This window comes from Pseudovibrio exalbescens DSM 16456 (assembly GCF_000422785.1).
Taxonomy (GTDB): domain Bacteria; phylum Pseudomonadota; class Alphaproteobacteria; order Rhizobiales; family Stappiaceae; genus Pseudovibrio; species Pseudovibrio exalbescens.
Window position 1 is genome coordinate 382,105 of record NZ_KE383918.1, and the last position, 57,671, is coordinate 439,775.

The following is a 57,671-nucleotide window of genomic DNA, read 5'->3' on the forward strand; positions in this document are numbered from 1 at the left end:
AGATGCATGTAGTCTGTGGAGGCTGCACCTGCATTGTCCGGGTTGGCCATGCCATTTTGCATCAACCACATGGTTGCGGCCTGAAGGTCATCAAGGCCCTTTTTCAGCGGTTTGGTGAAGCCTTGCAGGTCTTCGTTGTCACCGTGCTCCTTCAAAAAGCCCCCGACTTCCTTGAAGAAGGCCTGAATGGCGCGCCCACCATTGGCAGGCAGTTTGCGCCCTACAAGATCGAGCGCTTGAATGCCGTTGGCGCCTTCGTAAATCATGGCAATGCGGGCATCGCGAACAAACTGCTCCATTCCCCACTCGGAAATGTAGCCATGGCCGCCAAACATCTGCTGGGCCATGACGGAGTAGTCGAAGCCCTTGTCCGTCAAAACACCCTTGAGTACGGGTGTCATCAAGCCCATGAAGTCATCCGCTGCTTGGCGTTCTGCTTCATCTTCCGAAACGTGCGAAATGTCGCCCTTGATGGCGGTATGAATGTATAGAGCACGTGCAGCTTCATTGAACGAACGGATTGTCATCAGGACACGGCGTACATCCGGGTGAACGATGATCGGGTCTGCCGGCTTGTCCGGTGCTTTGGGCCCGGTGAGGGAACGGCCCTGAATGCGGTCCTTGGCATAAGCTACAGCATTCTGATAGGCCACTTCAGACTGGGATACACCCTGAATGGCAACTCCAAGACGCGCTTCGTTCATCATGACGAACATCGCGCGCAGGCCCTTGTTTTCCTCACCTATCAGCCAGCCTGTCGCCTCATCATAGTTCATCACGCAGGTCGCGTTGCCGTGAATGCCCATTTTCTCTTCAATGGACCCGCAGCTGACACCATTGTCTTCAGCCGGGTTGCCATCTGCATCCAACCGCTTTTTCGGCACCAGAAACAGCGAGATGCCCTTTGTACCGGCAGGAGCCCCTTCAATGCGGGCGAGAACCAGATGTACGATGTTGTCGGACAGGTCATGTTCACCAGCGGAAATGAAAATCTTGGTGCCACTGATCTTGTAGCTGCCATCACCCTGAGGAACAGCCTTGGTGCGCAACAAACCAAGATCCGTGCCGCAATGTGGCTCGGTCAGGTTCATGGTGCCGGTCCACTCGCCGGTGGTCATCTTGGGTAGGTACGTGTCCTTGAACTCGTCGGAGGCATGTTCCAGCAGCGCTGCGATAGCCCCTTGGGTCAGGCCGGGATACATGGCAAACGCCATGTTTGCCGAACACATGAACTCATTAAGCACTACAGCAAGGCTGGCGGGCAGGTTCTGGCCACCATATTGTTCTGGAATGGCAAGTGACCCCCATCCCGCTTCGCAGAAGGCATCGTATGCTTCCTTGAACCCTTTTGGCGTCGTAACGCGGCCATCGTCGTGGCGCGTGCAGCCTTCGTGATCCCCAATCTGGTTGAGAGGCTGCAGCTGTTCTTCGCAGAACTTGGCGCCCTCTTTCAAGATGGCTTCCACGACATCCGGCGTTGCCTCCGAAAAACGAGGCAAGTGACTATGATCATGAAAACCCAATACATCATTCAGCAGAAAAAGGGTGTCTTCAACAGGAGCGTTATAGCTTGGCATACCTCTTCCTTCCCAGCGGACCCTAATGGTATTCCGTTGACGTTATGGTCAACGTCCTCTGACTACAGATATACGTCTCAACCCTGTACGCGACAACCCGAACTTCAGGCCCAGTTTCGGCTGAAATCCGCTGTTTTTCGAAAACTTCCCCTAAAGTCTGATTTTATGCGTAGCAAGTGATGTATCAGTGCGGGAGGTGGTGGGGTGAATAAATCTGCTGGTTGTGATAGCGGCGCTATGGAGAGCGTTAGCCTCAAGCCTGCTCGGTACGGACTTCGTTGTGATCGTGAGTTCTATGGCCAGACAGTGAGGCTTGAGAGAAAGCTGCTGGTTCTTTTGCCGGGGGAGATCGCGAGGCACTGCGAAACAGCCGTATCAGGCGGGGTTTGAAGAATGCTCTCGCCGTCATGGCAGGGTATAAAACGAAACTGGCCGGGCATCACCCCCATGATGCCCGGCCAGTCGTGGTAATCGCGATCCGCGTCACGGTGGCTCCCCCGAAGAACCTCCGCACATGACTGGCGCTGCCCCGAAATAGCGCCGGCGCGATCACTCTACGGCGTGTTAAGCCGCCTCAGTTTGCTTCTGCTTGAGAAGGCCTGAGACGATTTCCACCGTCCTCTGCAGCTCATCCTGTGCCTGATCAATGGCTTGGCGCTGTTCGTCGAGCACCTTGATCTGTTCCTGGAAACGCTCGAGTGCTGTGCGCAGTTGGGTCTCTTGTCCGTCACGCAGATCATACAGATCCAGCAAATCGCGGATTTCGGTCAGCGAAAAGCCCACGCGCTTGCCCATCAGCACCAGCTTCAGCCGAGCCCGATCCCGGCGATTGTAAATTCGGTTCATGCCCTCACGGCGCGGGGTGATCAAGCCCTTGTCTTCATAGAAACGAAGCGTGCGAAGTGTAATGTCGAATTCTTTTGCGAGTTCGCCGATAGTAAACTGTGTTTTCTTGGGGTCTTCCGTGTCGCTGCTTACAGCTTGCACAAACGTATCGTTAATCTGTAGCGCTTCGCTCATTCCATACACCCGTTTCTAAAAAGCCGAGCCCTTAAAGCCCCTGAACCCAACGTTCGGCCTGTGCTTTATCCCGTGACTGTGAGGCGGGAGAGCGGATGACCGTGCGTCAGCTGGGCTTTTGCATAGTCTGTCCCTAGCGTAATCTGCCAGTATTTTGCGGTGACTTAACCGTTAAATCAGGGGGTAAAAGTGTACTTCATGCACAATGCAACCTCTGTAAACCCACAACTTGTGAGTACATAAAATTATCTCAGCGAAAATGGCCTCAATGTGGCTGCCATCTCACTGAAGTCACAGACATTAACGCCCTATTTACCCTAAACAGTAAAAGTTTGGCACTGAAGTCATGAAAGACCGGTTTCATGAAGACAGTGATTCGTGCCGAATTTTCGATTCTCGATACGTTGCGGGCTTGTCGTTGAAGCTGGACCTTAAATTACGAGGCAGGGAACACATGTCCTGGACCAAGCATGGACACAATATCCCCGATTGGGACGCTGACGGTGCTGATACCCGCGATACGGGAAAATCTGCACAGGAAATTTATGCGTCTTTGCTTGCCGACAAATTGAGGAAAAAAAGCTTCAAATCTAACCAAGGTGACCTTATGGGTAACGGTAACCTTGCACAGGACGGCTCTGCAGAATCCTTTTTTCATGATCCATACCCCCGAATTTCCGATGCTGAGAATGTAGGGGGGGACCCGCTCAATCGTTTGGAAGCGCAACTCGACGACGTTGCTGACGCGTTGAACGAGCTTCTCCCGTCGCGCGACACAAACCGTTCTGCTGACATTTCCAATTCCGACGCCGGTCTTGACGCTCACGAGGGTGCTGCGCCGTCTCTACGGAAAAATCGGGCGGAAGATCCAAGCCGTGCCGAACGAGTGTCCACGGTTCTGGAAGCGTTGGACCGACTGGATGCGAGACTGGACGCCATGAACCAGTCAATCGCGACAGGTTCTAACGAGCGCCAAAAAACGCCGGATGTTTCCGATTCCAGGATTTTGAAGGACAAAAAGTCGACCGCTACCGGTGCGACGCGCCACCCACAGCCTTCACCCTCACGCTCTCCAAGGGGCATGGCAGGGGTTCAGAACCTGATACAGGACCACTACGCGCAACTCTTGCAGCAGATCGAGGAACTGCAGCAAAGTGAAGCCAATCCAGATCCGTCCTTGATGCGGTTGGATGGTGATATGGCCGCACTGCGCAAGGATATTGCTGATCACACAGCGGTAAATCGCGAGCAGCTCAGTGACATCGTGTCCCGCCTGACCCGCACAGAAAAACATGGCGAAGCGCTTGAAGAACTGCGTGGAGAAATTGCCTCCATGAAGCAGGCGCTTTCGAGTGGGGAGACGGAACAATCGCTGAAAACGCTGGAAGATAGCTACAAGGCTATTCGCCAGCGGTTGGAAGACCTTTCCCATCAAAAGGTTGATCCCACAATTTTGCAAACGCTCGTTGGGCGTCTTCACGAGTTGGAGGCCTATCTGCAGCAGCTGCCTCGCGTGGACCAACTCGCCGCAATGGATGAACGCCTTACGGCAATGGGCGAGCGGCTCGAAAATGTCATGCGCCAAAGCGGTACTGAAGGGCTTGAAGCTGTTCGGACCGATATACGAAACCTGCGGTCCGTCGTTGATACGCTGGATTCGGGGCGGGCCATCATGGAAGTGGATCAACGGATCCGTTTCTTGGTCGCACGCATGGATGAACTGGAGCATTTCTCCCAGATTCAGCGGGATATTCAGACCCGGTTGAGCCATGTCGAAACGCGGCTGCCAGAGGCGGGAACCTACGATCAGCTTCACACACGGCTGGAAACGATCACTTCACTTCTGGCTGATGATCAGTCCCGCACAGACAATTCTCAGCAATTAGACCGCGTAGAGGCCCGTCTGCAATCCATCACGACAAAGCTGGAAGGCATCGAAGCGGAAAGAGACGCTCCCAACGCATTCGAACAAGCCGTAGATCGGATTGAAATGCGTATCGATGATCTGGCTAACCAGGTCAATGGGCTTGAGACGAAAGTCGCCAACATCCCGATGGGAGAGGCAGGAACCGGCGCTGACACGGAACTACTCGGTCGTCTCGAGCAGCAGGTGGCTGAACTCACCTATTTGGTTGAAAAAAGTTCATCTACCGGCGCGGCTGACCAATCTGTCAGCGCGCTCAAAGAGGAAGTGAATGCACTGCGTAGCCAGCTATCCACTCTGGCAACACCGCAGGATATTGAAGCCCAGGTACAGGCCCTGGCTGAAAGCCTTGCCCAACCTTCGGCGTTTCTGGATGACGCCAAGCTGACGCACATCGAAGACCAGATCGCTACACTTGCCACAAAGCTGGATGAGACCTCGCAGCGAATGGTGGGTCCGGAACACATTGAAGCCGCCATTGCCAAAATGGACGCTCAGATCTCCGGTAGCAAGGACGAGATGATGCGCACCGTGCAAATGGCGGCGCGGGAAGCAGCAGAAGCAGCGACAAGACATGTCGGTATCGGGCAACAGGCTACTGATGTCGCTCCGATCGAGGAGGCCATTGCAGACCTGCGCAAGGATTTGCAGGCGCTGTTGGACCGGGAGCAGCGAGACGATGGGAACTCCCTCCACGACGTAAAAAACACCTTGGCCACTATTTCCGAGCGCATTGCAGCGCTGGATGCACGGTCGGCGCAACTGGGCAACACGCCCATTTCCCGCGAGCATCAAAAGCTGGTCGGGGATGATCATGCCCGTGGTGTCCTGTCCGCTTTTACAAAGCGCCATCGGCACCAGAATGCCCAACAAGATGAAGATACAACTTCGGCCAGTCAGGCAGCGCGCGACAAGACAGCGGACTTCATTGCGGCTGCGCGTCGGGCGGCTCAAGCGGCGGCCGCTGAAGTGCGTGCCGAAGAGGGGGAGCCGGAAACACGCAAACCCATTATGCCGGATCGCGCTCGGCGCTTGCGGGACTATCTTCAAAGTCACAGTGAGCAGCCCTCCGTTGAGGTGCCTGAACAATACAGATCCGCAACGGCCGAGACGGTGCCTGAGGCAGCGGTGGAGCCTGATGACGGCGCTGTTGAACTGACCGAAGATCTTGTGGTGGCAGAAGAAGGCGCCCGTGAAAAACGCAAGGGCCTGTTCAAGCTTTACAGCCGCAAGAGCAAGACACCCGAACCATCTGATGCCAACGAAGGTAAAGAGGGGACGAGTTCGAGCCGACGCCGTGCGGTAGTATTGGCAGCGGCTGCTGTCGTGTTGACCATCGGGACCTTGCAGGTATTTAACTCGGGCGTATTGCAGCCATCGGAACCTGAGTTGGCCTCAGAGGAGCCAGAAGCCGCACTGGACAGTCAAACACAACCGGTCCAGCAAGCTGCTATCCAGGAAAAGGTCCAGGATCGCATGCCGCAACCCACGGCAAATGCTGAGAAACAAACCGAGATTGCCAACGTACAGGCACCAGTTGATCCGTCTTCTGACGTGGTATTTGGTGATATCGGCAACGTGGGTAGCATAAGTGCGCCAAAGCCGGACGGTGAACAGTTGAACAACACGCCAATGAGCCGACCCACGTCGGCTATGGCTGAAGATCTGAGCGTCGATAGTGTTCCGCAACCTCGGTGGTCCATCCCCCAGGCAGCGCGAGATGCCATTGATGGTGGTAGTACAACGTCGGTGCCTTTGCCGCCGGAGACAGTAGGTCCGATTGAATTGCGCCAGGCCGCAGCAAGCGGAGATGCAGCTGCTCAGTTTGAAGTCGCTGTTCGCTTTACTGAAGGCGAAATGGTGACCGCAGATCTTCAACAGGCCGCTGAATGGTATCGCAGGGCGGCGGCTCAGGGACTTGCACCAGCTCAATATCGGTTGGGTAGCCTTTATGAAAAGGGGCGTGGCCTGCAGCGCGATCTTGAAAAGGCACGCGACTGGTATTCCCTTGCTGCCGCGCAAGGCAACGTCAAGGCAATGCACAACCTCGCGGTTTTGTATGCGGAAGGGATCACCGGGGAGCCGGATTTCGAAGAGGCCGCGCGCTGGTTCCAGATGGCAGCTGACTATGGCGTGGCCGACAGCATATTCAACCTGGGCATATTGACTGCGCGAGGTCTGGGAACGCCAAAGGATCTGATCAAGAGCTACAAATGGTTTGCCATCGCGGCCCAGCAGGGCGATCAGGGCGCAGCCCAAAAGCGTGATGAGATCGCCAACATGCTCGACGATGAACAGTTAACGGTAGCCCGCGAAGCTGTTGATTCCTATGCAAGAAAGAAGGTTGATCCGCTTGCCAACAAAGTGCCGTCCAAACCATCCTGGAAGGCATCGCCCGCAACGCCGATTTCCTTTGAAATGCCTGGGAAAATTCGTCTCGTGCAAGAAAGACTCATGGATTTGGGTTTTAAACCAGGCGGGGCGGACGGACAAATGGGACCGAAAACCCGTCAGGCCATACGAGCCTATCAGAAGCAGCAGGGCATGATACCAACGGGTGTTGTGGATGGTCCGTTGTTGAGTGCGTTAACAGGTCAGTCCATTTAAACGCATTATAAAACACTATCGGTTAAGACTGACGTTGACACGCGCACAACTCTCGCGCATTAAAGCCACAACCTTCGACGTTCCGCCGACTTTTTCGGTTCAACTGGCTTGGTGATGCCTTGCAGATCTACCTTCCCATCGCCGAAATACCGATCAATATGTTCATGATTTTTGGCATGGGCGGTGCGGTCGGTTTTCTTTCCGGCCTGTTTGGCATTGGTGGTGGTTTTCTACTAACCCCACTCCTGATTTTTTCAGGAATTCCGCCAGCAGTCGCCGTGGCCACTGTGACAACGCAAACAGTTGCTTCTTCCTCATCCGGTGTGCTCGCCTATATCCGCCGCAATGCCATCGATTTCAAACTGGCATTTGTGTTGTTATGCGCAGGTATCGTCGGTTCGTTTCTAGGTGTCTGGCTGTTTGGTGTCCTGCGGGAAATGGGGCAACTGGATCTGGTGATCTCGCTGGCTTACGTAACGTTTCTCGGTGCTATCGGCATTTTGATGCTTACGGAATCCCTGAGGGCAATTGCACGCAAGAAAGCCGGCGGGCAGGCCGAGTTGCGCCGTCCAGGCCAGCATAATTGGGTGCACGGCCTCCCGTTCAAGATGCGGTTTCGTCGCTCGAAAATCTACGTCAGTGTGATCCCGATCTTCGCAATTGGCAGTTCCATCGGCTTTCTGGGTTCTATTTTGGGTCTGGGTGGCGGCTTCATGATGGTGCCCGCGTTGATTTACCTTCTGCGCGTTCCAACCAATGTGGTTATCGGCACGTCCTTGTTACAAATCCTCGTGACCATGGCGGTGGCGACAATCCTGCACTCCATCAACACACAGACGGTGGACGTTGTGTTGGCGCTTACCTTGATGGTTGGGAGTGTGATTGGTGCGCAGTTCGGGGCGCAGATTGGGCAGGGGCTGCGCGGTGAGCATCTGCGACTAATGCTGGCCCTTCTTGTCTTGTCTGTGGGGCTGCGGTTTGCGTTCAATCTGGTGATTGAACCACAAGACCTTTACTCGGTGACCATAGATATGAGGTTGCCGCAATGATCCACAACCTCGCTTTGTATCTGTTATCCCTACTGTTTCTCGCTCTGCCGTTACAACAGACCGCGCAAGGTGAAACCTTGGTATCTGCGTTGTCGGCGCATGAAGTGAACATCACGTCAAACTTTACCGGCACCGAAATCACCGTGTTTGGAGAAATCTCCCGGGATGCGGCCACGGTTGCACGGGCAGGCAGTTACGACATCGTCGTTGTGGTTGAGGGGCCTCCGGAGCGGGTCACAACGTGGCGCAAGGAACGCATCTTCGGGTTATGGATCAATGCGGCTTCGAAGACGTACACCAACGTTCCGTCGTTCTACGCCGTACACTCCACGCGGCCTCTGCTGGACATCACAGAGGACAACACTCTCAAGGTTCAGCGCACGGGCTTGGTGAACTTGCCTCTTGCGCCATTCGGCGTTCGTCTGCCCACTGCTGAGGATCGGCGAGCCTTTCGGGAAGCCTTTCTGCAAGAGCGAGTTGACTTGGGCCTTTATGCAGAACGCCCGGATACAATTCGGTTTTTGAGCTCCACCCTGTTTGCCACGTCAATTCCTTTGCCCGCCAATGTGCCCGTGGGAACGTTCACGGTAACCAGTTATCTTTACAACGGTGGGATCGTATTGGCGCAGGAAACGCAGCACCTGACAGTCGCCAAAAAGGGATTTGAGCAGTTTACCTTTGATTTGGCCAATGACAATCCAGCACTATACGGCATTATCGCCGTTGTTTTGGCCCTGTTCACTGGGTGGCTTGCTGGAGTGATTTTCCGCAAGGACTAAGCGTTTGACGGCGTAAGGTCCTGCTTACAGTTAGTCCGCAATCAGTTTGTTCGCGGTAAACGGAAACAAACGCCCGGCCCCCAGAAGAAACACGGAAAAACGCTTTGCATCGAATATTTGTGACCACGCGGGATCCAGAACGTTCAGTCCCCCGGTCAATGCGCCAAATGAAGGCATGACGAGGCGGGTGCCATTGGTTGCGAAACAGGGACGCCGGATGCTCCTCCCGAGCTGACGTACCTTTCCCACCGGATGCAAGTGGCCACAGACCTCTCCGGAGGCTGGCCCTTCGCTTGGTTCATGTTGAAAGCTCAGAGAGCCCAAAGACAGCTTTTCGGTGCGATCCCCGCCGAGGCCCGTTGGAATTTCGGGATCATGGTTGCCTGAAATCCATACCCAGTCTCTGCCCAGCTGCATGGTGGACAGCATGGCTCGGTATGACACCGGCATCTGTTGAGCGCCCTTCGTGTCGTGAAAGCTGTCTCCCAGAGCAATGACACGGCGTGGTTTGAATACATCAATCAATGCCGAGAGACGCTCAAGTGTTTCACCGGTATCGTAGGGTGGAAGCATCACACCCCGACGGGCGAACGAGGCACCCTTTTCCATGTGCAGGTCGGAGACGATTAATGCGCTTTGGTCTGGCCACCACAGCGCTCCGCTGTCGTGAAGGCCGATGATTTCATCACCAATCGCCAGATCGTGGCACACAGGAACGGGGGTGCGCCGAATGTTGAGTGCGTGGGCAGTAGTCACGCCATGGCCTCCAGAGCAAGATCGTCCGCAGCAGATGCGAGCAGAGCTTCGTTTGTTTCGCCATATATCGGTTCGCGGCCAATCTCAAGCAGCACTGGTACAGCTAACGGGGAAACTCGCTGTAAAATCATAGGATCGATTCTGCCCTGAATTCGAGAGAGAAATTCCGATAGACGAGAGATATCCAACAGTCCTGTTGCCGCATCGGCCCAGGTGGCTTTCATCAGCAGGTGGTCCGGCTCATGCGTTCGCAACACGTCATAGACGAGATCCGTGCTCATGGTGACTTGCCGACCGGTTTTTTCCTGACCGGGAAAGCGTCGTTCGATGAGGCCTGCAATGACGGCACACGCGCGGAAAGTACGTTTCATCAATGCCGATTCCGCGAGCCATGCATCCAGATCATCGCCCAACATGTCCGCATCAAATAGCGCCCCTAGATCAAGAAGACCCGACTTGGTGGCGGCACCGATATCTTTCATGGACCAGAGCGCGAGCGCATAGTCTGATGCCACAAACCCCATGGGATGCAGGCCAGCGCGGTCCAGTCGGCGCGTCAGCAACATGCCCAGAGTTTGGTGGGCGAGGCGGCCTTCGAAAGGGTAACACACCATGTAGTGTTTGCGCCCTCGTGGGAACGTTTCCACCAAAAGCCGATCTGGACGCGGCAATTGTGATTTCAGTTGTTGAAGGCGTAACCATTCGCCAACTTGGGGCGGTAGCCGGTGCCAGTCGTTCGGTTGGCCCAGCATTGTCCTAACCCGGTCTGCCAGATAGGTTGAAAGAGGAAACTTGCCGCCTTGAAAAGAAGGTACCTTGGGTTCAGTCGCTGTCGTGCGAGAGACATAGGCTTCGCTCTCCTGCAGGCCCTCAAACCGCAAGATTTCGCCGCTGAATACAAAGGTGTCACCGGGAGCGAGCTGTTCGGCGAACCATTCTTCCACTTCGCCCAAAACACGGCCACCGCGCCCAAGTGGTCGGTCGCCCTTGCCCCGGCGAGGCTTGACGAGGCGCACCTTGAGCATGGCATCGGCGACGATGGTACCGATGTTGAGACGGTATCTTTGAGCAATACTGGGGTGGGCCACACGATATCGACCGTTCTTGGTTTCCCGCAGCCTTGCGAAGCGGTCGTAGCTGCGCAGGGCGTATCCACCGGTGGCGACGAATTCGAGCGCCTTGTCGAACTGGTCACGGGTAAGCGTGCGGTAGCTGAAGCTTCCTTTGACCTCAGCAAACAGATCGTCAGCATCAAAGGGCTCGGCGCAAGCCATGCCCATGATGTGCTGGGCAAGCACATCCAGTCCCCCATAACGGAGTGGAGGAGTATCCTGTTCTCCCGCTGTAGAAGCGGCGAGCGCGGCCTGACACTCCAGCACTTCGAAACGGTTGGCCGGAACGAGAATGGCCTTGGAGGGCTCATCCATGCGGTGGTTTGCACGTCCAATGCGTTGTGCCAGTCGGCTGGCTCCCTTGGGTGCGCCTACATTGATCACCAGATCGATATCGCCCCAGTCAATGCCCAGATCAAGCGAGGACGTGCATACCACAGCCTTTAATGCACCGCGCGCCATGGCCTCTTCAACCTTCCGTCGTTGGGCGACATCCAAAGAGCCGTGATGCAGGGCAATGGGTAGCGTATCCTCGTTGATCCGCCACAGTTCCTGAAACAACACTTCAGCTTGTGAGCGGGTATTTACAAAAACCAGCGTGGTCTTGTGGGTTCGGATCTGGTCATAAATATCGTTCAGAGCATAGTGTGCCGAATGTCCGGCCCATGGTAGCCGCTCCGCACTGTCCAGAATGGTTATCTCCGGTTTTACCTGAGTTTGCGCCAGCACAAGCTCTGCAAGAGCAGGCGTGGTCCCTTCATGACGCTGGTCCATGAGAAATGCGCGCAGTTCATCTGGCTCGGCAACGGTTGCAGAAAGTCCTATGCATTGCACTTTGGGTGATAGCGTGCGCAGCCGTGTCAGTCCGAGCGATAACAGGTCGCCGCGTTTGGATGTTACCAACTCGTGCAGTTCGTCAAGAATGATGGTCTGCAGGTTCTCGAACATGGACGCGCTGGCCTTGTCCGCCAGTAGGAGGGCGATTTGTTCTGGTGTTGTCAGCAGAATATCGGGCGGTTGTCGTTTTTGTCGCTGGCGCTTGTGTGTGGGCGTATCGCCGGTGCGCGTCTCCATCTTGATGGGGAGCTGCATATCCGTTATCGGACGCTCGAGATTGCGTTGAATATCTGTGGCCAGCGCCTTGAGCGGGGAAATATACAGCGTGTGAACGCCTCTAGGTGCTTCTGGGGTCGCGGCTGGTTGCTGAGATAGACTGATGAGAGTGGGCAGAAAGCCTGCCAACGTCTTTCCCGCCCCGGTCGGGGCGATCAGCAGCGCTGACTGGCCTGTACGGACCGTGTCCAGCAGGGAAAGCTGATGCGATCTGACATGCCAGGATCGAGCATTGAACCAGTCCTCAAATTGCCGGGGTAGCACGCGGTGGGTCTCCATTGCCTTTGAGTCGCTTCGACTTATAGTAGGGCGCAAACTGCAATGCTACGACCCGCCAGAACGCAATCAAAGGAGAACCGTGTGGGGTTGAGTTTTCTGGCACCTGTTCGTGCCATTTTGGAAAACAGGCGTGAAGGCCTCTATTGCATACCCGGTGACTTTTATGTCGATCCTGTCCGGCGCGTGCCGCGTGCGATCATCACACACGGTCATGCCGATCACGCTCGTACAGGTCACGAAACTGTTTTGGCGACACCTCAAACCATCGCCATCATGCAGGCGCGTAGTGGACGAAACTGTGCCGGCCGTTTCGAGCCACTGGACTACGGCAAGCCGCTCTGCATCAATGATGTTACCGTGACCCTGCGTCCAGCGGGCCACGTGCTCGGCTCTGCTCAGGTTGTCATGGAGTACAAAGGATATCGCATTGTCGCGCCGGGCGATTTCAAGCGGTCTCCCGATCCGACGTGCGCGCCTTTTGAGCCGGTTTCCTGTCATTGTTTTATTACGGAGGCCACCTTTGGCCTCCCCCTGTTTCAGTTGCCGCCCGTTGAGGATGAACTTGCCAAGTTGATGCAGTCGTTACGGCTTTTTCCTCAATGCACTCATGTTCTGCTTGCCTATTCTCTGGGCAAAGCACAGCAGCTCATTGCCTTATTGCGCCGGCAAGGGCTGGTCGATCCGATTCTGGTTCATCCAAGTGTCTGGGATGTTTGCCAAGTCTATGAGGCATTCGGCGTTGCGATGGGCGTGTTGGAAAAACTGCCACAGAACCCGTCGCGAGAAAAGAACATGCGGGGCATTGCCGTCATGCCGCCGGGGCGCGGTTCAACAGGTTTGGTGGAGCTGTTTGGCAACCACCGTACGGTTGGAGCGTCTGGCTGGCTGCATACCTCTAAAGGCAGAAAGCAGCGTACCTGCGATTTGCCGCTCGTCATATCGGATCATGCGGATTGGCTGGAGTTGTTGCGCACCATTGAAGAGACTCACGCTGAAACCGTTTTGGTAACGCACGGTCCTGATGCTGCGCTGAAGCGGGCATTGCACGGCGGACCTGTGAATTGTGCGGGACTGACAGAACTTTAGTTCCCAGTGATGAATATTTCGACGGGAATTTCAAAGAGATGAGATGACAATCTCAGTGAAATACTGTTTTTATTCCCGTCAGGGTGTACATCACATGGATGTGCCCCTTAGCAACAACAAATCACAGGGCGCGTGATTCATGAATGAAGAGAGCGACGTAGAGCTGCAGCTATCTGAGCTTTTTGATAGGTACGCTGACGGCTACGACGACTATGACGTGGCGGCCATTGCTGATTGCTTCGCCTTTCCCTGTGTGGTCTGGCAGATGGATCAGGGGCATGTTTTCGCGGATCAGGAAGAACTGGTCGAAAACCTTGAAGCCTTGCTCGACGTGCATCGAGAAAACAACGTCACTCAATCCACTTACGAGGTGATTTCCACGCACGTATCTGGATGTACTGCCCACATTACATTGGACTGGCAGCAGGAAGATGATGCTGGTGATGTCGTGTTTGACTTCACTTGCCACTACACCATCGTTCAGATTGACGAGAATTGGCGCATCACGATGATCGTGAACGAGCCAGCCTGAACTGATTTTGGATCAGGAGAGCTGAAAGGTAGGCTGTGAAGGCGTTTTCCCAGTTGTGCGAAGCGATTGCCTGCGATGCCTCGGAGAACCGCCAGAGCGCCTACCTCAAAGTGTTTCTGGAACAGAGCAATGCGCGAAATGCTGCCTATGCGCTTGCGTTGGTAACCGGATCTTTCAAGGTTCGGCCTGCGCTCACACCTGCTTTGATCAATCAACTGGCAGACTGCACGTTAGATACCGCACTGTTCGATCTCAGCGTTGAGTTTACCGGCGACAAGACTGAGGCGGTTGCGTTGATGTGGCCGCATGCCAAGAGCGAGGCTTGCGCGCCTGATCTTGCGGATCTGGTTGAGGATTGGCAATCCACGGCAAAAGCTGATCGTCTATCCTATCTGCAGAAAGCGATGGATACCATGCCGGCAACGCTCCGCCCGCTGGCATTGAAGGTGCTTCGAAGTGCCCGTTTGCAGTTGCTGTCCGCCCCATTGGTCTGGAAGACGTTGGCGGAAGTTTTTAATCAACCGCAAGAGCTGATCGCCCAAGTCTGGCAGGAGAGTGGCATGCCTCCTGAGGATCTGATGAACTGGCTGATGGAGGGAGGTTCTTGTCCGCTCAAAGGCCATGTTTTTGCTGTCGGGCCCGACGCACCATGGCAAGTTTTGACACCAGACGAAATTCTCACTCATAAAGAAAAGAGGATATGGTATCGGCCTGTTCCCGTCGGATTTTATTGCCGTTTGCTCAAAGGCGCGTTTAGAAATGAGCGGCACTGCACTGATGAATTTCAAGATCTGGACGGTACGCGGCTTCTGGTAATGGAGCGGCCGGAGTTTACAGCGCACTTGAGCGAAGGCGCGTATCATGGTGTGTTGACAGCAAGACAAGGTTCCGTCACCTGCTCAGGAGCTCACATCCGTCAATTGCTTGACCGCAAGAAGCCGCCTGACGTCTCGTGGGGCTTTGTCCCGCTGTGGTCAACCCGTGCGCCTGAGGAGGAGGCGTTAAAGGCCCTCGGATATTCTCGGGAGGTTTTGCATAGGAGCATTTTGCCCTCCAACTGGCATAATTCCGGCCTGCAAGCAGTAGCGCTGCACGCGCCGTGTCATCCGGATCAACAAGAGTATGAGCAGGCAATATGGGTAAGCCGGCCGCCCTATGAAGTTATGGCCCAGGTCATGCACGCACGGTTTAGTGCAGGGTTAAAGACGCCCGGCCCGGTGGAGTTATCCTTCGGCATGCCTGCCACGCAACAGATGGACAGTCCTCTGGTGCCTATTGGCAAAGCTCGGCTGGATGGTGACAGGAGCGCGTTTGAAGCCGTGTCGCTGGCCTTTTCTACGCATACGCTGGCTCGCTTCGGTCCGCTTCGAGAATTGCGCCAGCTTCCGGAAACACGTCTTGTCTTTCGTTTGGCATTTGCGGAGGTTCTTTCGGCTCCAAGACGCAAGTCAGGAATTCAATTGACCGAGTTGCGTATCCTGAAGTTCGAACCGGATGGGATGCCAACGTCTCTGGACGACTTGAGGCAAGACGTGCGTGCGCCCTAAGGCCCATCGCACAAGCGAGAGTTTCTCAGTAGTCTGCATCTGCCAATAAGAGTTAGGGAGTGACGATGAGTATCCAGATTGACTATTTCTACACGCATTTATCTCCATGGGCCTATCTGGGACATCAGGCGCTTCTTGACATCGCAGCATCCTATGGCGCGGCAATTCATTTTCGGCCGGTCAATTTGGGTGAGGTATTTGCCCAGACCGGCGGTTTGCCTTTGGGACAGCGGCATCCGGCCCGCCAAGCTTACCGGTTCATCGAAATGCAGCGCTGGAAGGAAAAACGAGCCCTTCCATTAACTTTCAAACCCGCGCATTTCCCAACAGACCCGAAACTCTCTGATCTGGCCGCGGTCGTTCTTCAGGAAACGGGTGGCCCCGTGGCAAGCTTTTCTTTGAAGGCCTTTCAGGCCATCTGGGCAGAGGACCGCGATATCGGTGATCCTGATACAGTTGCGCAACTGTTGGATGCGGTTGGGGTCAATGCCACGCAGGTTCTGGAAAAGACACAGGATCCCGCCATTTTGCAGAGTTTCGAAGAAAACAAAAAACGCGCATTATCATGGGGTGTAATCGGTTCGCCAGCTTACGTTCTGAACGCAGAGCCGTTCTGGGGACAAGACCGGTTGGATCTGCTGGAAGATGCCCTGCGAAGTGGGCGCGTGCCGTACAGGCCATTGTAAACAGGGTCAAAAGGCGCGAATGTATTTCGAGTCTGCTTGAGTATCTGTGAGTCCCATCAGGTTAGAAAGACAAACCACACCAAAGAGAGATACATGGCACGGCCTTCGAAAATCCCCTTTATGCTTGTTGTTGTCACCGCTTTTTTTGCCGTACTTGGAGTAGCACAGGCACAGGACTTGGCACCCCGTGCGCAGGAAGCGCGGTTTATCCTGACCGAGACCCCCCAGGGCATAATGCGCCTCGATCAAGCAGATGGAACGGTGTCATACTGCGAAGAGCGGAACGGCAAACTGATTTGCACTCCCTCAGCCGACGCGATTTTGGCCTATGAAGCCGAAATTGCTGCTCTGGAACGGGAAAATAAACAACTTCGCGAAGATTTGGCGCAGATTGGCGAGCAATTGCGCAATCTGGCGGAAATGGTTGAGGCTAAAAGAGCTGGCCCGGTTGTAGAGCAACCGCAGCGGACGGAGAAGGACGGTTGGCTCGGTCCTGATGAGGAAGAAAAGCTTGATCAGGCGTTTGACTTCACCGAAAAAGCGATGCGTCGTTTCTTCAATATGATTGAAGGTCTGCGGCAGGACTTTGACAATCCGGGTGCAGTACCCCAAACCACTCCAGAAGAGGGCTCAGGGACACCCTGACGCCTTCTTCCTGCAAAAAAGCCGCAGTTTCCTGCGGCCTGTTTGAGTAACGAGTTCAAGTGTTTTTTGGTCCAGTCAGGACGCTTGCATGGCCATGATGGCCTCCCGTACATCATCCGCAATCGGAACAATGCTGCGTTTTTCCAGATCCATGGTCAAAGCCACCATGTCGCAAACAGCAGCAAGGCGGTTGGTCTTTGATTCAAAAATATAGTGGCGCAAGGTAAACACGTTCTTCTGAACGCCCGTGAAGCTCGTCAACACCACCACCGTATCGCCGCTTTTCAGAGGGCTGATCCATGTCAGCTTTTGCTCCATCGCAACGCGGCCATAGTAGTTTTCATCCAGCCACGCTGTCTTCATCGGAGTGCGTTCCCACGCATGGTTGATCGAGTCACTGATCAAGCCGATGGCAAAGCCGTCATCTGCACGTCCTTCGTGTGTTAGATGGCGTGGCAGAACCGTTGCGCGTCCGGTGACAGAGGAGCCGTTGTTCAGCAGGTCATTGACAAGCGGCTTGCCCACGAACGGGGAGGGAGCAATGCCCTTCGGGCTTGCATCCGCGCTCATGGTGTCTTCCACGTCCTTGAACCGGGTGCGGAGCTGTTTGGCCGCGTTCTGGTTGGGCGTGTAGCCATCAATGGCGGTAGCTGCAATCTGGTTCGTCGAGCATTCAATCATTTCGTGAACGACGCTCAACATATGGGGGCCATCGAACGCAATATAGGACCGAATCTTCAGTGGCACGGCCGAGCGCAATTCCGCGTGGTAGCGAACATGGCGCACACGTCGTGGACCTGCTAGTGCATCACTGAAACCAGTTAGCAAACGAAATTGACGGTCTGCTTCTTCAAATTTCGCGAAGTAAAACTGGACGTTCAGATGATCGTTCTCGTCACACTCCCAAGTGTTTACAAAAGACAATAGTGTTTCGAGGGCAGGCATTGCTTATCCTTTTGAATAGACTTGGCCGCGAAGCTGGCAATTGCAGAATTATCTTTTTTGCGTATCCGTCAGAATTGCGACGCCATACGTTTCTTTATAAATGTATCTATACTGCTCAAACTCACCTTGGCAAGTCCAAGTTCAAAACCCTGGAACACATGGCAGCCATTTGGATAGATTTCCACTTCTACGTCGCTATTGGTGGCCTGTAATCGTGAAGTGAGGAAAAGACTATCGTCAAGTAAAGGGTCTTGTGTACCGGCCGTTACAATCGAGGGTGGCAAGTCGTGGAGTTCTGCAAATAGAGGTGAGGCCTCTGGATGCTGGCGATCTTCTCCGTTAAGCAAGTAGTGTTTGGCAAACAAGTTGAGATCACGGGTGGTGATCAACAGTGGCTTGTTACCCCAATTCCGTGCCGACGGCGTCAGGCCCAAATCGAAAAAGCCGGAGAGAAAGGCAGCACAGCTGAACGGGGCTGTCTTGTAAGTGTCGCGCAGTCGAACAAGTGTTGAAAGCGCAAGGTTCGCGCCTGAGCTTTCGCCGGCGATGGCTATCTTGCGCCAGCCATGCTTTGTCGCACCTTCCCCGGTGATCCACAGCGCGGCAGCAACACAGTCGTCCAGTCCGGCTGGGAATGGATGCTCAGGTGCAAGGCGGTAGTCGACTGAAATGATATCCAGATTGGTGGCACGACTGCGCGCTTCCAAATAAGCGTCCTGAAACGAGGCGGATCCAAACACGAAGCCGCCACCATGAATGTGCATCATAACGCCATCAGGGGCGCCAGACGGCGCTTTCAACAGCCGCAACGGGATCGGCTGCCGTTGACCCGGAATGGAGAGTGTTTCAGCGTTCGGACTGAGTTCGGGCGCCGGAAAGGTACTCGACCCCTGCATGCGTCGTTCTCGGGTTACCGAAGGGGGAAACTGCCACTGGTCTGGTAGAGCCTGGATGGTTGCAATCAAGTTTTGGTTGAACTGTTTGGCTTCATCAAGCATCGCGGATTCTACAGACACTACAGGAAATGAGAACGACATGAATGACCTCTTTTTGTTGCACCGCAAACTGGATAGGTTACGCTTGCAGGCTTCGTATACCGCGATTCAGAAAAATGAGCGTAAGTCAAAAGCGTTAGGAAACCCATATGCGTAGATGGAAAGGGAGTGCCTCTCCTGCAGAAGTCTGGATGGTTGACGCCGCAAATGCGCCCGTTCAGCAATGCATGGGGCGGCTGTTGGTGCAAACGGATGGTATCGGGTTTTATGATGTGAGCCCATCTGTGACCAAATGGCTGGAAGAGGCTCAAGTGCGTGATGGGCTATTGACATTGTTTCTCCGTCACACGTCGGCAGGTTTGACCCTGCAAGAAAATGCAGACCCTGACGTTCTTCATGACTTGAAAACAGCTTTAGACCGGCTGGCGCCGGAGGGCGGGCCATGGCGGCATACCATCGAAGGTCCTGACGACATGCCTGCCCATATCAAGAGCTTGATGTGTGGCGTCCAGTTGCAAATTCCGGTCATCGGCGGCCAACTGGATTTGGGCACTTGGCAGGGCATTTATGTTGCAGAGTTTCGAAAGCCGGCCCACCGTCGATCGGTCACGTTGGTGTTTCAAGGAACAACAATCACGCAAGCGCCGCTTTAAGGTATGACGAGCCAAGCGCAAGTTCAGGCTCCTTGCAGAGCGTCGTGATCGAAAACTACACCTAGGCTTGAGCGCGGACTTCCTTGTATTTCTCGGTGGCGTCGATCAATGCGCTCGCCAGCCCCGGTTCGCTCATTGTGTGCCCTGCATCATCAACGATTTTGAACGAGGCCTCTGGCCATGCCTTGTGAAGGTCCCAAGCCGATTTGACTGGGGTAACAACATCGTATCGGCCTTGGATAATACTGGCCGGAATATGTCGAATGCGCACCATATCGCGCAGCAACTGGTCATCAGCCTCGAAAAAGCCCTTGTGATAAAAGTAGTGGCACTCGATCCGTGCGAAGGCGAGGGCGACGTGTTCCTCACCGAACTGTGCCACCCTGCCGGGATTGGGGAGCAAAGACAACGTGCTGCCTTCCCATTGCGCCCACCGGCGGGCGGCTTCCTGTTGAACGCTTCGGTCGTCCCCTGTCAAACGCTTGTAATAGGCAGCTACCAAATCGTGCTGTTCTTCGGCGGGGATGAAATCGCGATACCGCTCAAAATAGTCAGGGAACAGAGCGTCCGCGCCCTTTTGATAAAACCAGTGAACTTCTTCGTGGCGCAACATGAAGATGCCGCGCAAAATAAGCTCGCTTACCCTGTGCGGATGGGTTTGAGCATAGGCCAGCGACAGGGTTGATCCCCAGGACCCGCCAAACACCTGCCACCTCGTGATGTCTAGATGCTCCCGCAATAACTCGATGTCCGACACAAGGTCCCAAGTGGTGTTTTCGCGCAGTTCCGCATAAGGCGTTGAGCGTCCGCACCCGCGTTGATCGAACAAAATGATGCGATAGTGGGCTGGATCATGGAGGCGACGCATGGCAGGGCTTGAGCCACCACCGGGGCCACCATGAAGGATGACAACTGGCTTTCCATCGGGGTTGCCGGATTCCTCATAGTAGATGGTGTGCAAATCGCTGACGCGCAAAAAGCCGCTGTTAAATGGCTGAATGGCCGGAAACATGAAGTACCTCGGGCACGAATAACTGGGAACTTGATGCATTCGCAGTACCATGCCCACTACGTCATGTCATTGAGTTCAGAACGAGAGAGATCGACCACAAGGCCAGCCCTCCATACATGGCGGTGCGCGCGCCCTTGATGTAGGCGGCTTCAAGGGCGCGGGATTCATCTGAGGATTGCTCGTCGGATGGCGCGGGAACTTGTTGAGATGCAGTTACCGGCGCAGTTGATTGTTGTGTGGATGGCGGTGGTTGTGTGCCCTTGAGAAGGAAAAATCCGGCAAGCAGGAGAGTCATCAATGCGCCATATCGGAACGAAGCCGCGGGATCAAAGCTCAATCCTGCCATGATCAACAAGGTGCCAGTGGAATACAGGACGGCGGTGCGAACAACAGTCATGGCCGCTGAATGTGTTGTGTTATTCATTATACGCTCCTGAGTGACTTAGCGTCAGACGCTAATGATAACCCTATTAGGCACGGGCAGCGCAATTGGTTTTTTGATCTGTTGTAAAAATCGTGCCGCCCTTCTCAGTAGTCGTCTTCACCTTCACCGAGTCTTTCCTATCTGATTTCCAATAGATCCGAGGAATTTCGGCTCTTGTGGATTGACAGGAAATGACGAGAAATAGCGTACAGAAAATAACGCGTTTTATTGGATAGTACCCGATATCAGTTTTGATAGGAGAAAGGGTGGCTGTGTAATCATAAGTAGATCCGATGTATTTTCGATTTTTATAAATTAATGTATACAATAACAACTTGAGATAGATGAATTTAGTCTTATTGTAGCCATATTGCATGTGTGCGTCTGTCTTCAGGATGGCTTACCTACTGTTCGTAATGGGTTCTTCAGCGGATTTGAGTAACCGTTTAAGCAGAACAAGGTGAAAACGTTTGAGTTATTGCTTGCGACTTTCGTTGGTATTAGCCTATTACTTATAGGGAAGGGTGGTGCAGTGCGAGAACTGTATCACGAGGAGGAACGTCAGTTGCGCTCGCGCGGCATACCGGTGAGCTCAACGCCAGTGTTTGCTGGACCCGGGACCTGGGAGACCTGTCGTCCGTACGAGGTCGTGCAAGCTCGAGCATAAAGGAGCACGGCGTGCAAACCGATAAACAACATTTCATCATCGCAGACGATCATCCGCTGTTTCGTGGTGCGATGAAGCAGACAATTGAGAAACTGTTCGCTGCGGCGACCATTTCTGAGGTTGGCAGTCTGGAGGAGGTGACGGAAACCCTGGATCGTGAGGAGGATGTTGATCTGGTGTTTCTTGACCTGACAATGCCCGGCATGCGTGGCTTTTCTGGGTTGATGTACTTGCGAGCTCAGTACGTGGGTGTGCCGGTTCTGGTGGTTTCGGCAACAGAAGACCCCGCTACCATTCGTAGTTGCATTGAGTTTGGGGCTTCTGGCTTCATTCCCAAGTCGCTCGGTATCGACGTTATTCAAGAAGCGGTTTCCACGGTCATGGCCGGAGGCATTTGGACACCGCCAGATATCGATCTGTCTGTCGAGGATGAAGCGTCAAAAATGGCTCGCCGGCTTGCCAGTTTGACACCGCAGCAAGTGCGAGTGCTCATGATGCTGTCGCAAGGGTTGTTGAACAAGCAGATTGCCTATGAACTCTCCGTGTCGGAAGCCACGGTCAAGGCCCATGTTTCGGCCATACTGCAAAAGCTGGGAGTAGAAAGCCGGACACAGGCTGTCATCGCGGCCGCCAAGATCGAGGCCGGTCAGTGGCAACAAATGGCCAACGCCCTGGTTTGATTTGAGGCTACACGCTCGAAGTTACAGAAAGGCCCTGCTTATTGGCAGGGCCTTGTTTTTTATTATGCAATAACGCAATGGCGGGGCTCGCGAAGTTTGTCTTTGCCTTACGCCGTTGTCTCGGCGGTTTCTTCCAAGGCGGATTTGCGCCGTGCCAAATGCCCTCGCAACGCCGCGGGCTTGAGTGGCTTGTTCAACAGCACAATGCCTTTTTCTTCGGCTTCTTCGCGAACTTCCTTGCTTCTATCTGCTGTTATGAGGATAGCAGGCAAGTCTGGCCCGAATTTCCAACGAAGTTGTCCAATTGCATCAATGCCGGTTCCTTCATCGAGGTGATAATCTGCCAGAATGATGTCAGGCAATTTTTTGTCTTGATGAACTTTTTTCGCCGCCGCAAGGCCGCTTTCGGCGCTGATGACATGGCAATTCCAGTTCTTGAGAAGCATTTCCATGCCTTCGAGGATTTGAGGTTCATTATCAATAGCCAACACCACAAGGCCATCCAGTTGGCCGGCCGTTTTGGCTTTGGCCGGGGTAACAGCCGTCTCCGGCAAGGCGGCCGCGCATTTGAAATGCACTTGAAACCGTGTCCCGCGCCCTTCGACCGAATTCAGGGTGACCTCATGCCCCAACACTCGACTGATCCGCTCCACAATGGACAGTCCCAGACCGAGACCGGAGGCAATGCGGGCCCCTGCGTCCAGCCTTTGGAACTCTTGAAAAACAAGTCGCTGCTGATCTTCCGGAATACCTACCCCGCTATCATAGATCTCGATGATGGCGTTACCTCCGGCGCGTTTGCGGCATCCAACCAGAACACCGCCGCGTTCCGTGTACTTGATGGCATTGGAAATCAGGTTCTGTAGCAGACGTCGCATCAACCGGCGGTCGGAATGAAGGGTCAGTTCCGTGGGTAATACCGTCAGTTTCAAGCCCTTCTCAGCGGCAATGGGTTTGAACTGTGTCTCCAGTGGGCGTAGGACTTCATCAAGACGAAATAGCGAGAACTCCGGTTTGAAGGAGGCGGTATCCAACCGGGATATTTCGAGAACCGTGCCGATGATTTCCTCTACGGATTCAAGGGAGGCTTCAATGTTGCGTACCAAATCCCCTTCAGGGTTGTTCTGACTGGCAAATCGATCTGTCAGCGCGGATGAGTACAGTTTGGCCGCGTTCAGTGGTTGAAGGATGTCGTGACCAGCTGCCGCCAGAAAACGGGTCTTGTCCTGATTGGCCAGTTCCGCCTTTTGCCGGGCCTCCAGTAGTTCGTCATTGACAGCGGTCAGCTCGGCTGTCCGTTGGCGGACGCGGCGCTCCAATGTCTCATTGGCATGGGCCAGAGCATCCTCGGCCATCACCCGCTCGGTGATGTCGCTGTAGGTGATAACCAGACCCCCTGACGGCATCGGACTGGTACGCACTTCAAGAACGCTGCCAGACATCATCATTCGCTCTTGATAGGTATCCTGCGCTCCAATGAAGTTGCTCAGCCTGTCACTAACGAGATCAGCGACCACCCCATCGCCAAACTCGCCACGCTCGGCGTTGTAGGTGAGGATGCGCTCAAGGGGAACGCCGACCTGACCAAACTCGATGGGTAGGGACAGAATATCGCGGAAGTTCCGGTTCCAGAAGATCAGATGTAGGTCGCGATCGAAGACAGCAAGGCCTTGGCCAACTTGATCAAGCGCGACTTGAAGCAGATCGCGATTGTACTGGATGGCCTCTGTGGCATCATCCAGCAGTTTGATCGTGCTTTTGGTATTCGGATCCCGCCGCTTGAACAACAGGGACAAAACCAACCGGGACGATGCCGAACCGATGGCGCTTGCCAGCAATTGCTCGGAAAACCTGATCAGGCGCGCATCTGCTTCCTGATGTTCGTTCAGTTCAATGCCATTGTCCCGCGCATAGGAGTCAAACGAACGTTGGGTGCGTTCTTCGCCGATATAGCGCGCAATGGTTGCCTGTAAATCGCCAGTCGTGATTGCCGTACGCCACAGGCGCAGCGCGGGCGGAGCGTTGATCTCCAATGGCACAAAAACATTGGCTTGAAGGCGCTCGATGGACGTGGGCTGGCGCGTGAAAGAAAAGGCGATGTAGCAGAAAATATTGAAGCCCAGACTCCAAACCACGCCATGATGGAAGGGATCTGCAAACTGCGTGTAGAACAGTGCCTCGGGACGAAGTGCCGTGATGCCGAACAGCCCGTTCTCCAAAACAGACGGGTCCATCAAGCCTTCCTTGGCGAACACCGGCAGCAGCAGCGTGTAGACCCACAACGTAAAGCCACCAATCATCGCAGCCTTGGCTCCACGCGCGGTGGCCCGGCGCCAGATCAGACCACCAAAAAAGGCAGGCGCAAACTGCGCAATTGCAGCAAAGGAGAGGAGGCCGATTGAGGCTAAGGCAGCGCTGTCTCCGGCAACTCGATAGTAGATATACCCGCCCAGTATGATTACGAATATAGAAAGGCGTCGGATGTTGAGGATCATCTGACTCATGTCTTCGCCGGAACTGGCAATGATCTCATCTTCGCTTCGGCGACGCAGGATCAGCGGCATCAAAAGGTCGTTGGACACCATGATCGCCAGCGCAACGGTCGTCACGATCACCATGGCTGTTGCCGCAGAGAGGCCGCCAACGAATACGACAAGGGTAAGGATCGGCGCATCCAGCGAGCGCGGGAGTGCCAGGACGAGCATATCGGAGTCGACACCGGTCGAGAAAAGAACCAGACCAGCCAGCGCAATTGGAATGACAAACAGATTGATCGCGACAAGATAGCTTGGGAACAACCACGAGGCACGGCGCAACTCATCTGGGCTGTTGTTTTCAGTAACCGTCACGTGGAATTGGCGTGGCAACAAGACGATGGCGAACAGGCTGAGCATGGTCAGCACCAAAAGGTTGCTGAAATCGGCTCCCTCTGGCATGAGCGCCGTTGAAACGCCCTTTTCGGCAGCTTTGGCCAGTAGGCTCGATGGTCCGTCGAACAAGACGAAGGTAACCCAGATGCCCACGGCCAGAAATGCGATCAGTTTGACAACCGCTTCCATGGCAATGGCAAGCATCAAACCTTCCTGATGCTCTGTTGCATCCGTGTGTCTGGTGCCAAACAACCAAGTGAACACGGCCATGAATATGGCGATCAGAAGAGTTTCATCGCCGAAGATGTAGTTTGGTGCAACCGATGTGGCCATCATCGGGTTTTGGACAATGGTACTGACGGAGAGGGACAGGGCCTTCAGCTGAAGCGCGATGTAGGGTGTCATCCCGATAACGGCGATCAAGGTTACTAACGCGGCAACCATCTGGTTTTTGCCGTATCGCGCTGCGATGAAGTCGGCAACTGAGGTTATGCGTTCGCTCTTGGCCAAGTGAATGACCCGCCGCAGTAATGGGTATCCCAGCAGAAACATGAGAACTGGACCGATATAGATCCCGATGAACTCAATGCCACTGCGAGCAGCAAGGCCAACCGAGCCAAAAAAGGTCCATGACGTGCAGTAGACGGACAGGGACAGGGCGTAAATCAAGGGACGCCCGGTCTTCAGGTTTCCTTTCAGGCGCGCTGCTCGGTCTCCATAGCTGGCGACCAGAAACAGGAGCAGGATGTAGCCCAGAGCCACCAGTACAACCACCCATCCCTGTAGCATTCTTCCCCCGCGTCTTTAATGAGTTATTTCGCCATTTTTCGAAAATCACAGTTGACCGAACTTCATGGAAAGGCAAGAGTCTTGCCTTATAAAGAGAACTCGAGCGCAAAACCACGTACTCATTCGTTTGTGGAGGGTGGACTTGAGCAGTAATAAAGAAGAAATCAAAAAGAACGCTCACCGGGATTTTCGTGATTCCAGTCCAATTAAACTAGAAAAACCGCGTCTATGGCAACGTATCCTTTTGTTTTTACGTTCAAATCGAGACATTGGCGACCCCAGAGCGGTCTCAGTCTACCTGGATAACCGAGCGGCATTTCTGGTTCAAAAGGCCGTGATAGAATACACGCGGTTTCGAGCCGGGCGTCATTGGTCTGTTCTCTCCCAGGATGATGGGTTCGTAGACGCGTTGGAGCGCGCGCGCTGGGCGAACTATGCCATTGCGCTGGATTTTGTCGGGGAAATGGCTCTCAACTCTCTTCGTCGGAAGAGTAAGAGACCGGAACAGGAGATCGCCGGATTTCTCGGTCGTTGTACCGGTACCATCATGAAAAGTTATGCCGATATGACCGCGTTACCCTGCGAAGAATGGCGCACTTTGACCAGCGCCTCCCGGTACCGCTTGCGAACTGCGGCATTAATGGGCCCCCGCCCCGTGCAAGAGATACCGGCAACGCGATTTTCCGAGTTTTTCGAAAATCTGCCCATTCACTGCAAGTTGGGAGGGCATGACGAACTGACCCTTTTGAACAGCATGCGCGTTCACTTGGGGCAAATGAACGATGAGTTCCGATGGCGCAGTGACTTGCCAGCACTTGATGCTTGCATGTGCGCCGCAGCGTCATTGCGTGGCGAAGAGCCTCCCTCTTCATCCTGAAGTCGATTGCTTGGGAGTGCTGAGAACGCTCGGTCGGTTGATTGAGAATATCGCAATTAAATAGGTCTTGATCCTAATTCGGTATCTTCCGTTTCTTGACGGATCGGCTAGGTTATGAAGCGAAAACAAGCCGGAACCAAGAAGGGGAGAATGGCCGATGCTGCCATCTGATGTTGTGTTGAGCAAAGTACGTCCTGAAGCCTTGCGGGCACCTGAAAGTGGGATTGTTGAACTCGTCAACGCTGGCCGGGATAGAGAAGACCTGATCCCTCTGTGGGTAGGTGAGGGGGAGTTGCCAACACCCGCATTGATTTATCGGGATGCCATCAAATCCCTCGAAGAGGGGGAGACATTTTACACCTATCAACGCGGGCTCCCCGTCCTGCGACACGCGTTGGCACAATACCACAGTGATCTTTACGGACGCCCCTTCGATTCCGAGCGGTTCTTTGTCACCGGTTCAGGAATGCATGCCATACTCATGGCGTTGCAAGCCACTGTTTCAGCAGGTGAAAGTATCCTTGTTCCGAGTCCCGTCTGGCCTAATCTGGCGGCTTGTGCAGGAATTGCTGGGGTGGAACCGATTGCTGTGCCAATGCAGTTCTCAGAAGGCAAATGGACCCTCGATATTCAGCGATTGAAGGATGCGCTGACACCTCACACACGGGCTCTCTTCATCAATTCGCCGTGCAACCCCACCGGCTGGGTGGCGACAGTAGAGCAACTGGCTGAACTGCGGTCCTTCGCCTTGGAGCATGGGCTCTGGGTCATTGCTGACGAGGTGTATGGGCGGTTTGTTTATGACGGGGCAACGCGCGCGCCATCGTTCTACGATGTGGCTGAGGATGATGACCCTATCCTTTACGTCAATACCTTTTCCAAGAACTGGGCCATGACCGGATGGCGAATCGGTTGGTTGTCCTGCCCTAAGGGCATGGGGCAGGTAGTGGAAAACCTTGTCCAGTATTCCACCTCTGGAACTGCGGCATTTATGCAGCGTGCGGCACTTGGAGCATTACAAAACGGAAATGAATTTCTTCAGCACCAAGTCATGCGGGCGGGTAAGGCGCGAGCCTTGCTATTGGAAGTTCTCGGCAGCCACTCAAGGATCCGCTTGTCACGACCTGATGGCGCATTTTACCTGTTTTTCTCGATAGATGGTATTACCAATTCCCGTGAAGCAGCGTTCAAGATCCTCCATGAAACGGGGGTAGGGCTGGCGCCTGGAACCGCCTTCGGTGAGGGCGGAAAGCCCTTCTTTCGGTTATGCTTCGCCCGAGATATGGATCAGTTAAACGATGCATCAAGGCTACTTTGTCGCTGGATAGGTGATTGACCGGAGACTCCGCTTGGGGTAGCTGGTAGTCAAAATACCCATCCACCTTTGGCGTAAGTCAAAGGACGCAGACCGTATTTAAGGAACTCGATCATGGATTCAAGTGCGCGTCTTGACAGCGTACTCGACACAGCAGCCGATGGCATTGTTGTTACAGACAAGGTCGGCAAAATCCTGCTCTTCAACAAGGCATGCGAAAAGATTTTTGGCTACACACGTGATGAAGCGGTGGGTCAAAACGTCAGCATCCTTATGGGCGCAAAGGATGCGGCTGCTCATCATCAGTACATGCAGCGATACCTTGATACCGGCGAGCGGCGGATAATCGGGATTGGTCGCGAGGTCAACGGACAACACAAGGACGGAACGCCGATCCCGCTGGATCTTTCCGTGGGCGAGGCAAAAACTGAGGACGATCACCAATTTATCGGGATCGTGCGAGATCTGCGGTCCAAGAAAGAGATCGAAGCACGCCTGAGCGAATTGCAGGCCAATTTGGTCAAGATGACTCGTGTTAATGCGTTGGATGAAATGGGTGCGGCGATCGCACATGAAGTCAACCAACCGCTCACGGCCATAATGTTGTATCTTCAAACGGCATCACGCCGTGCTCGTACCTCCGATAGCCCTGATCCGCAGCTGATCAAGCTGATGGAAAAGACGGTAGTCGAGGCGGAGCGCGCCAGCAAGATCATCCAGCGGATGCGGAACTTCGTCGAGAAGCAGGATTTGCGTCGGCAAGATGAAACGCTCGCCACCGTCATTGATGAGTGCATCGAACTCGTCAGCGTCGGTATCGACGTGGAAGACGTTGAAATTACGTCAACCTTTAAAGACTATACCTATAAAGCAAATATTGATGGTGTTCAGGTTCAACAGATCCTTGTGAACCTGATGCGCAACGCAGCGCAGGCCGTGGCAAATTCAACGGTCAAGCGAGTACTCGTCGACGTGGAAGTAACGCAAGACAATTTGTTCATTCGCGTTTCCGACACAGGTCCCGGCCTGAGCCAAGAAGCAATAGACGGCTTGTTTAAGGCCTTTTCTGGGACAAAGCGGCGCGGTCTGGGCGTGGGACTTGCGATTTCGCGCAGTATAGCGCAGAACCACGGTGGGGATTTGTTTGTAGAGCCGAAGGAAGAGGGCAAGGGTGCCACTTTCGTTCTTCGGCTTCCGTCAAAGTAACCGGAGCCAGTGTTAAGAATTACTGGCCGTAACTAAAGACATAAGAAGTGAAGGACCAAAGTGATGACGTCTGCACCGTCTGTGATCCATATCGTTGACGACGATCCCGCGGTTCGCGACGCTCTCTCGTTGCTTTTCGAAACCGAAGGCTTCGAAGTCGGAGCTTATGCAAACGCTGAAGAATTCCTGACAGCGGTTGAGGAGACAATGCCAAGCTGCGTTCTCCTTGACGTGCATATGCCTGGGCGTTCCGGAATTGATATTCTGAAATCCTTGAATGCGGAAAAGTTTGAAGCTCCGATCTTCATCATCTCCGGTCAGGGGGACATCCCCATGGCTGTTGAGGCGATCAAGCATGGCGCTTACGACTTCATCGAGAAGCCTTTCGATGTGGATGCGATCATCTCCCGTGTCCGTGAAGCGATCGCTGCTCAGTCTCGTGCTGGTGCCCATGGCCAGTTTAACTTCCCGGGCGCTGAAAATCTCACGCCACGTGAACGTCAGGTGCTGACAGAGATTACCGCTGGTTCTTCCAACAAGGAAGCGGGGCGTAACCTCAAGATCTCGCCACGTACGGTTGAAGTTCACCGGGCGCGCATCATGGAAAAGCTTGGTGCTCGTAATGCGGCAGATCTCGTACGCATCGTACTGACAGGCGAGCCTCCTGCGCATTAATACCGATGTAGATTTACTTAAATCCCATCAAATAAAAGTGCGTGATCATCCTTCTTTGGGTAATTACGCACTACACCAATGTCTGTATTGTCTATACTGCTATAGAGCTTTAACTATAGCAGTAAGCTTGCATGTCTGAAAAAGCATGCCAACCGACCTGAAGACTTGGTGTTTTGAGTGATTTACGTCATCGAAGACGATCCCTCAGTTCGTGATGCAATATGTTGCCTCTTTGAAGAGCTGGGACTACGGACGAAAACCTACATTGATGGCGAATCTTTTCTTGAGGGTGTTTCCCCCAAGCAGTCAGATATTGTGTTCGTGGATCTTGCCTTGCCTGGTATGAACGGCATTGACCTCATTCGCAGGTTATCCGCAGTTACGTATCCGCCACAAATTGTCGCAATGACAGGCCTGCCTCGCCGCGATCTAGATCAAATCTTTCCTGCTGGAAACAAGCCGTGTATTGTACGTAAGCCTCTGGAAGAAAAGAGCTTATTGCAATTTGTTCCGGCTTGAATGAACTCGCCTGTTCTTTGTTTCAAATCAAAAAATGTGGTTTGGTGGCCCGCTGTTACGTGCTCTTGCGGATTTTGACATTGCAATTTGCCACGTACTTCTGCAATTCATGCTCGTAACGGACGCCATGACGATATTGACGGGTATTGTCTGGCTGTATTTCGAAGGCAAAACCGGATAACATATATTTCCGATATTGCATTTCGAGGTATGCAAAGCACCTGACTACCGGGTGCGAGGAGGGACTATGGAACGGGTTATAGCTAGTGGATCTTGTGTAGCCGATGGTGCAGCTTCCTTGACCGAACTTGATAACGAAATGCACCGCGAATCCGGTTCCAAAAGTTCTTCCGGACGCAAGCATCGCCTCAGTGCCCATGAAGTCCTCTTCTATGAAGGTGATAGAGCCGATCGGATTTATGAAGTTCTGGACGGTGTAATGATGCTGTACAAACTTCTGCCGGATGGACGACGCCAGGTAGTCTATGTGCTGCGCGCCGGCGACATGTTGGGCTTTACCAACCATGATACCTTCGATTGCACCGCGGAAGCGCTGACTGCGGTTGAGCTGCAAGTTTATGAAACTCGTGAAGTGGCAACTTCACCACTCCTGCAACACTACGTGAACCGTTGCTTGCTGTCCCAGATGGAACACTTGCACGAACACACGGTCCTGCTCGGTCGGAAGTCGGCAATGGAGCGCGTTGCGACGTTTTTGATGAGCTTGGTGCCCGACAGGGGCGGGGCGAATTGTGCGGGACCGGCAAATCGAGATGCGCCTGATATGCGCTCGGTCGTGCTTTCAATGACGCGCCAAGAGATTGCAGATTATCTCGGCCTCACGATTGAAACCGTTAGCCGTGTTATCTCACAGTTGAAGCGCAAAGGCCTGATCAAGGTCGAAAAACAGGACAGCATTCACATTCAGAATGTATGTGGCATCTGTCAGTTGACGGGCATGCATTAAATGATGTCCATGCCCTTGTCTATGGATCTGCTATACGGCTACTGAGTGCCGCGCAGTCGAAACGTGAAGATATGCGTCAAATGCTGCGGCGATAACCCGGACATAACGCTCACCAACATCTGTGACTTTAACACGGTCACCAGAAATCGTGACCAAGCCATCCTCGGCAAGCGGATTTAGGCGCTCAAAGCAGTCCACAAATGATGACAGGGGTACACCGTAGTGAGCGGAGGCTTCGGCTATGTCAACGTTATAAGCAGTCATCAGACGTTCAATGATGTGGGCTCTGCAAAGATCATCTGCAGATACAGCGATACCCTTTTTGATGGGTAGGTGATCCTGTTCAACTTGCCGTGTCCACTCGCGGGTTTCATGTGTGTTCTGAACATAGCCCATAGGCAAGAATCCGATCGAACTTGGACCAAAACCGATGAGCGTGTTGGCCTTGTCGGTTGTGTAGCCTTGGAAGTTTCGGCGTAAAGTCCCTTCATGAAGAGCGATAGCCATGCTGTCGTCAGGCAGTGCAAAATGGTCCAACCCGATCGCGGTGTAGCCTGCATCAATGAGAGCACTGCGTGCCACATCAGACAGTGCAATGCGGGCTGATGCGTCTGGCAGAGCTGTTTCCTCAATGAGTTGCTGGTGTTTTTTGAACCAGGGCACATGGGCATAGCCGAACAGGGCGATGCGGCCCGGTGCGAGCTTTCGAGTAAGCGCCACCGTTTGCGAGAGTGTCTCCGGGGTTTGGTGGGGGAGGCCGTACATCAAATCGAAGTTGATTTCGGTGATACCCACATCGCGCAGCGCATGACAGGCCATTTCTACGCATTCGAAGGATTGAACCCGGCCGATCGCTTGTTGCACTGCATGATCAAAGTCCTGAACTCCCAAAGATGCACGGTTGATACCGCCCATGGTCAAGGTCTGCGCCAGATAGGGGGTGACCGTCCGAGGGTCAAGCTCAATGGCGTGCTCAAGATCGTCGGTAAAGTGGAAGGCTTCTTGCAGCTGATTCAGAATGCTCAAAAACGCGTCGCGCGGAAGGAGGCTCGGCGTACCCCCGCCCCAATGGATATGCTGTACCGGCCTGTTGCACCCGAGGTGGTCTACCACAAGGGCAATTTCGCGTTGTAGTGTTTCTGCAAACGCGACGACAGGTGCAATCTTCTTTGTCGCCTTCGTGTTACACCCGCAGTAGTGGCACATTTCCTGACAGAAAGGCACATGCAGATACAGCGATAGAGGCTGGCCTGATGGTATGGCTTTGAGCCAGGCGCCGTAATCCTCTGCAGTCACCTCCTCGGAAAAGTGAGGTGCCGTTGGGTACGAGGTGTAACGAGGGACGCTGAGAGTTGCGTAGCGTAATTCGAGCGAAGTCATATCGGTAAAATACGCAGAACGATTTTTATAACTTTGATCCTTATCAAGCCATGTCAAATTTCGTAGATTGGAACGGCTCTATTCCCGTCTGCCTCGCGGTCACCTGAAAGCACTGAATCCTATCTCTTGGCCGTGTCGTTTCTTCGTTATTTTCTGAGAGGCTATGCATTTCATGACGCTGAACTGGAATCTTCAGGGCGGTGCTGCCGTCCGTACACTTGTAACGCTATTGATTGCAGCGAGCGGCGGGGCTTTTTTTGACCGCTTGGGATTACCTGCTCCGTATCTGTCAGGAGGTATGATTGCTGTTGCGGCAGCCGCGTTTGCTGGTGTACCCGTTCAGTTTCCTGAAGTGTTGAAAAAACTGGCCATGATCGTTTTGGGTATCTCGATGGGCTCGGGTGTCACGCCTGAGGCGTTCGACCGTATTGGTGCGTGGCCAATAACAATCGCGCTCATTGCGCCAGTCATGATCGTCATGACCACTTCGGCCTATGGTTTTCTGCATGGCGTTTGTCGCTGGCGCCGATCCGACGCTTTCTTTTCCGCTATCCCCGGTACTTTGGGTCTTGTGGCTGTTCTTGCCGAAGAAAAGAATGCCGACTTGCCGCGAATTATGACAGTTCAGGTTTTTCGCCTCTTTGTTTTGCTAGCGTTTCTGCCAACTCTCCTCGTGGCGACGTCACCTGAGCATGCTGCCGGTTTGGCCTCGGAGATTCCCTATTCTACCCCTTTGCAAATGCTTGCGCTGATCGTTGTCTGCGTTCCGGCTTCCCTTCTGGCGCACAAGGTCGGTGTGCCGGCCGGTTTGCTGACTGGTGGCTTTATTGTCAGTTCGGTTTTGAATGTCACGTCGACCGTTCCTGTGCATTTGCCGGCTGTGGTGGAGGTGCCCGTTTTCATGTTTTTTGGTGCCATGATAGGCGCGCGGTTTGGGGCGACATCATTCAGGCAGATCGTCAGCTGGCTACGCATGTCGCTTGGGTCATTCATGATTGTGTTCGCCGTGTGCGTTGCAATTTCTGCATTGGTCTCGGCCGTATCCAACATCAGTTTCGGTCAGCTCGTGCTGGCTTATTCTCCGGGAGGGTTGGAAGTGATGACCCTGCTGGCTTTCCAGCTTGATCTGGATCCGGCGTTTGTCGCCACGCACCAGATCTTGCGCTACGTAGGTATGCTCTTTGTTCTGCCCTTTGCGTCGCGCTTGGTGTTAGGGCCTACGCCAAAAGTATAGGTTTTAGCCCTTAGTCGCATTCCATCTCGGGATAATTTGGATTTAGAGCAATTTTATCTTAGTGCACAGGCCGGTTTTTGATTTTGATCAAGGGATGGACATACGCCTGTAACTAATTATACCGAGAGATTCTGAATCTAGGTTTTGTCACAGTCGATGGGGCTAACATCATGTTAGAACGAAGAGCCAGATACCTGTCGCTGGAGGAGGGGGGATTTGCTCTTCTTCTGGCAGCTACAGCGTTCATGTGTTTGATTATTGCCGGTAAGACATTCGATCAAGTCCTGGCTTTTCATGCTAGTTTGATTTCCTTGGCCGCCGCAGTCGGTACTTTCTATATTTTCCGTCGGTACTTTGATGGTGATAACGAGCCGATCCCGCAAGAGGTAGACGGTAAGCCGAACTACAATATGGCACCGATCGAGTTCGCCACTTGGGCCTCCGTTTTTTGGGGCATCGCCGGCTTTTTGGTGGGCTTGGTCATCGCGCTTCAGTTGGCATATCCCGTACTGAACTTCGATCTGCCTTGGACCAGCTTTGGTCGCCTGCGTCCGCTGCACACGTCGGCGGTTATCTTCGCGTTCGGCGGCAACGTCCTGATAGCAACGTCGATGTATGTCGTGCAGCGCACATGCCGAGCCAGAATGCCCGGCCGTATCCTGCCATGGGCGGTCGTACTGGGGTATAACCTGTTCATCGTGGTTGCTGGCACCGGCTATCTGCTTGGCGTTACTCAAAGTAAGGAATACGCTGAGCCTGAGTGGTACGCTGATCTGCTGCTCACCGTTGTGTGGGTGTTCTATCTCTTCCTGTTCCTCGGTACGCTCTGGAAGCGCAAGGAGCCACACATTTACGTGGCGAACTGGTTCTATCTTGCGTTCATTGTGACAATCGCGGTTCTTCACATCTTCAACAACGCATCACTGCCGGTCTCGATCTTCTCAAGCAAGTCGTACATTGTTTGGGCCGGGGTTCAGGATGCGATGGTCCAGTGGTGGTATGGCCACAACGCAGTTGGCTTCTTCCTGACTGCTGGCTTCCTCGCCATCATGTACTACTTCATTCCGAAGCGCGCTGATCGGCCGGTTTATTCCTACCGTCTGTCCATTGTTCACTTCTGGGCGTTGATCTTCATCTACATCTGGGCAGGGCCTCACCACCTGCACTACACGTCTCTGCCGCAGTGGGCATCTACCCTTGGCATGACCTTCTCCATCATCCTCTGGATGCCGTCATGGGGTGGTATGATCAACGGTCTGATGACGCTGTCCGGAGCGTGGGACAAACTGCGCACCGACCCCGTACTGCGTATGATGGTTGTGTCCGTCGCGTTCTACGGCATGTCCACCTTCGAGGGGCCGGTCATGTCCATTCGCGCCGTCAACTCCCTGTCGCACTACACGGACTGGACCATTGGGCACGTACACGCAGGTGCTCTGGGCTGGGTAGGCTACATCTCCTTTGGTGCGCTCTACTGTCTGGTACCTTGGCTGTACAACAAGAAAGACGTGTACTCCCTGAAGCTGGTAAACTGGCACTTCTGGGTCTCGACGCTCGGTATCGTGCTCTACATCTGTGCGATGTGGGTATCCGGTATCATGCAAGGTCTGATGTGGCGCGCCTATGACAGCCTCGGTTTCCTAGAGTACTCCTTCATCGAAACGGTGGACGCAATGCATCCGTTCTACGTCATGCGTGCACTGGGTGGAGGCCTGTTCCTCTTGGGTGCGTTGATCATGGTCTACAACCTTTACATGACCGCCCGCCACGGCGAGGCCGCGGAAGCCCGCGTTGCTCAGCCAGACGGCCAGCTTGCGCCAGCTGAGTAAGGGAGGGGAACAGTTAATGTCTGCTTGGAAAAAACACGAAATCTTCGAGAAGAACTCGCTGATCCTCACCATTGGTATTGTGGTGATGATCTCCATCGGCGGGTTGGTCGAAATCGTTCCACTCTACTACCTCAAGAGTACCATTGAGGAAACGGAGGGCATGCGCCCCTACACTCCGTTGGAGTTGGCAGGACGGAACATCTACGTTCGCGAGGGCTGCTACACTTGTCACTCGCAGCAGATCCGTCCGCTGCGGGATGAACTGGAGCGCTATGGTCCTTACTCGCTGGCAGCGGAGTCCATGTACGACCGCCCGTTCCAGTGGGGGTCTAAAAGAACGGGTCCGGACTTGGCACGCGTTGGGGGAAAATACTCCGACGAGTGGCATCGCGATCACTTGATCAATCCGCGGTCCGTATCGCCAACCTCCGTCATGCCAGGTTATCCGTTCCTGGCGGAGAACAAGTTGGATACACGCGATATCCGCGAGCATTTGGAGCTTAATGCCGTCTACGGCGTGCCCTATACGGAAGAGCAAATCCAATACGCTCGGGCTGACCTGGTCGCACAGGCCAATCCTGATCGTGGGGATATTGATGGGTTTGAAGAACGGTATCCGGGTGTTGCAGCTCGAGCATTCGATGGTGATCCGTCTGACGTAACAGAGATGGATGCTCTGGTTGCGTATCTTCAAATGCTCGGCACGCTCGTCGATTTCGAGCTTTACGACAACAACGCGAACCTGCGCTGAGGAGGTCACGATGGAGTCAACCTACAACATACTCGCGAGTTTCGCGCAAACCGGCGGCCTGCTGTATTTTATGGCTATTTTCGCTGGTGTCGTAATCTATGCCGTGTGGCCCGGGAATAAGGAGCGCTTCGACGATGCAGCCCAGATCCCGTTTCGGGAGGACGACTAATGGCTGAACACAAAAAAGAAATCGATAAGCTCTCCGGCGTGGAGACAACGGGCCATGAATGGGACGGGTTGAAGGAACTGAACAACCCGCTGCCCAAGTGGTGGCTCTACCTGTTCTATGCCACCATTGTCTGGTCCGTTGGCTATTGGGTGCTGATGCCGTCGTGGCCCTTGGTGAGTGACTACACCAGTGGGCTCCTTGGGCACAGCCAACGCGCAAACGTTCACCGCGAGTTTGAAGCCGCCATGTCTGAACGCGCCGAAACGGGCAATCAACTCATGGAAGCCTCTCTGGAAGAGATCCGGTCAACACCAGAGCTGCTTGAGTTCGCTCTGGCAAGTGGCGGTGCAGCTTTTGCGGATAATTGTGCGCCTTGTCACGGCACCGGGGCGACGGGTTTTGAGGGCTATCCGAACCTGCAGGACGACGTCTGGATATGGGGTGGCTCCATGGATGACATCCTTCAGACGATTTCCTACGGCGTGCGATCTGAACATCCCGACACGCGGTTCGGCGAAATGCTGGCCTTTGGTCGCGATGAAATCCTGAATGACGATGAGATCAGCGCTGTCGCAAATTATGTGGCTGCTGAACTCGCTGGGACGGAGCCGGAAGACGGAGCCGATCTGGATACGGGTGCAACTGTCTACATGGACAACTGTGCCGCCTGCCATGGGGATGAAGGACTGGGCAGCAAAGAACTGGGAGCTCCCAATCTGACTGCGCCGAACTACCTTTACGGAAATACGGTCGAAGCAATCGAAGCTCAGGTGAACAATCCGCGTCACGGTGTGATGCCGCCATGGATTGATCGTCTGGGTGAGACCACCGTTAAGTCTCTGGCTGTTTACGTCCACTCATTGGGCGGCGGCCAGTAACACCCCATCCGCAAGCTTTGGGAACGGGGATGCTGGATGCGGCGTCCCCGTTCAATTACATCTGGTAAAGACTGGGACAGGCAACGACCATGTCAACGAATGTAGATCCGTCAACTCAATTGGACGAAGATACGTGGTTTGTATCGGCTGAGAAGGTATATCCTCAGTCGGTGAAGGGAACGTTTCGAACGATCAAGTGGGCGATCTTGTTCGTTACGCTTGGCATTTATTATTTCCTGCCATTTATCCGTTGGGATCGTGGGCCAGGAGCGCCCGATCAGGCGGTCCTCGTCGACTTTGAAGCACGTCGCGCCTATTTCTTCTTCATCGAAATCTGGCCTCAGGAAGTCTATTACTTGACCGGTCTGTTGGTCATTGCGGCTGTCATGTTGTTCTTGATGAACGCGGTAGCCGGGCGAGTCTGGTGCGGATACTTGTGTCCCCAAACCGTATGGACAGATCTTTTTCTTAAGGTCGAACGCTTTTTTGAAGGTGACCGCCGTCAGCGGATCAACTTCGACAAGGAGCCATGGACGGCCAATAAGATTGCGCGCAAGACAGGCAAGCATGCCGTGTGGCTGTTGATTGCCTGGTGGACAGGTGGAGCATGGGTGCTTTACTTTGCGGATGCGCCCACACTGGTCTATGAGCTTGCTACGGGGCAGGCTTCGCTGGTCGTTTATGCTTGGATTGGTATCCTGACATTTACCACCTATTCGCTTGCAGGCCACATGCGCGAACAGGTGTGCACCTACATGTGTCCATGGCCGCGTATTCAGGCCGCGCTCACGGACGAGTATGCGCTCAATGTGACCTATCGCGCAGACCGCGGCGAACCGCGTGGTCACCTCAAGGAAAACAAGAAGCGCGCTGCCGAAGGCCTTCCGGCCGGTGATTGTATTGATTGCCACCAGTGTGTGGCCGTATGTCCAACGGGCGTTGACATCCGCAAGGGCAGCCAACTTGAGTGTATTCAGTGCGGCTTGTGCATTGACGCCTGCGATAACATCATGACGAAAGTCGGAAAGCCGACTGGCCTTATTGCCTACGATACCGACATCAATATGGAGCGGCGGGAGCAGGGACTGGAGCCGGTTTACAAGTTCATTCGCCCGCGTACGGTCATTTACGCCGCCATCATCGCGATCTCGGCTGGCATCATGCTTTACACGCTCATGAACCGTCAGATGATCGATCTGTCCGTTGTTCATGATCGTAACCCGCTCTACGTTGTTCAGGACAAGGGTGTGATCCGCAATGGCTATACCATGCGGGTGCTCAATAAAATGAACGAGGCTCAGACCTTTACCTTGGCGGTAGAAAGCGATTCCGGCGAATTTACTGCTGAAGTGATTGGGGTCGAAAGCAACGCTGACGGATCGATTGCCATTGACATGGGGCCGGATCGTACACGCCAGATACGCGCTCTCGTATTCTCTGAGCCCGATGCCGACCTTCCTGCTTCCAGCCCTCTGGACTTTGTGCTGGAGAACACGGACAACGGTGAGAAGGTCGTAATTACTGACTTCTTCAGAGCGCCCGAGCAATAATCGCTCGGGCCTGTTCTGAGGCATTCACTCTGCAAACTGGTGAGGCGATGACGCTGACTATGAACACGAATACTCCAAAAAAACCGCGCCAGATCACGGGTCGGTTTGTCCTGATGTGTTTTGTGGGTTTTTTTGGCGTCATCTTCGCCGCCAACGCAATCATGATGTATCTGGCGCTTGGAACCTTTCCTGGGCTTGAAGTTGAGAGTACCTATGAGGTCAGCCAAGGCTACAACGAGGAAATTGCGCTCGCCAAGGCACTGGAGGCCAAGGAGTGGTCTGTTGATGCCGATGTGGACCGGAACGATGCGGGTCAGGTATTTGTCTCGGTCAAGGCGCGGGACAAGAACGGGGCCCCCATTCAGGGGGACGAATTTACCATCAAGTTCCAACGCCCCACGAGCACCAGCACCGATGTGGTTTTGCGCTTGCAAGAGCAAGAAGCCGGTCGTTACGTCGGTAATATCGAACATATTGCCCTTGGCAACTGGACGGTTGTTGTGGAAGCTTACAGCGCCGGTTCCGGGGATACACCGGTATTCCGCTCCCGCAACCGCCTGTTTTTCGAGTAGCTAAACCGACATGAACGCGCACACGCGAGATTGGGAGGCATTTGTCACCCAGAAGGAGGACGGCAAGGCTCACATGGAACTTGCCGTGGACGGGATTACGTGTGCTGCTTGTATCTTTGAGATAGAGCGCGAGCTATTGAAGGAGCAGGGCATCAGCCATGCCCGGGTCAACATGTCCAGTCAGCGTCTGTCGGTGGACTGGGATGAAGCCGCCTACAATCCTTCTCGCCTCGTGGATCTCATGGAGGCCCTTGGCTACAAGGTATATCCATTTGATCCGGCACAAGTGAAAGCCCGCGGCGACCGGATCGGTCATGAGCTGTTGCGCTCGTTGGCCATTTCCGGCTTTGCTGCGATGAACATCATGCTGTTGTCCATCTCGGTGTGGTCTGGCAACTCGTCAGACATTGATATGGAAACACGCGCTTTCTTTCACTGGTTATCTGCCTTGATTGCGTTGCCAACGGTCGTTTACGCCGGGCGTCCGTTTTATCGCAGCGCACTCAAGGCTATAAAGACCGGGCGTTTGAACATGGATGTGCCGATTTCCATTGGCGTCCTGTTGGCCACCGGACTGTCGGTCGTACAAACCGTCCAGCATGCCCGTCACGCGTATTTCGATAGCGCTGTAATGCTGTTGTTCTTCCTGTTGGCCGGCCGTTACCTTGACCATATGATGCGCCGGAAAACGCGCTCATTCGCCGAAAACATTGCCACGTTGAAGGCCGAGAGTGCAGCAAAGATCCTGCCCGACGGGTCGACTCAAGAAGTGCCTTTGTCAAAGCTGGAGGCGGGAGACAAGGTTCTCGTGCGCGCCGGGGAGCGTGTCTCGGTTGATGGTGTGGTTTTGGAGGGGCAGTCAGAAATTGATCAAAGCCTTGTAACAGGGGAAACGCGCCTGCAACCGGTCTCGGTTGGTGATAATGTATTTGCCGGCACCCTCAACGGCCCCGGCACCCTCACTTTGGGCGTAACAGCCTCCGCCAAGGGGACGTTGCTTGACGAAGTCAACCGCCTTCTGGAAACGGCCCTTGAGGGGCGCTCATCTTACGTTCAGATAGCTGATCGGGCCTCCCAACTTTATGCGCCAGTAGTGCATCTGGCCGCATTGATAACGTTTTTGGGGTGGGTATTCCTCATGGGCGCGGATTGGCAATATGGGTTGGTTATTGCCATATCCGTGCTGATCATCACCTGCCCCTGTGCGCTTGGGCTGGCTATCCCCGTGGTGCAAGTCGTCGCCAGTGGCCTTTTCTTCCGCTCCAGAATCTTGCTGAACGCGGGAGATGCGGTGGAGCGTCTGGCGAATGTAAAGACGATTGTTTTTGACAAGACCGGTACGGTGACACTGCCGCAAGCAACGCTTGGTGACGCTGGCGGCCTCTCAGAGGCTGATCTGGCGCTTGCCGGTCGTCTGGCTCTCAGTTCTCGGCATCCGCTGTCTCAGGCCTTGTCCAAAGCCACAGCGCAGACCCAACCGATTGGTGGGGCCAGTGAGGTTGTCGGTAAAGGCGTGCAGGGTCAGTGGGACGGTGAAGAGATACGGCTTGGTTCCCCAAGCTTCTGTGGTATTCCGCAGGGAGCGGTAGAGCAGCGGCAAAAGGAACAGCCTGGAAGCTCGTTGCTGGCATTTCGGCGAGGCGCTGATGTGTGGGCCCTGTTGGCGATTGGGCAGTATTTGCGACAGGATGCAGTCGAGACGATGGCGGCGTTGCGTGCGCGTGGGTACAATCTGGAGCTGTTGTCCGGGGACACCGCCGAAGCTGTAGGGGATGTAGCGGCTGCTCTGGGTATCGAACGTTGGCAAGCAGCAGTCAAACCTCAGGACAAGATTGCTCATATTGAGCACCTGAAGGCCCAAGGCCACGCAGTGATGATGGTGGGCGATGGCTTGAATGACGCGCCGGCGTTAGCGGCCGCAAACGTGTCCATGTCTCCCGTGTCCGCAGTGCACGTCAGTCAAGCTGCAGCAGATGCCATGTTCCTGGGAGATGAGTTGATGCCGGTGGTTGAGGCGCTGGACATAGCCGGAAAGGCTCATCGTCTGATGCAGGAAAATCTTGGTCTCTCGGTGATTTACAACGTGATTGCTGTTCCCATTGCCGTATTGGGCTACGTCACACCACTGGTAGCGGCCTTGGCCATGTCAGGCTCGTCCATTATAGTGGTCTTGAACGCCGTGCGGCTCCAGTTCATGGTCAAGCAAGCAAACAAGGAAAGCGTCTGATGGAAGTATTGCTCTATCTTATTCCAGCCGCCCTCATTTTGGGTGGATCAGGCCTTATCGCATTCCTGTGGTCCATGAAGAACGGCCAGTATGATGATTTAGAAGGCGCCAAGTGGCGCATTCTCGACGATGGCGACTTGCCGGACGATCATGCCCGAACCGCTGGTCCTGATGCCAAATAGAGCAGGGGCAGAAAACCAAACTGCGTGAATGAGATTTACAGGCGTCAAGAGCGCTTTCAATCAACAAAAAAAGGCCGGCGTGATGCCGGCCTTTTTTTTGAATGCGCTGTGAGGTTCAGCCCCCAGCAGCGTGATGGAGGATGGCAGCAGTAGGCGCTGCTTCTTCTTCAAGCGTGGCGTCTGACTTGAAGTCGATCCCCAACTCGTTCCACACATCCACCATGGAGGTTACCAGGTGATCAATCAGTTCATCCGAGTGCGCTGGACCAGGGGTGATACGCAAGCGCTCAAGGCCGCGTGGCACGGTCGGATAGTTGATTGGCTGAATGTAGATATCATGCTTTTCAAGCAGCATGTCGGAAGCCTTTTTACAAAGGTCCGGGTCTGCGACCAGAATTGGGATGATATGAGTTTCTGAATGCATGACCGGCAGGCCTGCAGCATTCAATCTGTCTTTTGTGCGTTGCGCCTGACGCTGCTGGGCATCCCGTTCTTCTGAGGATGTCTTGAGGTGGCGGATTGATGTCGTCGCCGCGGCAGCCAGACTCGGGGGCAGCGATGTGGTGAAAATGAAGCCCGGTGCATAGGAGCGAACCGCATCTACGATGGCGGATGAGCCAGTAATGTAACCACCCATGACCCCGACAGCCTTGGCTAGAGTGCCTTCAATCACGTCCATGCGATCCATGACACCGTCACGCTCACAGATACCTGCGCCACGCTCGCCGTACATACCTACAGCATGCACTTCGTCGATGTAGGTCATTGCGTTGTACTTGTCGGCAAGATCGGCAATGCGTTCAATAGGGGCAATATCCCCATCCATGGAATAAACGGATTCAAAGACGATCAGCTTCGCGCGCTCGTTGCCGGCGCTGCGCAGCAAATCTTCCAGATGTTCCAGATCATTGTGGCGCCACACCTTCTTCGCAGAGCCGGAGTTGCGAACGCCGGCAATCATGGAGGCGTGGTTCAGTTGGTCCGACAGGATCAGGCAGTCCGGCAACAGCTTGGCGAGTGTGGAAATGGCCGCCTCATTGGAGACAAAGCCTGACGTAAAGGTCAGAGCAGCTTCCTTGCCATGCCAATCGGCGAGCTCTGCTTCCAGCTGCACAAGCGGATTGTTGGTTCCGGAAATGTTACGCGTGCCACCGGAACCTGCACCCATGGTGTACGTGGCGTTCGCGGATGCTTCGATGACCTTTGGGTTATGCCCCATGGCCAGATAGTCATTGGAACACCACACAACGATTTCGCGTTCTTCGCCGTTGCGGCGCAAAATCGCCCGTGGATGCTTGCCCGTAATGCGCTCAAGGTCCGCGAATACCCGATAACGTTTTTCATCCTTCAGGGAGGCAATCGCCTCTTTGAAGATCGCTTCGTAATTCATTCCATGTTCCTTGCTGATACCGGGTACTTTAGAGTGTTACTAAACTACTTGTAGTGCTTCCGTACGCAAAAGTCGTAGGACAGATTGCCGCAAGCTCCAGCGCTGTGGAAATACGATGTTAGGCTAAGCACTTACCATAGTCTGACACGACTCTGCGAGAAAAATCCTGATATTCTCCAATGGTGCGACGATATTTGTGCGAACATCCACTGAAGATTAAGAGGAGAGATTGGTTTTGTTAAAAAACCGCTGCTAGAGTTCCCCGGAAAAGGATGGAAGAGGGCCGTTTGAGTATCGATCTGACATCATTGTCGTTCCTTGTCGTGGAAGACAGTGCGTATATGCGTACGATCCTGCGCACGATGCTGCAGGGTTTTGGCGCGCGCCGTATCGTTGAAGCTGAAGACGGAGCGGCCGGTCTGGAAGCGCTTGATCGGGCCAATCCTGACATCCTCATTCTAGACTGGGTGATGCCCATTCTGGATGGGCCGGACATGGTTCGCATGATCCGTACGCCCGATAATCCTTTTGCCTATATTCCGATCATCATGGTTACGGCTCACACCGAGCGCAGTCGCATTGTCGAAGCCCGCAAGCTGGGCGTCCATGAGCTTTTGTGCAAACCCATTTCGGCAAAAGCCCTGCACCAGCGCATCATGTCTGTCATTCTTCAGCCGCGCGATTTTGTAAAGACCGCTGGCTATTTTGGCCCCGCACCGAGGGCGATCAGAAACCACAAGAAAGCCTGGAAGGCGCCGGTCACCACAAACGGAGACTGACCCTCTGAACCGCAGCCACTGCGAGTTCCAGACCATTTTCTGGTTTGCATCGTCGGTCGCCTGATACGGGCAAAGAAAAAGGCCGCCTCTTTTTTTAAAGGCGGCCTCGATATTTTGAGATCAACCTATCTTTTCCGTATCATTGCTCGTTTACCAAAGCCGCCAAATGACGGCTGGCTTCCGCCCATTTCTCAGGGGGGAGTTGGGTGGCAGTACGAATAAGATCGGCAAAACCGTCTTCGTCCAGCTGGTATTTAAGGAGCATGAACTCTGCTTCTGAAAAACTATCTTCCCGAGAGTATTCGTACTCAGTCGATACTTGTTCCATTCGAATTCTCCTACGCGGGTTCAATATCAATGACCTTAAAAAACGCTGCGGCATATTCCGGAAAACGGAACAACGTCTGGATGGGGGCGGTCATGAGTGTTGGCAGCACGTATCGGCTGCTTGGAGGATTATCCCCGAATGCAGACAGAGGGTCTCAAGGTGGCGTCGGCTTGTAAATACACTACGACGACGCAGAGGACGCCATTGGCCATGAGTGGAGTATGGGTCACACTAACGAAGCGGGACTTGCAAACTAGGAGTCGGCCCTTGCGTAATGTGCACGCCCATGGCGTGTATAAAGCCGGTGCATTACTGTGGATGACGGCGGTCATACAACCAGCTTCATGAAGCTGTTACCGATTCGATAGTTCTGGTTAATGAAAGAAAAAAGGTAGAAAAAACAAGCGGGAGCTGTATTTCTCCCGCTTTACGAATTCATTCGATGTTCTGCAACCACAAGGTAGGACGGCTACCCCGCAGGCTTTGGTTCTGGCGGTTTACAAACCCGCAACAGCTTTCACCTCCAGAAACTCTCTCAAGCCTTCCGCACCGCCTTCACGACCGTTGCCTGAATAACCGACACCGCCGAAAGGTGTGCCGTAATCACAGAACTGGTAGTTGATTTCAACGGTCCCTGATCTGAGACCATGCGCTACACGCCGTGCGCGGTCTTTATCGGTTGTCTGGATATAGTTTGTCAGACCGTAGGGCGTGCTGTTCGCCAAGGCGATGGCTTCTTCCTCAGTATCAAAGGGCATCATGGCAAGTACCGGTCCGAATACCTCCTGCTGCATGATGCTCATATCTGCAGTACAGTCTGCAAAGACCGTGGGCTTGATGAAATAGCCCTGCTTCAAGTCATCCGGGCGGCCGGGGCCCCCGGCGACAAGGCGAGCGCCCTCCGCAATCGCGGCCTTGATCTTGGCCTGTATGGCGTCGAACTGGCGTTGATTGATAACTGGACCAATATCACTTTGCGGGTCGGATGGCATACCGGCCTTGATGCGTTGGGCAGCTTCAGCGGCTTCAGCCACAGCTGCGGCGTATCTAGAACGTTCAACAAGCATGCGTGTCGGGGCATTGCAGGACTGCCCCGTATTCTCCATGCAAAGTGCGACACCTTCCGAAACTGCCGTTTCCGCTGCATCCGAGAAGATGATGTTGGCGCCCTTGCCGCCCAGTTCAAGAGCGACGCGCTTGATGGTGCTGGCAGCCGATTGCGTGATGTGCGTGCCGGCGCGGGTAGAGCCAGTGAACGAGACCATGTGGACGTCCGGGTGAGAGGTGAGGGCAGCTCCGGCCCCGGCTCCGTCGCCGTTGACGAGATTGAAAACGCCGGCTGGAACACCTGCATCATGCATGATTTCTGCAAATACAAGTGCTGATAGTGGCGATTCTTCTGAAGGTTTCAAAACCATCGTGCACCCTGCTGCGAGGGCTGGAATGACCTTGAGGGTGATCTGGTTCATGGGCCAGTTCCACGGGGTGATCAGTCCGCAAACACCAATCGGCTCAAGGAACAATGTGTCGCCCGAGTCATTTGCTGTTACTGGTTCCTCAAATTTGAAGCTCTCCAAGACCCTGATGAAAGCTTCGATGTGGTGTTCCCCACAGGCTGCTTGGGATGTGAGCGCAAATCCCTTTGGAGCGCCCATCTCCAGCGTCATGGCCTCTGCAAGATCCTGACTGCGCGCGCGATATTGCGTCAAAATTGCCTTGAGCAAATCCAGGCGGTCCTGCTTGCTGGTTTGCGACCAGCTCTTGAAGGCATCTTTGGCAGCCAAGACTGCACGATTGACGTCTTCTGGACCTGCGAGCGAAATTTGCTCGACCTTTTGCTCCGTCGCAGGGTTGAGAACATCAAGGTCACGTGAGGCCAGCGGCGGCATCCATTGGCCGTTGATGTAAAAATTACGTGCATTGATCATGAGTCGTGCCTCCTGTTCACGGCGTGGACAGCCTTGCCGTCTTCGGCTTCAAGCGGGCATGATAAAACCCCACACCCGAAAATGTCACTGCACCCGGAAGAGCTGGGTTTTGACATCGGGGTGGGGCTGGTTTTTGTTCAAAGGCGCGAGAATAGAGCGCTTTTTTGAGGCTTGGCGCCTGGAAAGTTCTTTTCGATAGTATGCATTACCCACGTGAGAACGACGGTGAGCGCAACATAAATGCCGGCCACCAGCAATAACGGCTCGTAGACCAGAAACGTCTCGGAGCGAACAATATTGGCCGCGCGCAGCAGATCGACCACGGCAATCGTGGAAACCAGCGGAACGGATTTCAGCAGCAAAATGATTTCGCCCGTCAAGGTCGGCAGGCAGATTTGAATTGCCCGCGGCAACCAGATCCGCCAGAGGATCTTCCAGCTCGACATGCCAAACGCCTTGGCTGTTTCCAACTCGCGTTTGGGAACGCTTGCCATTGCCCCTCGGATGACTTCACCGGCATAAGCCCCGACACTGACGGTAAATGTCAGACACCCGAAGAAAAAGGCATTGGTCAACAACGGCCAGATGATGCTTTGGCGAATGCCGTCTATCATGGGCAGCAGCCGCCCAATGCCATCATAAAAGAAGAACAACTGCACCAGTAGCGGCGTCCCGCGGATCACCGTCGTGTAGCCCTTGGCCAGCCAAGCCAACGGGCGAGGCCCTTTTACCTGGGCCAGCGCGTTGAGAACGGCGAGGATGAAACCGAAGAAACCGGAGATGGCGACGAGCATAAGCGTGTTGACGAAGCCCTGCCAGAAGTAGCTTTGATAAAAGGGATCGTGGATCCAACTGAAGTCCATCGGCGTCTAGCTCCTCGCTTGTCCGTGACGTGCGAGTTTTTCCGCTTTCGAGAAAACCGCATTGGATGCCATGGTGAGCATGAGATAGGTAACCCCGGCGATGGCATAGAACGTAAAGTATTTGTTTGTGCTGGCTGCCGCCTGTTGAGCCGTGAAGAAGAGCTCCTCAAAGCCCACGACACTGACCAGCGCCGTATCCTTGATGAGTATGAGCCAAAGGTTGGACATGCCGCTCAGTGCATTCGGAAGCATGGCAGGTACGGTGATACGGCGAAATTTCATGAAGGCTGTCATGCCGTAGGCATCAGCTGCCTCAAGCTGTCCCTTCGGGATAGCCAGAATGGCGCCGCGGAATACTTCTGTCATGTAGGCGCCCTGAACGAAGGCCAGAACAGCAATCGCTGCCACAAAGCCACTCACTTCCGTGCGTCCATCCGTGCCCAGGGCGTTCATGAGCGCAGTCAATGCTTGCGTGCCTGCATAAAACAGAATGATGATCAACAACAGTTCCGGCACCGCGCGCACGATGGTGGAATAGGCGCTGGCGATGACTGCGAGGACGCGAACCTTGCCCAATTTGGCCAAGGCGCCCATCAAGCCAAGCAAAATGCCAATGGCATAAGCGGCGAGGGCGATCTCCAGAGTCGTCAAGGTGCCCTGAAGCAATGGTCCAGCCCAGTCTGCCAGCCCCTCGCTTTGATATCCGTGCAACGTTTTTTTCCCTTTTTTGGGAGCAGCGCTGGTGCGCTGCCCCATTCCCGAAACAGGGCTTTTTAGTCGGTATTACCGCCACAAATGTCGGTTCCGAAGTAAGCATTGGAGAGTTTGGAACAGCTTCCATCTTCCAACACCGCAGCAACGGCCACGTTCAGCTTTTCCTTGAGTTCGGTATCAGACTCTCGAACACCAATACCGACGCCGCTGCCAAAGGCTTCGTGAGCAGGAGCCTTGCCGACGATTTCGAGCGCTTGGCCTTCGTCCCGCTTCAACAACTCGGCCATACCGATCTGATCCGCCAGCATGATGTCCAACCGGCCCGCCAGCAGGTCGCGGTTGACCTGTTCCTGCGTGTCGTAAATCTTCATCTGAATGCGCTTGCCGGTCAGCGCTGCACGCGCATAGGAGGCGTGGGTGGTTGACCCCTGAATACCAAGTGTCTTGCCCTTCAGGTCCCCTTCTCCGGAAAACTCGGTGCCTTTTGGCGCGACATAGACGGCTGAGGAGTAGTAGTACGGATCTGTGAAGTCGATCACCTTTTCACGATCCTCGGTAATGGACATGGAACCAAGGATCATATCCACCTTGCCGGAGGTCAGCGCAGGAATGATGCCGCCCCAGCCGGTTGGGGCTTGAACGCACTCGACTTCCATCTTTTTGCAAATCTCTTGTGCCAGATCGATTTCGAACCCGGCCCAGTCGCCTGAGGAAGATTTGTAAGTAAATGGAGGATAGGGCTCAGCTGCAAAGGCAACTTTAAGGGGCTCGGCCTGGGCGGCGGTCGTCGCGGCCGCAAAGGCAAGGCCAGCGGCAAGCATAAGTCGCAGACTCATGATGGGTCCTTTCTAATGAATGTCGTTTGTCTTAAGGCCTTGAACGGGGCAGAGCCCGCTAATGAATGATCGAAGACAGGAATTGCTGGCACCGCTCGCTTGATGGGTTTTCAAACACATCTTCGGGCGTGCCGGACTCTTCGATTTGTCCCTGATGAAGGAACAGGATCTGGTTGGAAACTTCCCGAGCGAACCGCATCTCGTGGGTCACAAGCAGCATTGTGCGCCCGTCTTCCGCAAGGCTGCGGATTACGTTCAGGACTTCACCGACCAGTTCGGGATCAAGTGCAGAGGTTGGTTCGTCAAACAGCATCACATCAGGTTCTGTCGCCAGAGCGCGGGCAATCGCTACACGCTGTTGCTGGCCCCCTGACAGATAAGCCGGATACTGATCGCGTTTGTCGCTCATTCCGACTTTTTCAAGGTAGTATTCGGCGCGTTCGATCGCTTCCTTTCTGCTCACGCCCTGAATGTGAATGGGAACCTCGGTGACATTGCCAAGAACCGTGAAGTGAGGCCATAGGTTGAACTGCTGAAACACCATGGAAACACGGGTTCGCAGGTTTCGTGTTACCTGCTTGCAGACCGGAACCGGGCGGCCCTTGTCGCTGTAAGCAAACTCGACTGTCTCCCCTGCGATTTCCAGCCGTCCTTCTTTCGGCTGCTCAAGCAGGTTCATACAGCGTAGGAAAGTGCTCTTGCCGGAGCCACTGGCGCCGATGATCGAGGTCACGCTGCCCTCTGCGGCTTCGGCATCTATTCCTTTTAGAACTTCGAATGAGCCGTAGCTCATATGGAGGTTGGAAACGGAAACAGCCGGTGCGCAAGACTGGCTGTTTTCAGCGAATTGTGAGTGGTGAGTAGAATCGCTCATGGCCGCGACCCTATCAATTTACCGTCGCAACTTCAAGCTTGTTGAGCAGATGTTCAGTAAAGGCGCATGGTATTGGTACCTATTTCTTGATCATTTCCAACCAGTTTCTGCAGATTTCGATACCTTCTTCTTCAGTAAAATTTGTTGGGTCCAAAGACCACTCAAGCCAGAGACCATCCAGTAGTCCAGACAGCCCCAAAGCGGCTAATCTCGGAGACATTCTAAGGGGTGTTCCAGCCTCTATAATTTCTTGAAACAAGTGCTCTAGTCGGCTGCGATAACTGTCGTATTGTTCGGCGTGTACAGCCGATACTTCTTCTGAGTGTTGCATCATGGTCCAGAAGGCCAACCATGCCCGGAACAGCTTGGGATCCAGGTTCACTGGAGAGAACGAAAGCTGGATAAAACGCAGCAGCTGTTCCTGTGCCGTCCCGCCCTCCATTTTGATGCGTTGACCGAAGTCATCCATCAACGACGCCGCGATGTGCCGATAAGCATCTGCCACCAGTTCTTCTTTCGACGTGTAATGGTGGTTGATAAGCCCGACCGAAACCCCCGCTTCTTGAGCGATCTGACGAATCGAAAGCTTGTGAGGGCCATCCCTCACAATGCAATTCAACGCAGCCTGAACTAATATTTCACGCCGTTCGCTCGGAGATTTTCGAGAGTACTTCGGCTGGCGCTTTTCCTGAGTTTTTTCCTTTTCCATACAAGCTTCCTTAGCGGCGTCCGAGGCGATTGGCCACGGAAAAAGCGGTTTTCTTGTTGAACAGTTGTACAGCAAGAGATAGGGTCACCCAAATTCAAATAGGATGAAGAGGGTAATCTATCTGTGCGTTATTCGTCATTTGCGAGCCGAATTGGGGGTGAAGGATCGGATGCTTGGGACGTCCATGTAAAGGCCGCTGCGGCGCAGCGGGCCGGACGGGATGTTGTTGTCATGAGTGTAGGGGATCCGGATTTTGACACGCCGCCTGCGGTGCGCGACACCGCCATCGCCGCCTTGCAGGCCGGAGATACTCACTACACTGATGTTGAGGGAACTCCAGAACTCCGAGCTGAAATTGCTCGAACCTTCAAGGCGTTGGCCGGCTGGGATGTAACCGCAGACAACGTTTGTGTTGTGGCAGGGACTCAGAACGGCCTTTATTTCGCGGCAAGCCTTTTATGCGAACCGGGTGAGGAAGTCTTGGTTCTGGATCCGTGTTATGTAACCTACGATTCGACGATACGCGCCAGTGGTGCCGTGCCGGTTCGGGTTGCGCCGCATCCAGATGGCGGCTTTCGTCCTGATATCAAGGCATTGGCGTCCGCAATCACACCGGCGACCCGTGCGATCCTGATCACGACACCCAACAATCCAACCGGGACGGTTTTGACCAAGGATGAACTGGAGGCCATTGCCGATCTCGCGAAACGGCATGATCTTTGGGTCATTAGCGACGAAGTCTATGCTCAGCTAACCTTTGAAAGCCCGAACGTTTCCATTTCAGCTCTTGCGGGCATGAAGGAGCGCACGGTTACCGTAGCCAGCCTGTCCAAATCCCATGCAATGACCGGGTGGCGAGCCGGTTGGGTTGTAGCACCGGAAGAGTTTATTGCCCACGCTAGCAACCTGTCCCTTTGCATGCTTTACGGATTACCCGGTTTCGTTCAGCAGGCGGCGGTGACCGCTCTGCAGCAAAGCCCCAAAATCATTGGTGAGATGCGCGAAGTCTACCGCGCGCGGCGCGATATCCTCTATTCAGCGCTTGAGGATATTCCCGGCCTTACACCTTTCCGCCCCGAGGCTGGCATGTTCCTGATGGCTCATGTTGCAGGCACGGGACTGACGTCCAGCCAGTTTGTTCATCGCCTCTATGAGGAGCAAGGCGTGTCCGTGCTGGATGGGGCCGCTTTCGGGCCCAGTGCAAGCGGCTACGTCCGGCTTTCCTACACAACTCACGAAGAAGCGTTGCAAGAGGGTGCGAAACGCATCCGCGCTTTTTGTGAGACCCTTGCTTAAACACAGATATTCAGGAAATCGACATGTCCCACTCTCATGACAGGGTCGGCCCCTGGCTTCATTCAGTGCTCAAATCCTATGGGGTTGATACGGTATTTGGGATACCAGGCGTTCACACCATTCCCATGTATGCCGGCTTGAAGGAAAGCGGGCTGCGACACGTTACGCCGCGCCACGAGCAAGGCGCTGGCTTCATGGCTGATGGCTACGCCCGTGTTACAGGCAAACCGGGTGTATGCTTCATCATCACGGGTCCGGGAATGACGAACATTCTGACTGCGATGGGACAAGCTTATGCGGATTCCATTCCCATGCTGGTGATCTCAAGCGTCTCGAAGCGGGCGCATCTGGGGCAGGGGCGGGGCTTTCTGCACGAGTTGCCCAATCAGCAGGCCATGGTGAGCGGGGTGAGTGCTTTCAGCCATACGTTGCACGAACTGGCGGATCTGCCGACAGTTCTGGATCGCGCGTTTTCGGTGTTCAATAGTGCGCGTCCTCGCCCGGTTCATATCGAGATCCCGCTGGATCTGTGGGACCACGATGTGCCAGACAGCGCTTCGAGCCAAGTGCGCGATACGCAGCCTCAATTCATGCCGGTGGAGGAAGATCTCGCGGCGGCGGCTGCGCTGCTGTCGAACAGCGAGAAGCCTTTGATTGTTGCTGGCGGGGGCGCGCGTTCGGCCTCTGAAGACCTTCAGGTTCTGGCTGAAAAGCTTGCTGCACCGGTGGTCATGACAATAAATGGCCGTGGATTGCTGTCGCCGGATCATCCGCTGCGTTTGTCCGCCAGCGGGTCATCTGAAGCTGTACGTCACCTTATCAACGAAAGTGATGTGGTGTTGGCAGTAGGTACAGAGCTTGGGCCGACTGATTTTGATATTTATGATACCGGCGAACTGCCAGATTTCGCAAAGCTCATCCGCGTTGATGTTGAGGCAGAGCAACTCTACAGAAACGTGACGCCACATGTGCCTCTGCTGGGAGCCGCCAAGCCAACTCTTCGGGCTCTGTCCAGTGCTATTGCGGAAATAGCGTCACCTCAGGCATTGGCTGAAGGCTGTGGCCGGGCCAATGTTGCGCGCATGAGCGCCCGTGCTGAACTTTCCACGGATATGGAACAGGCGGTAATTTTCCTCGAAAAACTGCGCGCAGCTGCGCCACAGGCGCGCATAATCGGGGATTCTACTCAGCCCATTTATGCCGGTAATCTTTACTATGATGCCGCTGCGCCAACTACTTGGTTTAATTCTTCAGTAGGCTTCGGCACGTTGGGGTACGCACTTCCGGCTGCGACGGGGGCAGCGCTGGGGGATCCTGACGCACCCGTCATCTGCCTGATCGGCGACGGTGGGCTTCAATTCACCCTTGGAGAATTGGCGAGTTTGCGGGAATCCGGTGCCAATACAACAGTGATTGTCTGGAACAACAATTCGTACGGTGAAATCAAGAATGCGATGGTTGGAGCCGAGGTTTCGACCGTTGGCGTAGATCTATTCACGCCAGATTTTCTTGGGCTGGCTAAAGCATTCGATTTCGAGTGTGCTCGGATTGCAAAAAATGATGATTTCGAGGCCCTTATCAAGACTGCCGTTGAATCGGAAAAACCTTTTTTCATTCAGGTAGATGACTGAGTAGAAGGCGAAAGGATTCAACCCCGATCGCAGGGGTTGAATCCGGCTCATGACTTCGCTGAAATATGAGAAGAAATCACGTTCGATATTTCAGTCAAAAAAGGAAAAGCAAAGTAAAATTGTTTAATACATAAGATGCTCTAGTAAATCAGATAATGATTTGGTGTGCGTGTTGCAGCGAAAAAAATGTACTGATACACTTGAAATTCAGGTGAATTCTGTGCTTTAAAACGCCCATGTTTGATTCAGATGCACAATCTACACATGAGGAAGATTCAAATTCTTCCCAAGCCGATGATGTGCTGGTCGTAAAGAGCCTGTACAAGGTTTTTGGCGACAAGCCTCAAGAAGCCATCAAGCTCCATAAAGACGGTTTAACCAAAGACGACATCTTCGATCGTACCGGCATGACGCTTGGTGTGAGCGACGCCAACTTCAACGTTCGCGAGGGTGAAATCTTTGTGGTCATGGGGCTGTCCGGGTCGGGTAAATCGACTTTGGTGCGCATGCTCAATCGGTTGATCACCCCATCAGGCGGCGAAATCGTTGTGAACGGCAAAGACATTGCTGGGATGTCCGAGGAGGAACTGATCCAGTTCCGTCGCGATCATATCAGCATGGTGTTCCAGTCATTTGCACTCATGCCTCATCTTACTGTGCTGCAAAATGCTGCCTTCGGCCTTGAGCTTGCCGGTGTGTCAGCAGAGCAACGTGAGGCACGCGCATTGGATGCGCTGGAGCAGGTGGGCCTGGGCGCTCACGGTCACAGCTACCCTAATGAGCTGTCTGGTGGCATGCAGCAGCGTGTGGGTTTGGCCCGCGCGCTGGCAACAGATCCGTCCATTCTGTTGATGGACGAAGCATTCTCCGCACTTGACCCGCTCATTCGAACCGAGATGCAGGACGAGCTTCTTGCGTTGCAGGAAGAGCAAAAACGAACAATCATCTTTATTTCGCACGACCTTGACGAAGCCATGCGTATTGGCGACCGCATCGCGGTCATGGAAGGTGGTCGTGTGGTTCAGGTCGGTACACCCGACGAAATCCTCAAGAACCCGGCGGACGATTACGTCAAGTCCTTCTTCCGCGGCGTAGACCTGTCCAACGTTTTGACCACCAAGGATATTGCGACCAAACAGCAGGTAACTGTCTATCAGCGTGAAGGTCACATGCGCGAAGCCTTGAAAAAGCTGGATGACCATGATCGCGATTTTGCCTACGTGCTTGATCGCCGTAACAAGTTCCTCGGTGTTGTCTCAATGGACTCCTTAAAGGCGGAACTCAAGAAGCCTTCTCCGCAGTGGAATGACGCATACCTTTCCGGCATCGAGCCGCTCGATGCTGACTCTACGATCAGTGAAATCCTTGGCACTGTCGCTGAGGCCCCTTGCAGCATGCCGGTAGTCGACCAGAACGGGCGATACATGGGTGTGGTGTCAAAGGCGCGCCTTCTGCAATCTCTGGACCGGGAGGAAGACTGATATGAGTAAACTTATGAGTATGGCTTCATCTGCCTCGACAACGGGTGCAGGTCCCGATCCCATTGTTCTCGCTCAAGCAAGCGAAAACGCGTGGGGCAACGCAGGTACTGCAGGAGAGGCAGCGACAAAGGGCGCTGACTGGCTCAGCCAGGCCGCTCCTGCCAAAGAACCGGTTTTCGACATTCTTCAGCCTTTCGCTCATGCGATTATCCCGGTGGAAGATTGGGTTGAAGTTGCCCTTGACTGGACAGTAACGAATTTCCGTCCGGTATTTCAGATGATCCGTTGGCCCGTTGATGGCGTTCTGGGTGGTGTGGAATCCGCGCTGCTGGGAACCCCTTCAATCATCATGTTGGCCATCATTGCGCTATTGGCTTGGCAGACTTCTGGCTGGCGTCTCGGCGTTGGATCCTTTATCTCGCTTGTCTTCCTGGGCCTTATGGGCGCATGGGCCGAGGCGATGACAACGCTCGCGCTGGTGCTGACCGCCGTTCTGTTTTGTACGATCATTGGTTTGCCCATCGGCATCATGCTGGCACGAAGCGATCGTGCAGCTCAGGTGGTGCGTCCGATACTGGACGCCATGCAGACAACGCCTGCCTTCGTGTATCTGGTGCCGATCGTGATGCTGTTCGGTATTGGTAACGTACCGGGTGTTGTTGTGACCATCATCTTTGCGCTGCCTCCGCTCATTCGTCTGACCAACCTGGGCATTCGCCAAGTGCCGGGCGATCTGGTGGAAGCCGCACGTTCCTTCGGCGCATCCAAACGCCAGTTGCTATTCAAGGTTCAGCTGCCCATCGCCATGCCAACGATCATGGCCGGCGTGAACCAGACCCTGATGTTGGCTCTGTCCATGGTGGTTGTGGCTTCCATGATCGCGGTCGGCGGTCTTGGTCAGATGGTGTTGCGTGGTATTGGCCGCCTTGACATGGGCTTGGCCGCGGTTGGTGGTCTCGGCATTGTTATTCTCGCGATCATCATCGACCGTATGACCCAGTCTCTGGGTGTGTCCAAGCGAGATCGCGGCAACGTGGCTTGGTATGAAACCGGGCCAGTCGGTTTGGTCCGCCGTTTGATGAAGGTTGGGCAATCCAACGAGGTGGCTCTGCAGCCGGCTTCTACGAAGACCTCGTGAAAAACGAAATTTCGACCGGGGGCGGTGCGGGAGTTCTTCCGATTGCCCCCAAAACTCCCCGAAAAAATAAGGGAATTATACTTATGACGACATTTACGCGTGCGACGAAGACAAAAAGCGTGCTCACCGCTGGTGCTCTGTCACTGCTTCTGGCTTCAGGCGCTGCTGTTGCGCAGGACATGCCGGGCGAAGGTGTCACGGTTGTTCCGCTCAAGTCTTCCATTGCAGAAGAAACTTTCCAGACCATGTTGGTCATGAAGGCTCTTGAAGACCTCGGTTTTGAAGTTGAGGACATCAAGGAACTGGAATACGCAACCGCGCACACCGCGATTGCTCAAGGTGAGGGCACCTTCATTGCAGCCCATTGGGATCCGCTGCACACGGATTTTTATGAGCAGGCTGGTGGCGCTGAAAAGCTCTACCGCGAAGGTGTCTACTCTCAGGGCGCGCTTCAGGGATACCTGATCGACAAGAAGACCGCTGAGGAATACGGCATCACTAACATCGAGCAGCTCAAGGATCCTGAGATCGCCAAGCTGTTTGACAATAACGGTGATGGCAAGGCCGATCTGACGGGTTGTACACCAGGTTGGGGCTGTGAGCAGGTGATCGAGCACCAGCTTGATGCGTTCGATCTGCGTGATACGGTAACCCACAATCAGGGCTCCTACTCGGCCATTATCGCGGACACCATTACGCGCTATGAAAACGGCGAGCCGATCCTGTACTACACTTGGACGCCATACTGGGTTTCCGGCGTGCTGGTTCCAGGCAAGGATGTGAACTGGCTTGAAGTACCGTTCTCCTCTCTGCCGGGTGCGCGTGCCGATGTTGATACGTCCCTGCCAGACGGCAAAAACTACGGCTTCCAGGCCAACAACCAGCACATTCTGGCAAACCTCGAGTTCGCCGAGGAAAACCCGGCCGCTGCCAAGCTGTTCGAAATCATGAAGGTTTCCAACAACGACATCAGTGCGCAGAACCTGTTGATGCGTGAAGGTGAAGACAGCGAAGCTGACATTGAGCGTCATGCCGATGCATGGATTGCTGGTCACCAGGACCAGTGGAACGCATGGCTTGAAGAAGCACGTGCGGCTGCTCAGTAATAGCTGATCGAATACCGAAGACTTAAGTCTTCTGATGCCCGGGGCACTGCTCCGGGCATTTTTTCTGGTTCGCAGGCCCGTCGTTCAGGCGTTCAGGCAAATGCGCTCCGGCAAACAATAGAAATAAGGGAATGATATTTATGATGGCATTTACGTGTGCGACGAAGACAAAAAGCGTACTCACCGCTGGTGCTCTGTCACTGCTTCTGGCTTCAGGCGCTGCTGTTGCGCAGGACATGCCGGGCGAAGGTGTCACGGTTGTTCCGCTCAAGTCCTCCATTGCAGAAGAAACCTTTCAGACGTTTCTCGTTATGAAAGCCCTTGAAGACCTCGGTTATGACGTCGAAGGTATCAAGGAACTTGAACCCGCGACTGCCCATTTGGCTCTGGCGCAGGGTGAGGGGACCTTCATTGCAGCCCATTGGGATCCACTGCACACGGATTTCTACAAGGAAGCCGGTGGCGCTGAAAAGCTCTACCGCGAAGGTGTCTACTCTCAGGGCGCGCTTCAGGGATACCT

At 54.2% G+C, this 57,671-nt stretch carries 50 protein-coding genes (2 of these 50 only partly in view); 32 read left to right on the forward strand and 18 right to left on the reverse strand.

Features of this window, described 5'->3' with window-relative positions; all coding sequences use genetic code 11:
* Both G512_RS0116440 and G512_RS0116445 read right to left on the reverse strand, forming a co-directional pair.
* Nucleotides 1–1,577, reverse strand: partial view of an acyl-CoA dehydrogenase C-terminal domain-containing protein gene (locus G512_RS0116440; RefSeq protein ID WP_028482665.1) — the 5' portion only. 220 nt of this gene lie to the left of the window's left edge; the window shows 1,577 of its 1,797 coding nt (coding positions 1–1,577); the start codon lies at nucleotides 1,575–1,577; the stop codon falls past the left edge of the window.
* Nucleotides 1,578–2,141: 564 nt separating this feature from the next.
* A complete protein-coding gene (locus G512_RS0116445; RefSeq protein WP_028482666.1) occupies nucleotides 2,142–2,597 on the reverse strand; it encodes a MerR family transcriptional regulator in 456 nt (151 codons plus the stop codon).
* Between the two features lie 454 nt (nucleotides 2,598–3,051).
* Here G512_RS0116445 and G512_RS21510 point away from each other — a divergent pair, with 454 nt between their 5' ends.
* The 3 genes from G512_RS21510 to G512_RS0116460 all read left to right on the forward strand — a co-directional run bounded on the left by G512_RS21510 (nucleotide 3,052) and on the right by G512_RS0116460 (nucleotide 8,956).
* Nucleotides 3,052–7,128 (forward strand): peptidoglycan-binding protein, encoded by a 4,077-nt coding sequence (locus G512_RS21510; RefSeq protein WP_051269486.1) that lies wholly within the window; start codon nucleotides 3,052–3,054, stop codon nucleotides 7,126–7,128.
* Nucleotides 7,129–7,247: 119 nt separating this feature from the next.
* Nucleotides 7,248–8,177, forward strand: coding sequence for a sulfite exporter TauE/SafE family protein (locus G512_RS0116455; protein WP_028482667.1), 930 nt, complete (start codon nucleotides 7,248–7,250; stop codon nucleotides 8,175–8,177).
* Complete coding sequence (locus G512_RS0116460) at nucleotides 8,174–8,956, forward strand: TIGR02186 family protein (RefSeq protein WP_036489909.1); 783 nt, start codon at nucleotides 8,174–8,176, stop codon at nucleotides 8,954–8,956. The genes G512_RS0116455 and G512_RS0116460 overlap by 4 nt, the downstream gene beginning before the upstream one ends.
* A 30-nt stretch (nucleotides 8,957–8,986) precedes the next feature.
* Here G512_RS0116460 and pdeM read toward each other — a convergent pair whose 3' ends face one another.
* Together pdeM and G512_RS0116470 are read right to left on the reverse strand one after the other, a co-directional pair.
* The gene (pdeM, locus tag G512_RS0116465) at nucleotides 8,987–9,712 is read right to left on the reverse strand and encodes a ligase-associated DNA damage response endonuclease PdeM (protein ID WP_051269488.1); all 726 of its coding nucleotides are present in this window, start codon (nucleotides 9,710–9,712) and stop codon (nucleotides 8,987–8,989) included.
* Nucleotides 9,709–12,216, reverse strand: a complete 2,508-nt coding sequence (locus G512_RS0116470) for a ligase-associated DNA damage response DEXH box helicase (protein WP_028482670.1) — start codon at nucleotides 12,214–12,216, stop codon at nucleotides 9,709–9,711. Before G512_RS0116470 ends, pdeM begins: the two co-directional genes overlap by 4 nt.
* Before the next feature lie 81 nt (nucleotides 12,217–12,297).
* On the opposite strand from G512_RS0116470, the gene G512_RS21515 reads away from it, so the two are divergent.
* From G512_RS21515 to G512_RS21520, 5 genes are all read left to right on the forward strand, one after another.
* On the forward strand, nucleotides 12,298–13,302 hold the full coding sequence (locus tag G512_RS21515) for a ligase-associated DNA damage response exonuclease (RefSeq protein ID WP_051269490.1): 1,005 nt from the start codon (nucleotides 12,298–12,300) through the stop codon (nucleotides 13,300–13,302).
* Nucleotides 13,303–13,441: 139 nt separating this feature from the next.
* The gene (locus G512_RS0116480; RefSeq protein ID WP_028482671.1) at nucleotides 13,442–13,834 is read left to right on the forward strand and encodes a DUF4440 domain-containing protein; all 393 of its coding nucleotides are present in this window, start codon (nucleotides 13,442–13,444) and stop codon (nucleotides 13,832–13,834) included.
* Between the two features lie 35 nt (nucleotides 13,835–13,869).
* Nucleotides 13,870–15,381: a hypothetical protein gene (locus tag G512_RS0116485; RefSeq protein WP_028482672.1), complete on the forward strand. Its 1,512-nt coding sequence runs from the start codon at nucleotides 13,870–13,872 to the stop codon at nucleotides 15,379–15,381.
* Nucleotides 15,382–15,446: 65 nt separating this feature from the next.
* On the forward strand, nucleotides 15,447–16,067 hold the full coding sequence (locus G512_RS0116490) for a 2-hydroxychromene-2-carboxylate isomerase (protein ID WP_028482673.1): 621 nt from the start codon (nucleotides 15,447–15,449) through the stop codon (nucleotides 16,065–16,067).
* Between the two features lie 93 nt (nucleotides 16,068–16,160).
* On the forward strand, nucleotides 16,161–16,712 hold the full coding sequence (locus G512_RS21520; RefSeq protein WP_143181454.1) for a hypothetical protein: 552 nt from the start codon (nucleotides 16,161–16,163) through the stop codon (nucleotides 16,710–16,712).
* A gap of 75 nt (nucleotides 16,713–16,787) precedes the next feature.
* Here the strand turns inward: G512_RS21520 and G512_RS0116500 are convergent, their stop codons facing one another.
* A complete protein-coding gene (locus G512_RS0116500; RefSeq protein ID WP_028482674.1) occupies nucleotides 16,788–17,657 on the reverse strand; it encodes a thioesterase family protein in 870 nt (289 codons plus the stop codon).
* 68 nt (nucleotides 17,658–17,725) lie between these two features.
* Nucleotides 17,726–18,694 (reverse strand): alpha/beta hydrolase, encoded by a 969-nt coding sequence (locus tag G512_RS0116505; RefSeq protein ID WP_036489911.1) that lies wholly within the window; start codon nucleotides 18,692–18,694, stop codon nucleotides 17,726–17,728.
* A gap of 107 nt (nucleotides 18,695–18,801) precedes the next feature.
* Between G512_RS0116505 and G512_RS0116510 the strand changes: the two genes are divergently transcribed.
* The gene (locus tag G512_RS0116510) at nucleotides 18,802–19,305 is read left to right on the forward strand and encodes a secondary thiamine-phosphate synthase enzyme YjbQ (RefSeq protein WP_028482676.1); all 504 of its coding nucleotides are present in this window, start codon (nucleotides 18,802–18,804) and stop codon (nucleotides 19,303–19,305) included.
* A 61-nt stretch (nucleotides 19,306–19,366) separates the two neighbouring features.
* Here G512_RS0116510 and pip read toward each other — a convergent pair whose 3' ends face one another.
* The gene (gene pip / locus G512_RS0116515) at nucleotides 19,367–20,356 is read right to left on the reverse strand and encodes a prolyl aminopeptidase (protein ID WP_407636269.1); all 990 of its coding nucleotides are present in this window, start codon (nucleotides 20,354–20,356) and stop codon (nucleotides 19,367–19,369) included.
* A gap of 22 nt (nucleotides 20,357–20,378) precedes the next feature.
* Nucleotides 20,379–20,741 (reverse strand): hypothetical protein, encoded by a 363-nt coding sequence (locus tag G512_RS0116520; protein ID WP_028482678.1) that lies wholly within the window; start codon nucleotides 20,739–20,741, stop codon nucleotides 20,379–20,381.
* 678 nt (nucleotides 20,742–21,419) lie between these two features.
* Here G512_RS0116520 and G512_RS0116530 point away from each other — a divergent pair.
* Entirely contained in the window at nucleotides 21,420–22,088 is a 669-nt protein-coding gene (locus tag G512_RS0116530) for a response regulator (protein WP_028482680.1), read from the forward strand.
* A 107-nt stretch (nucleotides 22,089–22,195) separates the two neighbouring features.
* On the opposite strand, the gene G512_RS0116535 is transcribed toward G512_RS0116530, so the two are convergent.
* A complete protein-coding gene (locus G512_RS0116535; RefSeq protein WP_028482681.1) occupies nucleotides 22,196–25,747 on the reverse strand; it encodes a PAS domain-containing hybrid sensor histidine kinase/response regulator in 3,552 nt (1,183 codons plus the stop codon).
* A gap of 142 nt (nucleotides 25,748–25,889) precedes the next feature.
* Between G512_RS0116535 and G512_RS21525 the strand changes: the two genes are divergently transcribed.
* From G512_RS21525 to G512_RS0116570, 6 genes are all read left to right on the forward strand, one after another.
* Nucleotides 25,890–26,624, forward strand: a complete 735-nt coding sequence (locus G512_RS21525; RefSeq protein WP_143181455.1) for a hypothetical protein — start codon at nucleotides 25,890–25,892, stop codon at nucleotides 26,622–26,624.
* 157 nt (nucleotides 26,625–26,781) lie between these two features.
* Nucleotides 26,782–27,960: a pyridoxal phosphate-dependent aminotransferase gene (locus tag G512_RS0116545; RefSeq protein WP_036489914.1), complete on the forward strand. Its 1,179-nt coding sequence runs from the start codon at nucleotides 26,782–26,784 to the stop codon at nucleotides 27,958–27,960.
* A gap of 93 nt (nucleotides 27,961–28,053) precedes the next feature.
* Nucleotides 28,054–29,145, forward strand: coding sequence for a two-component system sensor histidine kinase NtrB (locus tag G512_RS0116550; protein ID WP_028482683.1), 1,092 nt, complete (start codon nucleotides 28,054–28,056; stop codon nucleotides 29,143–29,145).
* Nucleotides 29,146–29,208: 63 nt separating this feature from the next.
* Nucleotides 29,209–29,820 carry a response regulator transcription factor gene (locus G512_RS0116555; RefSeq protein WP_028482684.1) on the forward strand — a complete coding sequence of 204 codons (612 nt, stop codon included), beginning with the start codon at nucleotides 29,209–29,211 and terminating at the stop codon, nucleotides 29,818–29,820.
* A 177-nt stretch (nucleotides 29,821–29,997) separates the two neighbouring features.
* A complete protein-coding gene (locus G512_RS0116560; protein ID WP_028482685.1) occupies nucleotides 29,998–30,339 on the forward strand; it encodes a response regulator in 342 nt (113 codons plus the stop codon).
* Nucleotides 30,340–30,586: 247 nt separating this feature from the next.
* Nucleotides 30,587–31,306: a Crp/Fnr family transcriptional regulator gene (locus G512_RS0116570; protein WP_081657519.1), complete on the forward strand. Its 720-nt coding sequence runs from the start codon at nucleotides 30,587–30,589 to the stop codon at nucleotides 31,304–31,306.
* A gap of 30 nt (nucleotides 31,307–31,336) precedes the next feature.
* Here G512_RS0116570 and hemN read toward each other — a convergent pair whose 3' ends face one another.
* Nucleotides 31,337–32,686 (reverse strand): oxygen-independent coproporphyrinogen III oxidase, encoded by a 1,350-nt coding sequence (gene hemN / locus G512_RS0116575; RefSeq protein WP_028482687.1) that lies wholly within the window; start codon nucleotides 32,684–32,686, stop codon nucleotides 31,337–31,339.
* Nucleotides 32,687–32,858: 172 nt separating this feature from the next.
* Between hemN and G512_RS0116580 the strand changes: the two genes are divergently transcribed.
* The 9 genes from G512_RS0116580 (at nucleotide 32,859) to ccoS (ending at nucleotide 42,078) form a co-directional block, all read left to right on the forward strand.
* A complete protein-coding gene (locus G512_RS0116580) occupies nucleotides 32,859–33,920 on the forward strand; it encodes an AbrB family transcriptional regulator (protein ID WP_036490011.1) in 1,062 nt (353 codons plus the stop codon).
* A 170-nt stretch (nucleotides 33,921–34,090) separates the two neighbouring features.
* Nucleotides 34,091–35,749 (forward strand): cytochrome-c oxidase, cbb3-type subunit I, encoded by a 1,659-nt coding sequence (gene ccoN, locus G512_RS0116585; RefSeq protein ID WP_028482689.1) that lies wholly within the window; start codon nucleotides 34,091–34,093, stop codon nucleotides 35,747–35,749.
* Between the two features lie 16 nt (nucleotides 35,750–35,765).
* Nucleotides 35,766–36,500, forward strand: coding sequence for a cytochrome-c oxidase, cbb3-type subunit II (gene ccoO / locus G512_RS0116590; RefSeq protein WP_028482690.1), 735 nt, complete (start codon nucleotides 35,766–35,768; stop codon nucleotides 36,498–36,500).
* Between the two features lie 10 nt (nucleotides 36,501–36,510).
* Entirely contained in the window at nucleotides 36,511–36,669 is a 159-nt protein-coding gene (locus tag G512_RS0116595; RefSeq protein ID WP_028482691.1) for a cbb3-type cytochrome oxidase subunit 3, read from the forward strand.
* Complete coding sequence (gene ccoP, locus G512_RS0116600) at nucleotides 36,669–37,547, forward strand: cytochrome-c oxidase, cbb3-type subunit III (RefSeq protein ID WP_028482692.1); 879 nt, start codon at nucleotides 36,669–36,671, stop codon at nucleotides 37,545–37,547. The genes G512_RS0116595 and ccoP overlap by 1 nt, the downstream gene beginning before the upstream one ends.
* Nucleotides 37,548–37,636: 89 nt before the next feature.
* Complete coding sequence (gene ccoG, locus G512_RS0116605; protein ID WP_028482693.1) at nucleotides 37,637–39,097, forward strand: cytochrome c oxidase accessory protein CcoG; 1,461 nt, start codon at nucleotides 37,637–37,639, stop codon at nucleotides 39,095–39,097.
* Between the two features lie 59 nt (nucleotides 39,098–39,156).
* Complete coding sequence (locus G512_RS0116610) at nucleotides 39,157–39,669, forward strand: FixH family protein (protein ID WP_208975043.1); 513 nt, start codon at nucleotides 39,157–39,159, stop codon at nucleotides 39,667–39,669.
* Nucleotides 39,670–39,679: 10 nt separating this feature from the next.
* Nucleotides 39,680–41,896, forward strand: coding sequence for a cation-translocating P-type ATPase (locus G512_RS0116615; RefSeq protein WP_028482695.1), 2,217 nt, complete (start codon nucleotides 39,680–39,682; stop codon nucleotides 41,894–41,896).
* On the forward strand, nucleotides 41,896–42,078 hold the full coding sequence (ccoS, locus tag G512_RS0116620) for a cbb3-type cytochrome oxidase assembly protein CcoS (protein WP_028482696.1): 183 nt from the start codon (nucleotides 41,896–41,898) through the stop codon (nucleotides 42,076–42,078). The genes G512_RS0116615 and ccoS overlap by 1 nt, the downstream gene beginning before the upstream one ends.
* Nucleotides 42,079–42,193: 115 nt before the next feature.
* On the opposite strand, the gene hemA is transcribed toward ccoS, so the two are convergent.
* Nucleotides 42,194–43,468: a 5-aminolevulinate synthase gene (gene hemA, locus G512_RS0116630; protein ID WP_028482697.1), complete on the reverse strand. Its 1,275-nt coding sequence runs from the start codon at nucleotides 43,466–43,468 to the stop codon at nucleotides 42,194–42,196.
* A gap of 272 nt (nucleotides 43,469–43,740) precedes the next feature.
* On the opposite strand from hemA, the gene G512_RS21530 reads away from it, so the two are divergent.
* Complete coding sequence (locus G512_RS21530; protein WP_036489918.1) at nucleotides 43,741–44,247, forward strand: response regulator; 507 nt, start codon at nucleotides 43,741–43,743, stop codon at nucleotides 44,245–44,247.
* Between the two features lie 139 nt (nucleotides 44,248–44,386).
* Here G512_RS21530 and G512_RS0116640 read toward each other — a convergent pair whose 3' ends face one another.
* The 7 genes from G512_RS0116640 to G512_RS0116670 all read right to left on the reverse strand — a co-directional run bounded on the left by G512_RS0116640 (nucleotide 44,387) and on the right by G512_RS0116670 (nucleotide 50,499).
* Nucleotides 44,387–44,575: a hypothetical protein gene (locus G512_RS0116640; protein ID WP_028482698.1), complete on the reverse strand. Its 189-nt coding sequence runs from the start codon at nucleotides 44,573–44,575 to the stop codon at nucleotides 44,387–44,389.
* A gap of 497 nt (nucleotides 44,576–45,072) precedes the next feature.
* On the reverse strand, nucleotides 45,073–46,503 hold the full coding sequence (locus G512_RS0116645) for an aldehyde dehydrogenase family protein (RefSeq protein ID WP_028482699.1): 1,431 nt from the start codon (nucleotides 46,501–46,503) through the stop codon (nucleotides 45,073–45,075).
* 137 nt (nucleotides 46,504–46,640) lie between these two features.
* Nucleotides 46,641–47,366: an ABC transporter permease gene (locus tag G512_RS0116650; protein ID WP_028482700.1), complete on the reverse strand. Its 726-nt coding sequence runs from the start codon at nucleotides 47,364–47,366 to the stop codon at nucleotides 46,641–46,643.
* 6 nt (nucleotides 47,367–47,372) lie between these two features.
* A complete protein-coding gene (locus G512_RS0116655) occupies nucleotides 47,373–48,077 on the reverse strand; it encodes an ABC transporter permease (RefSeq protein WP_028482701.1) in 705 nt (234 codons plus the stop codon).
* 62 nt (nucleotides 48,078–48,139) lie between these two features.
* A complete protein-coding gene (locus G512_RS0116660) occupies nucleotides 48,140–48,916 on the reverse strand; it encodes a transporter substrate-binding domain-containing protein (RefSeq protein WP_028482702.1) in 777 nt (258 codons plus the stop codon).
* A gap of 58 nt (nucleotides 48,917–48,974) precedes the next feature.
* Entirely contained in the window at nucleotides 48,975–49,790 is an 816-nt protein-coding gene (locus tag G512_RS21535; RefSeq protein WP_051269497.1) for an ABC transporter ATP-binding protein, read from the reverse strand.
* A 79-nt stretch (nucleotides 49,791–49,869) separates the two neighbouring features.
* The gene (locus G512_RS0116670; RefSeq protein WP_028482703.1) at nucleotides 49,870–50,499 is read right to left on the reverse strand and encodes a TetR/AcrR family transcriptional regulator; all 630 of its coding nucleotides are present in this window, start codon (nucleotides 50,497–50,499) and stop codon (nucleotides 49,870–49,872) included.
* A gap of 123 nt (nucleotides 50,500–50,622) precedes the next feature.
* Between G512_RS0116670 and G512_RS0116675 the strand changes: the two genes are divergently transcribed.
* The 6 genes from G512_RS0116675 to proX (G512_RS0116700) form a co-directional block, all read left to right on the forward strand.
* Complete coding sequence (locus G512_RS0116675; RefSeq protein WP_028482704.1) at nucleotides 50,623–51,795, forward strand: pyridoxal phosphate-dependent aminotransferase; 1,173 nt, start codon at nucleotides 50,623–50,625, stop codon at nucleotides 51,793–51,795.
* Nucleotides 51,796–51,818: 23 nt separating this feature from the next.
* The gene (locus G512_RS0116680; protein ID WP_051269499.1) at nucleotides 51,819–53,426 is read left to right on the forward strand and encodes a 5-guanidino-2-oxopentanoate decarboxylase; all 1,608 of its coding nucleotides are present in this window, start codon (nucleotides 51,819–51,821) and stop codon (nucleotides 53,424–53,426) included.
* 236 nt (nucleotides 53,427–53,662) lie between these two features.
* Nucleotides 53,663–54,907, forward strand: coding sequence for a glycine betaine/L-proline ABC transporter ATP-binding protein ProV (gene proV, locus G512_RS0116685; protein ID WP_051269501.1), 1,245 nt, complete (start codon nucleotides 53,663–53,665; stop codon nucleotides 54,905–54,907).
* 1 nt (nucleotide 54,908) lies between these two features.
* Nucleotides 54,909–56,045 (forward strand): glycine betaine/L-proline ABC transporter permease ProW, encoded by a 1,137-nt coding sequence (gene proW, locus G512_RS21540; protein WP_265596923.1) that lies wholly within the window; start codon nucleotides 54,909–54,911, stop codon nucleotides 56,043–56,045.
* A gap of 83 nt (nucleotides 56,046–56,128) precedes the next feature.
* The gene (gene proX / locus G512_RS0116695; protein WP_036489920.1) at nucleotides 56,129–57,151 is read left to right on the forward strand and encodes a glycine betaine/L-proline ABC transporter substrate-binding protein ProX; all 1,023 of its coding nucleotides are present in this window, start codon (nucleotides 56,129–56,131) and stop codon (nucleotides 57,149–57,151) included.
* A gap of 140 nt (nucleotides 57,152–57,291) precedes the next feature.
* Nucleotides 57,292–57,671 carry the start of a glycine betaine/L-proline ABC transporter substrate-binding protein ProX gene (gene proX, locus G512_RS0116700; protein ID WP_228130525.1) on the forward strand. 643 nt of this gene lie beyond the right edge of the window, so the window shows 380 of its 1,023 coding nt (coding positions 1–380); its start codon is at nucleotides 57,292–57,294; its stop codon lies off the right edge, out of view.

Bases quoted from the DNA above. Each gene is read 5' to 3' on its own strand.
- G512_RS0116445 (WP_028482666.1), bottom strand. From the start codon at position 2,597: ATGAGCGAAGCGCTACAGATTAACGATACGTTTGTGCAAGCTGTAAGC.
- G512_RS21510 (WP_051269486.1), top strand. From the start codon at position 3,052: ATGTCCTGGACCAAGCATGGACACAATATCCCCGATTGGGACGCTGAC.
- G512_RS0116460 (WP_036489909.1), top strand. From the start codon at position 8,174: ATGATCCACAACCTCGCTTTGTATCTGTTATCCCTACTGTTTCTCGCT.
- G512_RS0116470 (WP_028482670.1), bottom strand. From the start codon at position 12,216: ATGGAGACCCACCGCGTGCTACCCCGGCAATTTGAGGACTGGTTCAAT.
- G512_RS0116480 (WP_028482671.1), top strand. From the start codon at position 13,442: ATGAATGAAGAGAGCGACGTAGAGCTGCAGCTATCTGAGCTTTTTGAT.
- G512_RS0116490 (WP_028482673.1), top strand. From the start codon at position 15,447: ATGAGTATCCAGATTGACTATTTCTACACGCATTTATCTCCATGGGCC.
- G512_RS21520 (WP_143181454.1), top strand. From the start codon at position 16,161: ATGGCACGGCCTTCGAAAATCCCCTTTATGCTTGTTGTTGTCACCGCT.
- G512_RS0116500 (WP_028482674.1), bottom strand. From the start codon at position 17,657: ATGCCTGCCCTCGAAACACTATTGTCTTTTGTAAACACTTGGGAGTGT.
- G512_RS0116505 (WP_036489911.1), bottom strand. From the start codon at position 18,694: ATGTCGTTCTCATTTCCTGTAGTGTCTGTAGAATCCGCGATGCTTGAT.
- G512_RS0116510 (WP_028482676.1), top strand. From the start codon at position 18,802: ATGCGTAGATGGAAAGGGAGTGCCTCTCCTGCAGAAGTCTGGATGGTT.
- pip (WP_407636269.1), bottom strand. From the start codon at position 20,356: ATGCATCAAGTTCCCAGTTATTCGTGCCCGAGGTACTTCATGTTTCCG.
- G512_RS0116520 (WP_028482678.1), bottom strand. From the start codon at position 20,741: ATGAATAACACAACACATTCAGCGGCCATGACTGTTGTTCGCACCGCC.
- G512_RS0116535 (WP_028482681.1), bottom strand. From the start codon at position 25,747: ATGCTACAGGGATGGGTGGTTGTACTGGTGGCTCTGGGCTACATCCTG.
- G512_RS0116545 (WP_036489914.1), top strand. From the start codon at position 26,782: ATGCTGCCATCTGATGTTGTGTTGAGCAAAGTACGTCCTGAAGCCTTG.
- G512_RS0116550 (WP_028482683.1), top strand. From the start codon at position 28,054: ATGGATTCAAGTGCGCGTCTTGACAGCGTACTCGACACAGCAGCCGAT.
- G512_RS0116555 (WP_028482684.1), top strand. From the start codon at position 29,209: ATGACGTCTGCACCGTCTGTGATCCATATCGTTGACGACGATCCCGCG.
- G512_RS0116570 (WP_081657519.1), top strand. From the start codon at position 30,587: ATGGAACGGGTTATAGCTAGTGGATCTTGTGTAGCCGATGGTGCAGCT.
- hemN (WP_028482687.1), bottom strand. From the start codon at position 32,686: ATGACTTCGCTCGAATTACGCTACGCAACTCTCAGCGTCCCTCGTTAC.
- G512_RS0116580 (WP_036490011.1), top strand. From the start codon at position 32,859: ATGACGCTGAACTGGAATCTTCAGGGCGGTGCTGCCGTCCGTACACTT.
- ccoN (WP_028482689.1), top strand. From the start codon at position 34,091: ATGTTAGAACGAAGAGCCAGATACCTGTCGCTGGAGGAGGGGGGATTT.
- ccoO (WP_028482690.1), top strand. From the start codon at position 35,766: ATGTCTGCTTGGAAAAAACACGAAATCTTCGAGAAGAACTCGCTGATC.
- G512_RS0116595 (WP_028482691.1), top strand. From the start codon at position 36,511: ATGGAGTCAACCTACAACATACTCGCGAGTTTCGCGCAAACCGGCGGC.
- ccoP (WP_028482692.1), top strand. From the start codon at position 36,669: ATGGCTGAACACAAAAAAGAAATCGATAAGCTCTCCGGCGTGGAGACA.
- ccoG (WP_028482693.1), top strand. From the start codon at position 37,637: ATGTCAACGAATGTAGATCCGTCAACTCAATTGGACGAAGATACGTGG.
- G512_RS0116610 (WP_208975043.1), top strand. From the start codon at position 39,157: ATGAACACGAATACTCCAAAAAAACCGCGCCAGATCACGGGTCGGTTT.
- G512_RS0116615 (WP_028482695.1), top strand. From the start codon at position 39,680: ATGAACGCGCACACGCGAGATTGGGAGGCATTTGTCACCCAGAAGGAG.
- ccoS (WP_028482696.1), top strand. From the start codon at position 41,896: ATGGAAGTATTGCTCTATCTTATTCCAGCCGCCCTCATTTTGGGTGGA.
- hemA (WP_028482697.1), bottom strand. From the start codon at position 43,468: ATGAATTACGAAGCGATCTTCAAAGAGGCGATTGCCTCCCTGAAGGAT.
- G512_RS21530 (WP_036489918.1), top strand. From the start codon at position 43,741: ATGGAAGAGGGCCGTTTGAGTATCGATCTGACATCATTGTCGTTCCTT.
- G512_RS0116640 (WP_028482698.1), bottom strand. From the start codon at position 44,575: ATGGAACAAGTATCGACTGAGTACGAATACTCTCGGGAAGATAGTTTT.
- G512_RS0116645 (WP_028482699.1), bottom strand. From the start codon at position 46,503: ATGATCAATGCACGTAATTTTTACATCAACGGCCAATGGATGCCGCCG.
- G512_RS0116650 (WP_028482700.1), bottom strand. From the start codon at position 47,366: ATGGACTTCAGTTGGATCCACGATCCCTTTTATCAAAGCTACTTCTGG.
- G512_RS0116660 (WP_028482702.1), bottom strand. From the start codon at position 48,916: ATGAGTCTGCGACTTATGCTTGCCGCTGGCCTTGCCTTTGCGGCCGCG.
- G512_RS21535 (WP_051269497.1), bottom strand. From the start codon at position 49,790: ATGAGCGATTCTACTCACCACTCACAATTCGCTGAAAACAGCCAGTCT.
- G512_RS0116670 (WP_028482703.1), bottom strand. From the start codon at position 50,499: ATGGAAAAGGAAAAAACTCAGGAAAAGCGCCAGCCGAAGTACTCTCGA.
- G512_RS0116680 (WP_051269499.1), top strand. From the start codon at position 51,819: ATGTCCCACTCTCATGACAGGGTCGGCCCCTGGCTTCATTCAGTGCTC.
- proV (WP_051269501.1), top strand. From the start codon at position 53,663: ATGTTTGATTCAGATGCACAATCTACACATGAGGAAGATTCAAATTCT.
- proW (WP_265596923.1), top strand. From the start codon at position 54,909: ATGAGTAAACTTATGAGTATGGCTTCATCTGCCTCGACAACGGGTGCA.
- proX (WP_036489920.1), top strand. From the start codon at position 56,129: ATGACGACATTTACGCGTGCGACGAAGACAAAAAGCGTGCTCACCGCT.